Raw genomic sequence first — 43046 nt, 5'->3', positions numbered from 1 at the left:
CCATAGCGTTTTGGACCCACCTGATTTCCATGCCGAACTCAGAAGTGAAACGAAATAGCGCCGATGGTAGTGTGGGGTTTCCCCATGTGAGAGTAGGACATCGCCAGGCTTTAGTTTTATTTTCACTTTTTCGAAAAGTGAAGACAAAAGCGGACACTTGCTTATTAAAGCGAGTGATACCACTGCGGAGTGGTAGTTCAGTTGGTTAGAATACCGGCCTGTCACGCCGGGGGTCGCGGGTTCGAGTCCCGTCCACTCCGCCACTTATTTGAGCGTCGTCTCAATAAACACGAATTACAGGGGTGTAGCTCCAATTGGCAGAGCAGCGGATTCCAAATCCGCGTGTTGGGAGTTCGAATCTCTCCACCCCTGCCATACTCTAAAGCCTCAGCAGTAATGCTGGGGCTTTTTTGCATTTGAAGAAAAGAGAAGCTGACTAGTTGGAAGAGTTGTCGATTCCTCTGATACCAAAGTATCGGGGGATTGAAAGCTCATATCTCCGGGGTATTGGTCCACTTCACCTATCCCCCATGCTCATAAGCTCTGGCTTAGGTCAGGGACTCTTTTATTTCTAACGAATATGGCATATCTTTGCTTCAGATAGTTTTATTTTCTAGTAATGTATAATGTAATTACTAAATGTTGATGTATCGCTTTGCTCTTTCTGTTTTACCTTCGAATTTCATAACACTTTTTCTTCGTTATCGAGCACATCTGATTCACAATCTATTGAAAGGTCAGTGGTAACATTGGCTTGGATGATTACTGACTTGGTTCCTGTTATCATCATGCATTAATGCTAATAATTAGGAAGTAAGTTTATGCCACATTTTCGATTCCGTGCTGTAGAGCCACAAGCTGTTCAGGCATTATCAAAACCCCTTACGGATGAACTTCAGCCTCTAATGGACTGTCCGCGTGAGGATTTTACTTTTGAGTATATCTACACTACGTTTTTCAATGAGGGTGAGGTGAGTGCTGCATATCCTTTTGTCGAAGTGCTTTGGTTCGACCGTGGCCAGGAAGTGCAAGATGAAGTTGCCAAGCTTATTACGCAACAAGTGCGCGGTATCGCTGGTGCCAATATTGATGTTGCAGTTATCTTTTCCGCCTTATCTCCTAAAGCTTATTACGATAATGGCGAACACTACTAAAGGTTAAAGGCTATGAGGCTGAGTTTCATTGTAACTTTGGGTTTATGTTTCTCAGCTTCAGTATGTTCTACTCCTTGGGAGTCTGCGGTTAATCCTACCCGAAACTCTTCCTCCTCTATTGGTAGTTATGCTAACGGTTGTTTAGATGGTGCATTACCCTTGCCTCTCGATGGCGTTGGTTATCAAGTCTTACGTAGTAAAACGAAGCGCTACTATGGGCACCCTAAAACGATAGAGTTTATTGAAAATCTGGCGCTTAAAGCTCATCAAAATCTCAACACCACTCTGTTGATTGGTGATTTGTCTTTACCTAGAGGTGGAAGGTTCTCCTCTGGTCATTCTAGTCATCAAACCGGGTTAGATATCGATATCTGGTTAAGGCTTGCTGACCAACCGCTTTCTTATAACGAATTACAACTTCCTAAGCCCATGAGTGTGGTGGATTTAAAAGGTTATTCCATACTTAATCATCGCTGGGAAGAACGGCACTTTAAGCTAATTCGGTACGCTTCAAAAAGTAAGGATGTTGCACGAATTTTTGTACATCCTGTTATTAAGGAGCAACTTTGCTTGCAAGAAAACGGCAAAGATCGTTCTTGGTTACGTAAAGTACGTCCATGGTGGGGGCATCATTACCACTTTCACGTCAGGTTATCTTGTCCTGATTCGAGCGACTATTGTGTTGATCAAGCTCCACCTCCAGTAGGCGATGGCTGCGGTGTTGAGCTTGCAAGTTGGGCCCCGAAAGCAAAACCTATTGATACCCCTCCACGGGTAAAAACAACCTCTAAGCCCAAACGAAAAAAAGTCGTTCCACCTCAATGCTTGCCGCTTATCAATCCTAATTAGTGTTACTCTTCAGGTTTATCTGTACTTGGTGATCTCTTTTATGAAACTGGAGAAACATCATACTTTTGTCTACATTGAATAGTACCAATACAAAAACTAACCCAATTAGTTTTGGGGACATATTATAGAAATCCAAATTAAACAAAGAGTTGTAGTATGGGTAAGTTGTAACTTCTCTGTTTAGAAAAAGATCTTTCGTCACGATACTCTGGTTTCTTAGCAATATGTCTGTCAGTTGGCTAAAAAGCGATAACAACGCAGACAAGTGTGTAAGGCAGGGATATGCCCTTTTCCTGTTAGAAGAGTAAATCAAGGACAAAACCATGACTATGATTTGTGCAAAAGAATTTGCAGAGTGGTTAAGACACAGATTTAGCAGTGATACTAAAGGAGTCTCTTTGACTCGAGAGGATGTGAATCACCTGACTGGGCGTCAACGCCTTGATCCGGGTTTTGTTAATGATGTGCATTATGAGCTGATGCAATATGGGATGGCTTTCGTTACTGATACGAGCCGAGAAAACTTTTATTTAATACCTGTTTCTCAAGCGGAGAATTGGCGTGAGAGACTAGAGTATCATTTTGAAAAAGAGCTATTCTGCAATATTATCCCTATTGAAAAATCAGGTTGAGAAAAGGTTCAACTTTGATGTCAAAGTTGAACCTAATTGCTCTTATGCTAACCCTTGAATAATCACGAATTTTTCAAGCAACTGCTCTTCAGTTTCGACATGGTTCGGATCAGTGATTATGCATTTTGTAATTGGACACACTGACTGACAGGTCGGCTTTTCGTAATGCCCCTTACACTCTGTACATAGCGCTGGATCAATTTCGAAAATGCTCTCTCCCATACTGATTGCCCCATTGGGGCATTCGGGATCACACATGTCGCAGTTAATGCATTTATCAGTAATGAGCAAGGCCATGGTTACTTACCTGTCGGGTTACGGGTGTCCTGCCCTGAGTTTAGATTACGCATTAATAGGCCATATTCTAAATCTAGCTCTGCTGGTACTGGAATGAATACAAAGTGACCGTTTCCTTTCGCGTCTTCAATAGACTCTGATTTGCGGTTTTCCATTGCCTCTAGCGTGAAAACAATATTGCCTTTTGGCGTCATTAGTTCAAGGCTATCACCGACAAGAAACTTATTTTTTACTTCTACTTCAGCCATGTCACCACGACGTTTGCCAGTGAATTCACCAACAAACTGTTGAGCATCAGAGACTGAGTAACCGTAATCGTAGTTTTGGTAAGTATCGTGTGTATGACGGCGTAGGAAGCCTTCAGTGTAGCCACGGTGAGCTAGGCTTTCTAGTGTACCCATTAGGCTTTCATCGAATGGTCGACCTGCTACAGCATCATCAATTGCTTTACGATAAACTTGAGCGGTACGTGCGCAGTAGTAGAACGATTTAGTACGACCTTCAATTTTCAATGAGTGAACACCCATCTTAGTTAAGCGTTCAACGTGCTGAACCGCTCGTAGGTCTTTAGAGTTCATGATGTAAGTACCATGCTCGTCTTCGTAAGCTGCCATTTTTTCTTCTGGACGGTGTGCTTCAGAAAGTAGAACGACTTCATCTGTTGGTTTACCGCGACCAATTGTGGTTTCAGGGCGCTCGTCTTGTACTTCGACAGGCTGTGCTTCAGTCGGGTCGAATTTCTCTACGATGTCACCAGTGTCGTTTTCTTTACCCTCTTCAACTTTGTATTCCCAGCGGCATGCGTTAGTGCAAGTGCCTTGGTTAGGGTCACGTTTGTTGATATAGCCAGAAAGTAGGCAACGACCAGAATAAGCCATGCATAATGCACCGTGAACGAATACTTCAAGTTCAGTTTCAGGGCAATGCTCACGAATTTCTTCGATTTCTTCTAGAGATAGCTCGCGAGAAACGATCACACGTTCCACGCCATTCGCTGCCCAGAACTTAACGGTCGCCCAGTTTACAGCGTTCGCTTGTACAGAAAGGTGAATTGGCATTTCTGGGAAAGCTTCACGAACCATCATAATTAGGCCTGGATCTGACATGATCAATGCGTCAGGACCCATCTCTACGATTGGCTTAAGATCACGGATGAACGTTTTTAGCTTCGAGTTGTGTGGTTGAATGTTACATACCACATAAAGCTTTTTGCCTAGGGCGTGGGCTTCATCGATACCGATTTTTAGGTTCTCGTGGTTAAACTCGTTGTTACGTACGCGAAGGCTGTAGCGAGGTTGGCCAGCGTAAACTGCATCTGCCCCGTAGGCGAATGCGTAACGCATGTTTTTCAGGCTGCCCGCTGGAGATAGTAGCTCAGGCACGAATGCTTTCTCAGTTGTCATTGCTCAATTCTCTTTTATCTGATCACAAGTCAGGCCAATTCCACCTAATGGAAATGGGGCGCAAATTTTACGTCAAAATGTGAACTGTGACTAGGGTAATTGTGCTTCAGATAGAAAAACGCCCTCAAAAAAAGTGAGGGCGTTATGGTTAACCTTTATACAATATTATGCGTTAGGATTCGGTAAGCCGCCTAGCGCATCGTATAGGTTGGGAAGGAAAGCACTGAACTCTCCACACATTAGAGAGAAGTCTGCATCAAATCGAGCTGCTTGATCTTCACGTGGAATATCATCGTTTTGATCTTTCAATTCCTCAGAGAATTTTAGACGTTTGATGCCTGCATCTTCCGTCATAATGAACTCAATACGATCTTGCCAATTAAGCGCAAGTTTCGTCACGACTTTATCCGCAGCGATGTGGTTGCGGATTTCATCAGTGGTTAGCTCTTGCTTCTTACAGCGAATCACACCACCTTCTTCAAGTACGGATTTTAGCTCAGCTTCGTCCATCATGCTGATACCTTGAGGTGTGTCACCGCTTTTCACCCACTCGGTTAGCGTAGTTTCAATCGCCACTTCTGGAATAGCAGGAACAACAGGTAAACTACCCATGGTTTTACGAAGCAATGCTAATACATCTTCTGCTTTTTTATAGCTGCTTGCATCAACAAGGATAAAACCTTCTTTTGGCATGATGAGCACGTGAGTGTGGCTGCTGCGGCTGAATGCGCGCGGCAGTAAATCCATTACGATGTCATCTTTCAGGTTGTCTTTCTCTTTCTTCTTCAGAGGACGACCTTCTTGCGCTTCCATTGCTTCTACTTTTGCATTCAATGATTCTTTGATCACAGAGGCAGGTAGCATTTTCTCTTCTTTCTTGGCGCAAATCAGAATGCGGTTTTCTGACACGTGAGTCATCATATCGCCATGTCTACCCATTGCACTGACCCAGCCAAATTTCTGTTTGTCTTGACTGCCACACGGGGTGAATCGGAATTCAGACAGCTGAGTTTCTAGTTGTTCGGCGTTAAAAGTAACCTCGCGGTTAACGCGGTATACCAGACAGTTTTTAAACCACATAAATCTTCTCTAGGCTTGATGACAAGGGACTAATCATAGGGAATTTTTGTGCTGATGTCTTAATAGAAATGAAAAATATCCGAATGAACCTCAAAAGAAAGTTATATGAAAATTTGTTTTCAAAGGTCACAAAAGTGTCATAATTGGTAGTGATAATGCTTATGCATAGAGAGGCGCTTTGTCTCTTAAATTCATTAGCTCAACGAACATAAGGTTACTCAATTATGTCTAGAAGGATTCTGGTTGTTGAAGACGAAGCTCCTATTCGCGAAATGCTGTGCTTCGTACTTGAGCAGAAAGGTTACCAAGCGGTAGAAGCGGAAGATTATGATACTGCAGTAACCAAACTGGCTGAACCCTTCCCTGATTTAGTTTTACTGGATTGGATGTTACCAGGCGGTAGTGGCATTAACTTCATCAAACATATGAAGCGAGAGGAATTAACGCGCAACATTCCAGTTGTGATGCTTACCGCTCGTGGTGAAGAAGAAGATAAAGTGCGCGGTTTAGAAGTCGGTGCGGATGACTACATTACTAAGCCATTCTCTCCTAAAGAGTTGGTTGCACGCCTAAAAGCGGTGATTCGTCGCGTTACCCCTACTGCACTAGAAGATGTAATTGATGTACAGGGATTGAAGCTTGACCCTGTATCGCACCGTGTTACGGCTAATGATGCGCCATTAGACATGGGTCCAACAGAATTTAAGATGCTTCATTTTTTCATGACGCATCAAGAACGCGTATACAGCCGTGAGCAGCTATTAAACAATGTTTGGGGCACTAACGTGTATGTCGAAGACCGTACGGTCGATGTTCACATTCGCCGCCTGCGTAAAGCATTGGAAGCTGCAGGGCATGATAAGCTGATCCAAACTGTTCGTGGTGCTGGATACCGCTTCTCGACGAAGGCATAAATTAACACGCAGCTTATCGGTACCATTTCTGGAGTTATGAGTGGTTGAAAGATTAACGTGGAAAAAGCTGGCTTGGGAGCTGGCTTTTTTTTACACCCCATGGGTGATAGTAGGTTGGATATTCGGTTATATGCCGTGGTTGCTTTTGGCTGCTACGGCATTGCAGCTTGTGTGGCATTTGCATAACCAAGTACGTTTATCTTCTTGGTTATGGGATGAAAAACGTCTCACGCCACCGTCAGGTAGCGGTAACTGGGAATCTTTGTTCAATGGGTTGTATCGCTTACAACAGCGCCAACGCCGCAAACGAAAAGAACTTACTAATCTTATTCGTCGATTCCGAAATGGTGCAGAATCGCTACCCGATGCGGTAGTGGTATTCCGTGCTGAAGGAAATATTGTTTGGTGCAACAAGCTGGCTCAGCACTTACTGGGCTTCCATTGGCCAGAAGATTCAGGTCAACCTATCTCCAATCTCATTCGTACACCTGATTTTATCAAGTACCTCAACAAGAAAGACTTCTCAGAGCCATTAGAAATGCGTTCACCACTCAACGCCGAACGCATGCTGGAATTGCGTATCGTACCGTATACCGAGGGTGAGCACTTGATGGTAGTGCGTGATGTGAGCCAATTAAAACAACTTGAGGGAATGCGTCGCAACTTCTTTGCCAACGTATCTCATGAACTGCGTACACCAATGACGGTGCTACAAGGTTATTTGGAGATGACTGAAGACCCTGATATGGTCGTGGGTCCAATGTGGAGCAAAGCTCATGGTGTCATGACGGAGCAGCTTAACCGCATGAACAGTTTGGTGAACCAACTACTGACACTATCTAAAATTGAAGCGGCACCTATGCATGAGCTTGAGGAAGTCGTGAATGTGCCCGCGATGCTTGAAGTGTTAGAAAAAGAGGCGGTTAGCCTTAGTGGGGACAACCAACATAAATTGAAATTTGATGTTGATGCTAGCCTACGCGTGCTGGGCGATGATGACCAGTTACGTAGTGCTATCTCTAACCTCGTTTATAATGCCGTCAAATACACACCGCCTGGTGCGAACATTAATGTTCGTTGGTTCCAGACCTCTCAAGGCGCATGCTTAGAGGTGGAAGATAGTGGTGATGGTATTGAACCTCAGCACCTCCATCGACTTACTGAGCGTTTTTATCGAGTGGATAAAGCAAGATCACGTGATACTGGAGGAAGTGGTTTAGGGCTAGCCATTGTAAAACACGCGCTGAGTCACCATGACTCTCATTTAGAAATTCACAGTGAAGTAGGTGTGGGCAGTAAGTTTTCTTTCGTATTGCCTGAGCGTTTGGTGGTGAAATAATGGCTTTACGATTGGCAAAAACATTCAGTTTATTCGCGCTTGTTTGTTCTTTTATGGCTGCCGCTCAAGATAAACCATTGCCGAGTTATCATAAAACGACGGGGATTGTCGGGAACTTGCTCTCTGTTGGCTCCGATACACTTGCGGGTATGACAACGCTTTGGGTTGAAGAGTTTAAATCCATTTACCCGAATATTAATGCGCAAGTCCAAGCGTCTGGCTCTTCTACTGCCCCTCCAGCATTGACCGAACAAACAGCTCAGTTTGGTCCCATGAGTCGCCCTATGCGTTTAAGAGAGATTGAAGCGTTTGAACGTGAACATGGCTACAAGCCAACGGCGCTTAGGGTAGCCATCGATGCAATCGGTATTTTTGTTCATCAAGATAATCCAATTCAAGGTCTTAACTTTAGTCAATTAGATGCTTTGTTTTCCGCCACGCTACGCTGTGGCGAAAGTCAATTTGTAACAAACTGGCAGCAACTCGGTCTTGAATCACAGTGGGCAAAGCGAAACGTACAGTTGTTTGGTCGTAACTCCGTTTCTGGAACTTATGGTTACTTCAAAAGTAATGCCTTGTGTGGCGGCGATTTCAAGACTCGAGTTAACGAGCAGCCAGGCTCCGCGTCAGTTGTGCAAGCTGTAGCGTCAACCATCAGTGGAATTGGTTATTCCGGTGTTGGTTATCGAGTGGCAGGCGTGCGCTTAGTCCCTGTGGCTAAAATGGGAAATGACTACGTGACTCCAACGCGAGAACATATTGTTAGTGGTAAGTACCCACTATCACGTTACTTATATGTTTACGTGAATAAGCACCCTGATTACCCATTAACACCAATTGAAGCTGAGTTTATTCGCTTTATCTTTTCTGCTCAGGGACAAGCGTTGGTTGAGAAAGATGGTTATGTGCCCATTACGGCAGACTTTGCAGAAGAAGAGTTAAAAAAAGTCGGCCTGTAAGCCGACTTTTTATTTAGGTATGGGCAGTACGAGATCAGAAAGTGAGTGTCCACTTCGCGCTGTCCCAACGTTCTTGTTCTTCCTGTAAATCCGCGTGAAGTAATTTATTGTTTTCTAGCCATGCTTCATCTGTGCATGTGAGAATCCATTCGCCATTTTTGATAGATAAGGTGATATCAGGCAATGGATCTTCATTACGCTGCCCATTTAATACGATAGAAAGTCGTAATATTTTGATGAGGCTTATAACGTCACTCTGTTTATAGAGGTTGAAATCTGGTAGTTCTTGCAATTTGAGCGCTTTACGCTGGAAGCGAGCTAATGTTGCAAGCACTAATTGCTGCTCACGGTTGAAACCTTGTAGGGTGGAGTGCAACAGAATATAAAAAGAGTGGCGATGGAAACTACGCAAGTTGATACTTAATCCGACTTCATGAAGCAACGCTGCCCATTCTAGTAAGTCAAATAACTCACTCTTTTTCTTAATGCCTAGTTCAGAGCGTACCTGACATAACATCTCACGTGCATGCCCCTTAACACGAGCGGCATGCTCTAAGTCGACTCGGTGCTTGTTGGCTAAATTTTCTGTGGTGCGCATGCGAATATCGGAGCGTGCGAAACGTTCTTCCATTTCGTACAACAGGCCTTCGCGTAGAGCACCATCGGAGAAAAACATTTGCTCAATGCGAAGCGCTTTGAAAATCGCGGACAAAATCGCTACGCCTGCTGCGAATACGGGTTTACGTTCTTCTGTTAGACCCGCCAGTTCAATATCTTCAATGGAATCAAATTTACACAGAGTTTCGATAAGTGTATCCAGTCGACTCGCTGTGATCAGGCCATCTTCAAAACCTAATCCTACTAGCACTTCTTGAATCGCCTTGATGGTTCCTGATGAGCCGAGAGCAATATCCCAGCCCTTTTTACGATATGTTGAAGCGATGGACTCGAGTTTTTGTTCGGCAGCTAACATCGCCTTGCTGAAGTTTTTTCCTGACAGTTTGCCGTTTTTAAAGTATTGCTCTGTAAAACTGACGCATCCCATCTGTTTACTGTTGAGAAGCTCAGGCTCAAATTCTTGTCCAATAATCATCTCGGTACTGCCGCCTCCGATATCGATGACTAGTTTGGAGTTGGATTCTACTTGAGTGTGCGCGACGCCTAAGTAAATCAGGCGGGCTTCTTCTTCTCCAGGGATAATTTCTATTGGGAAAGGCATCACTTCTTTCGCACGCTCGATGAAAAGGTGGGCATTTTTAGCGCGTCTTAGTGTGTGTGTGGCGGCGATACGTACATTTGACTCATCAAGCCCTTGCAGCCTCTCAGCGAACATGGCTAAGCATTCTAGCGCACGCTCCATTGCGGCGTGACTTAAGTTCAATTCACTGTCGAGTCCTGATGCTAAGCGAACACGTTGTTTATGACGACTAACCAGTTGTAGGTCACTGCCGACAACTTTGGCCACCACCATATGGAAACTGTTTGAGCCGAGGTCTATCGCGGCAATGTAGCGAGTATCTTGTTCAAGTATTTGAGGCATCTGAATTTTGTTTTCTAGTTTGCTTTTCTATATTTTTAAGATAGTCATAGATAGCGATTTGAGAGCGAACTTTTTTGCGATTACCTCGTGGTACGTAAGCGTTACTCATTTCTTTATCTATTAAACGAGCCTTTACTGTATCGGTAAAATGGATATTCGTTATATCAATAATTCTCTGTTTCAAACGTGGATCACGGACTGGTACAGCTACTTCGATACGGTGATCAATATTTCTTGTCATCCAGTCTGCGGAGGAGATATAAACTTGCGGATCGCCATCATTGTGGGTGATCACCACGCGAGGGTGCTCAAGAAAGCGGTCAACAATACTGATGATGCGAATATTGTCGCTGATCCCCTCAATGCCCGGTACTAATGAGCACATGCCTCGAATGATCATGTTTATTTTTACACCGGAAGTACTTGCTCCATAAAGCTTATTGACGATGCCTTTATCGACTAGGTTATTGACCTTGATTGTAAGAGCGGCTTTTTTCCCTAGCTTGGCATTCGCAATTTCATTATCAATTAAGCGGTAGATTTGGGTTCGAGAATTACGAGGAGATACCATAAGGTGATTGAACTTCACTGGTCGGTATGGATTCTCAATGTAACCGAAGACATTACGGACTTCATTAGTGATTTCTTGATCTGCCGTAAGCAGGGAGAAGTCGGTATAAATTCGTGCCGTTTTCTCATGGAAGTTGCCTGTGCCGATGTGTGCGTAGCGAATAATTTCTTCACCTTCGCGGCGGCTAATCATCAGTAGCTTTGAGTGAATCTTAAGACCAGGCGCACCAAAGATGACGTGCACACCCGCTTCGGTTAATACTTTTGACCATTCGATATTGGCTTCTTCATCAAAGCGAGCTTGCAGTTCGACGACCACAGTGACATTTTTGCCGTTGTGCACCGCATCAATTAAAGAGTTCATCAAGCGAGAATCTTTCGCGACGCGATAAATGTTAATCTTGATACTAAGTACTTTGGGATCGAAGGAGGCTTGGCGCACTAACTCACTAATGTGGTCAAAAGTGTGGTAGGGATAATAGAGCAGAATATCTTTCGCTTTAATCGCGTCAAAGCTGTTGGCATAACCTTCGAAATCGGCACATTTCATTGGCGGGAGAGGTTTATTTTCAAGATATTCTCGTCCAACATTTGGAAAGCCGATGAAGTCTTTAAAGTTGTGATAGCGTCCGCCGGGGATAAGGTTATCGTAGTTAGAGATATTAAGTTTGTTACACAGAAACTCTAACATTTGAGGCGGCATATCGCGTTCGTAGACGAAGCGAACGGGCTTTGCTGTCAGTCGCTGATTGACACCCTCTGACATTTGTTCAAGCAAGCTGTACTCGATTTCATTGCGTAAATCGTATTCAGCGTCACGCGTCATTTTCATCGCATAGCCGCTAAGCTCATCATAATCAAAAAAGCCTTTGAACAGCTCGTCCAAACAGTGGCGGATAATATTATCAAGTAAGATGATGGTTTTTCGACGCTTTCCTTTCTGTTCTGGTACCATCACAAAGCGGGGAAGGTGATCGGTCGGAATTTCGATCAGAGCGTACTGGTAATGTTCTTCTTTACGCAGTTCTACGGCGATGTAAGCGTACTCGTCTTTGAGAAATTGCAGAACATCGATCTCGTCTTTCATTAGGAGGGGAGTGATATGCGGCATTACCTCTCTACGGAAGTATTTTGCGATCCACTTTTGTTGCGATTCATCCAGTTGTTGTTCGTTGACCAAGAAAATGCGACGTCGTGCCATTTCTCGAATCAATTCGCTGTAAAGCTCATCAAATTGTTCGTTAAGCTTTAGTGCTTTCGACTGCATTTTGGTTAACAGTCGTTTAGGGCTATCACTGCCACCGCGCTCTTGGCTGATTAGGATTCTGCGCTTCACGTCCGCAAAGCGTACTTTGTAAAATTCATCTAAATTGTTGGAAAAGATCCCAAGAAAGCGAATACGTTCGATCAAAGGGACGGTTTTATCGGCAGCTTCTTGTAATACTCGTTCGTTGAAAGACAACCAACTCAGTTCTTTTTCTATATATAGTTTTTCTGCGCTCATAACCTTACCTAGCCAAAAGTGAAGTATTACGTACTCATCTTGGAAAAATGGATGAGTGAGAACATTATGAGATTTTCATTACAGATTTATTTCATACCACGCATTGCATAAGAGTTGTATTCTTTTCAGGTGTTTAATGTGATCTGTAATATAATTGTCATCTTAACGACATATTCTAGTACTAAGTCAAAAAAGGTAGAGATTTAAATGGCACAAGCCGAGTTTTCATTGCAGGAAAAAGATAAGAAACGACTGATAAAAGATCGTTTAGTTCGACTTGCAGTGACATCCGGTGGTGTCGGCGTACTCGCGGCGCTTATTTTGATCTTTGTCTACCTCGCCATGGTGATCATTCCGCTTTTTTCTGATGCGGAGATCAAAACCAACCAAGCCATTCGAGCCACTCATATTGAAACACCACTTGCGATTTCAGTGGATGATTACGCTCAGCTCGCGTTCGTTCTAACCCAAAGTGGTGAGATTCAATATTTGTCGATGGACGATCCTACGAAACCTGCGGTGTATAAACAGCAAATCGTCCAGAAACCCGTCGCTTTCTCTCAATCTGCTCCTGGGCTAGGTTGGTATGGATTTGTTGATGGGCAGGGTAAAGCGAACCTTTTCAAGCCAGAATTTAATGCCACATTGAGAGAAAATACACGTCCTCCGGAAGTGATTGAGCTAGACACCAGCATGGATCTGACACTAAGTACGCCTCAAGATCCTGTGACTCAGTTTGTATTTGCAGCTTCGACGCCCTTACCAACGATTGTTTGGCAGAAGCAAAGCGGTGAAGTGAAAGCTCGCTGGCAAGTGGCTTCGTCTTTGGGTACGCCTCCTACAACGATCGATTTTACGTTCTCTTCAGGCTTTAATACGCCTCAGCAAATGTTGTTGACACCTGACGGTGAAACGCTTTATTTGCGCGATGGCTCTGAGTTGATCGTGTTAAAGAAAACCGCACGTAAATTTGCTGTGCGAGAGGTGGTCGATCTCACTCAAGGTGATAAGAAGCATTCCGTTCGTACGATAGACTTATTGGCTGGTGCTTACTCGCTTTTGGTGACGCACAACGATGGTCGGGTGTCGCAATGGTTTGATACGCTGCAAGAAGAAAAACGCACGTTAACGCATATTCGTGATTTTAAATTGGCATCAGAGCTTAAGTATTTGTTGCCGGATTCTCATCGAAAAGGATTTTATAGCTTTTACACCAACGGCACGTTGCAAAGCCATTATACAACCAGTGAAAAACTGGTGTTGTTTAAGCGTGCGTACAATCAAGCGCCCGCAATCGCAGCAATGTCTAACAATGAACGCTACTTAATCACTTGGCAAAATAATGCGTTAAATGTTGCGGAAGTGGACAATGCCTATCCGGAAATTTCATTGTCTTCATTATGGCAAGAAGTGTGGTACGAAGGGTATCCTGAGCCTGAATTTGTGTGGCAATCGACTTCGGCGAGCGATAACTTTGAGGCTAAGTTCAGCCTAGTACCTATTGCGTTTGGGACGATAAAAGCGGCGATGTTTGCGATGCTGTTTTCAGTACCGCTCGCAGTGCTAGGTGCTATTTATACGGCTTACTTTATGTCGCCACGCATGCGTCGTGTCGTAAAACCGTCGATTGAGCTAATGGAAGCACTGCCGACGGTGATCATTGGTTTCCTCGCGGGATTGTGGTTCGCGCCTATTGTCGAAGATCATTTGATTACGATCGTCGTTATGCTGTTTGTTTTGCCCTTGAGCACCATGATTATGGGCGGGCTATGGGCATTAATACCGCAACCTTTGCGGAATCGTCTACCTAATGGTTGGCATGCTTTAGTGCTCATGCCTGTCATATTGGTACTGATTGGGCTTGGAGTGTGGATTTCGCCTACGATTGAGCAGACGTTCTTTGGTGGCGATATGCGCTTATTCTTAACCGAGCATGGTATTGGTTACGATCAACGCAATGCATTGGTGGTGGGGTTAGCGATGGGGTTTGCTGTTATCCCGACGATTTTTACCATTGCCGAAGATGCCATTTTCTCTGTACCGAAGCATTTATCGGATGGCTCTTTGGCATTAGGGGCCACGCCTTGGCAAACTTTAATCTATGTTGTCTTGCTTACTGCAAGCCCAGGTATTTTTTCTGCCATTATGATGGGCCTGGGACGCGCTGTTGGCGAAACCATGATTGTGTTAATGGCAACGGGCAATACGCCATTAATGGATTGGAATATTTTGGAAGGATTGCGCAGCCTGTCGGCGACCATCGCCGTTGAGTTGCCAGAGTCGGAAGTTGGAAGTTCGCATTATCGCCTGCTGTTCCTAGCTGCATTGATTTTATTTGTGTTTACGTTTGCAGTAAACGCGCTTGCGGAGTGGGTTCGTCAGAGACTGAGAGATAAGTACCGTGCGTTGTAATAATGGTTTGAATAAAGAGCGAGTAATAACGTGTTAAATTGGATTCGTTCTGGCGCACCGTGGATATGGCTAACAGGCGGTGCAGTCAGCATCAGTTTGTTGTCGGTATTAGGGTTGTTACTCCTTATCGGCTGGAAAGGCCTGACTTACTTTTGGCCAGCGCCCTTGTATCAGTGGAATGTTGCAGCGCTGACTCCTGTACAAGGCGAAGTGCTACATGAAAATACTATTCTGATTGGTCAGGTGTATGAGCGCAGCTTTGTACCGAAGAGTTATTTGCCTGAAAGCGCAGCACAACAGTTAGAAGACGATGAAGATTTTGCCACGCGACTCAGTATCAAAATCGCTAACCGAGAGTTGTACCCCGCCGATTTTATCTCCGTATTACAAATGCAGTTGGATGAGCCCACGACGCCAAAAGAGTGGGCGGTGATAGAGCGCAGTAGCGGTGGTTATTTCTTTGGTAAGCTGGTGGCGTTTCAAGATGGCGATAATATATACACCAGTGATATTCAATCGGTACTAAATAAAAAGCTTGATGATGCAGAAACTCTGCGCCATGAGATTGATTCTTTGGTGGTCGATCAGCTTAAAGAGCTTGGTTGGAAGCTAGAGCAGTTGCGATTAGAAAAGCGCAAGCATGAATTGAATGACACGCTGACAGAAAGCTTCTTAAAGGAAAATCAGACGAAAAAAGAGCAGATAGAAAAAGCGCTTGCGACGTTAGATTTGCAACTTGATGGTTTACGACTTCAGCTCTCTGACTACGCCTTGATTGCCGAGGATATGACCGGGTTACAAGTATCGATTCCGCTCGAAGATATTTTGGACTACTGGTATCCAAACCAAATGTCACTGCCTGATAAAGTCATGCATTGGGGAAAACAGGTTTGGAAGTTTTTATCTGAAGATCCAAGAGAGTCAAACTCCGAAGGAGGCGTGTTCCCTGCGATATTTGGTACGGTTTTCTTAGTACTCATTATGTCGATCATTGTGATGCCACTTGGGGTGATCGCCGCTATCTATCTACATGAATACGCTAAGAATAACGCTCTAACCAGAGTGATTCGTATTGCAGTTATAAACCTAGCGGGTGTTCCATCGATTGTTTATGGCGTGTTTGGTTTAGGCTTCTTCGTTTATACGATAGGTGCCTCTATCGACAACGTATTCTATGCGGAGAAGCTACCGGCACCAACCTTTGGTACGCCGGGGTTGTTATGGTCTGCACTAACTCTTGCCGTGCTGACGCTTCCAGTTGTGATTGTGACGACTGAAGAAGGTTTAACTCGTATTCCGAGTTCAGTACGACATGGCTCTCTGGCGCTTGGTGCAACTCAGTTCGAAACGCTATGGCGCGTGGTTTTACCTATGGCGACGCCAGCTATTATCACAGGTTTGATCCTTGCGATTGCACGTGCAGCTGGCGAAGTAGCGCCACTGATGCTGGTGGGGGTTGTGAAATTGGCATCCAGTTTACCGGTTGACGGACAATTCCCTTATGTGCATTTGGATAGAAAGTTCATGCATTTAGGTTTTCACATTTACGATGTTGGCTTTCAAACCTCCAACATCGAAGCGGCGCGACCATTAGTTTATGCCACCTCTTTCTTACTCGTGACAGTGATTGTCGGGCTAAACTTAACAGCAATCAGTATTCGCAATAATTTACGAGAAAAATACAGAACGTTAGGACAAGATTAAGTATGTTTAATTTTGATAGTACATTAGGTTATGAGCCACCATTGGACGTTCATAATTTAACGGATGAACAAACAGCCATCTCAATCGAGAACCTTAATCTGTTCTATGGTCAAACTCAGGCGCTGCATGATATTTCGATGCGAATTCCCAAAGGGCGAGTCACCGCTTTTATCGGTCCTTCAGGGTGTGGAAAGTCGACGTTATTACGTTGCATCAATCGCATGAACGACTTAGTGGAAGGGTGTCGAGTCACAGGTAAAGTGCGTCTCCATGGCAAGAATGTTTATCATCCTAATGTCGATGTTGCGACACTTCGACGCCGAGTAGGGATGGTGTTTCAAAGACCCAATCCATTTCCTAAGTCTATTTATGAAAACGTAGTTTATGGCTTACGCTTACAAGGTGTAAAAAACAGCCGTAGTTTAGATGACGCAGTGGAGCGATCCTTGCGCTCGGCGGCGTTGTGGGATGAGGTAAAAGACCGCTTGCATGAGAACGCATTTGGCTTATCTGGGGGGCAGCAACAGCGCTTGGTCATTGCGCGCGCGGTGGCGATTGAGCCGGAAGTCCTGTTATTGGACGAGCCAACATCAGCGTTGGATCCAATCTCAACTTTAACTATTGAAGAGCTTATCAATGAGCTGAAGACTCAATATACTGTCGTTATCGTTACTCATAACATGCAACAAGCGGCGAGAGTGAGCGATCATACAGCATTCATTCATATGGGTAAGTTAATTGAATACTCTGACGCGGATTCGATCTTCACCTCGCCAATGAAGAAACAGACCGAAGATTACATTACGGGTCGCTACGGTTAAGTCGCGACTCTATACGGAATAAGGAACATCATGCACTTTGGACGTCATATTTCAGGACAATTTAACGTAGAGCTAGAATCGATTCGTACTCATGTATTAACCATGGGGGGCTTGGTAGAACAGCAGCTTTCGTATGCTATTCAAGCCTTGCATAAAGAAGACATCGAACTGGCGCGTAAGGTTGTGCGTGACGATCATAAAGTGAATGCGATGGAAGTCTCGATCGATGACGCCTGTACACGCATTATTGCTAAGCGTCAGCCAACGGCAAAAGACTTGCGCTTAATCATGGCTATCATCAAAACGATCACTGATTTAGAACGCATCGGTGATGTGGCGACACGCATTGCTTACGTTGCCATCGAAAGCCCATCATCAAAAGAACGACAATTCCAAGTGTCGTTAGAGCCTCTCTGCCGTCAGGCAATTAACATGCTGCATCAGGTTTTAGATGCGTTTGCCCGCATGGATGTAGAAGCGGCAGCAGAGGTGCATAAACAAGATGACAAACTAGACGCCGAGTATGAAGCGGTGATTCGTCAGTTGATGACTTACATGATGGAAGATCCAAAAAATATCCCTAATATTCTGCAAGTGATGTGGTCGGCGCGCGCGATTGAACGCGTGGGGGACCGCTGCCAGAACATCTGTGAATACATTATTTACTTCGTGAAAGGGAAAGATGTACGCCATCTAGGTGATCAAAGTATTGATGACGTACTGAAGTAACTGACTTCAATAAATAGACCAGCTTTTAGGCTGGTCTATTTATTAGAGAGAAGGAAAGCACGTCAATATTTATCAGGAACGAAGGTCTGATCATCAATGGGCGCTCTGACGTAACCTTCTTTATTGAGTTCAGGTAATTTGATGGGTGAGTACTCAAGTGCTTTGTAATCAATCTGGCTTATTAAATGACTGATACAGTTCAAGCGCGCTTTCTTTTTGTCATCTGAAGGGACGACCCACCAAGGGCAGCTTTTCGTGTCTGTATAGGCAAACATCTTATCTTTTGCTTCCGAATACTCCGCCCAGCGATGACGTGACTCCAAATCCATGGGGCTGAATTTCCAACGTTTGATCGGCGTATTAATTCGACCTAGAAAACGTTTTTCCTGCTCTTCGTCTGAAACCGAAAACCAATACTTAATCAGAATAATCCCAGAGCGTTGCAACATTCTCTCGAATTCAGGGCAAGAGCGTAAAAACTCCTCGTATTCGTCTGGAGTACAGAACCCCATGACTTTTTCGACACCTGCTCGGTTATACCAACTTCGGTCAAATAAAACGATTTCACCAGCAGATGGTAAATGAGCGACGTAACGTTGGAAGTACCATTGCGTTTTTTCTTTTTCGGTCGGTGCAGGCAGAGCCACTACGCGACAAACACGCGGGTTTAGCTTTTCTGTAATTCGCTTTATCACTCCGCCTTTGCCCGCAGCATCACGGCCTTCAAACAGAACAACCACTTTTAACCCTTTGTGTTTGACCCACTCTTGAAGTTTTACGAGCTCAACTTGAAGGTTTTTGAGCTCCTTTTCGTATTCCTTTTTCTTCAATTTAGACATACACCTTTCCTCACTCCTTGATAAACAATATGTTAGCACTCAAAAGCTATGCGTGTGAGGTTACGGTGGTCTATTTGAGAGCTGCTACGACATCGGTAATGGCTTGTGTACTTGTGATGGGGATTAAAAAATCATCGACATCGGATGCGCCCATTTTGCTTTGTTCAGCAACAAAGGTCATTTGGCTAGGGCGTGTGGTTTTGCCTGACAGATGGATTTCAGGAACTTGAGTGTCTTCTACTAACGCACGTACGTTACTCGCATTAACGCCAGCACCCGCCATGATTGCTATGCGTCCTTGGGCTTGCTTAACCAAAGCTCTAAGCACATCGATCCCTTGTGGTGCTGAAGGCGCAAGACCGGAGGTTAAAATACGTTCACAACCTAAGCTGATCACTTCTTCCAAAGCTTTTTCAGCGTCACGACACTGGTCAAAGGCACGATGGAAGGTCACGCCTAAGCCAAGCGCTTGAGCAAATTCACACAGCGCAGCCGCGTAAGGCATATGAATATCACCGTCTTGAGTGAGCACGCCGAACACGACACCGCTCAAGCCTGATTGGTGAGCCGCTTCAATATCCCAACGCATCATTTCGATCTCTTCTTCATTGTAGAAGAAGTCACCTTGGCGTGGACGGATCATGGCATAAACTGGAACACTCGAAAGCTTAGCCGCTTGCTGCATAAAACCATAACTGGGTGTTAGTCCGCCTAAAGCCAAAGAGGAGCAAAGTTCAATCCGAGTGGCGCCGCCAGCAATGGCGTAGTGCAGAGATTCAATATTATCAATACAGACTTCTAGGTGAGTAACCACGTTCATTCATCCTGCTAACGTTACAAATAAGTGTTGTGGCTAAGATATTAACAGGGCCAGTAAGCAGAATCTGTATGGAGGAGATGATAAATAGAGGTAAAGTTTACGCTAAAGCGTTACCTCATTTTGGCGGTTTATCTGAAGGAAAAAGAAAGCCCAGAGCAGAGGCTCTGGGCTTTGATAGGACTTTACTTAGACTGATTGGCGTTTGCGGTTTTCCGCATTAGCTTATTGCTTTATATACATCCAACCATCACACCCGTTGAGCTAGGGTGAAGGTCTATTATTTTTTGCCTAGGTCAGCTGCGTGCTCAGATAGGAACGCTGCAACACCTTTTGGAGATGCGTCCATACCTGCTTTACCTTCTTCCCATTGTGCAGGACATACTTCGCCGTGCTTCTGGTGGAAGTTAAGAGCGTCAACCATGCGTAGCATTTCGTCGATGTTACGGCCTAGTGGTAGGTCGTTAACTACTTGGTGACGTACAACGCCTTCTTCGTCGATTAGGAAAGAACCACGGAAAGCAACGCCTGCTTCTGGGTGCTCAACGTCGTAAGCTTTACAGATTTCGTGCTTAACGTCAGCAACTAGTGGGTACTTAACTTGACCGATACCGCCATCTTCGATAGCAGTGTTACGCCATGCGTTGTGAGAGAACTGAGAATCGATAGAAACACCGATTACTTCAACACCTTTAGCTTGGAAGTCAGCTAGACGGTTGTCGAATGCGATTAGCTCAGATGGGCAAACGAAAGTGAAATCTAGTGGGTAGAAGAATACTACTGCTTTCTTACCTTTAGTGAACTCTGCAAAGTTGAAGTTTTCAACGATTTCACCGTTACCTAGAACAGCTGCTGCAGTAAAATCAGGGGCTTGACGACCTACTAGTACCATTTTTTTGCTCCTAAAAAGTATGATTAGCTCCAAACCGAATTCAGTTGTGTCGGTTTGGTTCGTGTTTGTACGAGACAAACTATAGTACAGATTGTAGTATTGAAAAAAGCGAAATAAATAGATTGAGTTAATCGAAAAAAACGATAATAACAAAACTCTTAACTCGATCACTGGAACGGCGGTAGATACAAATACAGTTATGAATAAATGGCCCAGTTTGAAGCAGTTACACTATTTAGTCACACTGCATGAAACAAGACATTTTAGTGACGCTGCAGAGCGTTGTTTTGTCAGTCAGTCGACTTTAAGTAAGGGTATTCAAAACTTAGAGGAATTGATTGGTTGTCCCTTATATGAAAAGAAAGATAAGAAAAGTCCACTGGTTTTTACCCAAACAGGAGAAATGGTAGTAAAGCAGGGGCGAGAGCTGTTAGCAAAAGGGCAAGATTTGGTCGAGCTTGGACGTATGTGCCAAGGCGACGATATGCAAGGCCAGCTAAAAGTAGGATGTATACCAACAATTGCTCCGTTTTTACTGTGTGATTTGGTACAAGAGGTGAACTACCGTTTTCCACAACTGAATCTTTTATTAAGAGAAGACACGACGACAAACTTACTTCAAGCGCTCAGACATGGTGAGCTGGATGTGCTTATTTTAGCGTTACCAGTCGAAATTGATGGGATGGAAAGCCGAGTAGTGGGTAAGGATCCGTTTCGAATGGTTATAAGCGCTAATCAAGCCCAATCGGTCCCTGTGCCGATTCGTTACGCGGATTTACCTGACGAATCCGTCTTTCTACTAGAGAAAGAACATTGCTTAACGGAACATGCGGTATCAGCGTGTAAATTAACAGACAAAGAAAAAATCAATCCGTTTACGGCAACCAGCCTCCATACACTGGTGCAAATGGTTGCGAATGGTTTGGGAACAACGTTCATTCCTCAAATGGCTATCGACCATGGCTTGCTGCATAACCAGAATTTAGTCGTGATCGATCCTCCTGGTAAACAAGCTTATCGCGAAATCGGCTTAGTTTGGCGTCCGAGCTCGTCAAGAACGAAAACATTTAATCAACTTGCAGAAGTCGTTTCAGAGCTGCTTTAGCTATTAGTATTAGCCCTTACTTCTCCATTATTTATCTAAAAGCGCACTGGAAACAGTGCGCTTTCTAGTATTTTATTCTGTTGGTAAACTTTGACTTGTAAAATTTTACAGCTCTTCTTTGATGAAGCTTTCATAAAATAGTGAAATTTCACAATGTTAATTTTACACAAAGCCCTGCATACCTTGTTTGACCCCTGTTTAAATACATCTCTTCAGCCCTTGTGAATACAAGGTGTTTGTTTACCAGTCTATATTCATACGCTTGTTTGAAATGATAAAACGACTTTAAATTTAATGTAATTTTATTACGTAATAACTTACAAAATAAGGCGCTTGATAGATGGTTTTTACCTTGCGGAATAAAACTTTGAATTTTCTGTTTTATTTATATTGGGGGTTTCACTAAACCCCTTGTTGATATAGCTTATTTAAAGGCCGATACGACTTATGTCTAGATTGAAAATACACGTAGCATTACGCAATCTATCGACATGGCTATACGAGTTGAACACAAAGTTAAAGGATGTAATTTGTTGTTCATAACTTACAAATGTAGCTTTACGCTGACTGCCCAAGATTGATAAAGCACGTTAAGGATGAATGATTATGCTTGCTCAGACAGAACAAAAAACACAACAACTAAAGCAAACCCAAGGCATGCTTGAGGTGAATGGAGTCGTTGCTCCAGAACATCAAGCAATTTTCCCTGTTGAAGCCCAAACCTTTTTATCTCTACTGTGTGAAAAATTTGCCGGACGTGTTGAACAGTTGCTGGAAGCAAGAGAAGAGAAGCAAGCACGTATTGATGCTGGTGAGCTACCAGATTTTCTACCAGAGACACAAGACATCCGTGAAGGAAGTTGGAAGATCCTAGGAATCCCACAAGATCTGCAAGATCGCCGTGTGGAGATTACCGGACCAACTGACCGCAAGATGGTGATTAACGCACTGAATGCGAATGTAAAAGTGTTCATGGCAGACTTCGAAGATTCAATGTCTCCTGCATGGAGTAAAGTGCTAGATGGTCAAATTAACTTGCGCGATGCTGTTAATGGCACCATCAGTTACACCAATCCTGGCAATGGCAAACATTATCAGCTGGAAGATGACCCAGCGGTGTTGATCTGCCGTGTTCGCGGCCTTCATTTAAAAGAAAAACACGTTACGTGGCACGGTCAGATCATTCCAGGTGCGCTATTCGATTTCGCTCTGTATTTCTATAACAACTACAAAGCGTTACTTCAAAAAGGCAGCGGCCCTTATTTCTACCTTCCAAAACTGCAATCGCATCACGAAGCGAAGTGGTGGAGCGAAGTGTTCCATTTCACGGAAGACTATTTCGGTTTGGATACAGGCACCATCAAAGCGACTGTGCTGATTGAAACCTTACCAGCGGTATTCGAAATGGACGAGATTCTGTTCTCGCTTAAAGAACACATCGTTGGTTTGAACTGTGGTCGCTGGGATTACATCTTTAGCTATATCAAAACATTGAAAAAACACTCAGACCGAGTACTGCCAGATCGTCAAGTGGTAACGATGGACAAGCCATTCTTAAACGCTTACTCGCGATTATTGGTACGTACTTGCCATAAACGAGGTGCTTTCGCGATGGGAGGAATGGCCGCATTTATCCCAGCTAAAGACCCGAAAGAGAATCAAAAAGTATTAGACAAGATCCAGACTGACAAATCGTTAGAAGCTAACAACGGCCACGACGGTACTTGGGTGGCTCATCCAGGTTTGGCTGACACTGCTATGGAAGTCTTTAGTGCTGTGCTGGGTGAACGCACCAACCAGTTGGATGTGAGCCGTGCAGAGGATGAGCCTATTACAGCAGCTGAACTGCTTGAGCCTTGTGAAGGCGAGCGCACTGAAGGCGGAATGCGCCACAATATTCGCGTTGCGCTGCAATACATCGAAGCTTGGATTTCTGGCAATGGTTGTGTGCCGATTTACGGACTGATGGAAGACGCAGCAACGGCAGAAATCTCACGCGCCTCTATCTGGCAATGGATTCAACACGGCAAGTCGCTAGACAACGGATTAAAGGTCACTAAAGAGCTGTTCGAGCTCTATCTCAAAGAGGAGATTGAAGTCGTGAAGCAAGAAATTGGCGAGCAGCGCTACCATGCGGGTCGATTTGAAGAAACAGCAGACTTAATGGCAAGGCTCACGACGAGCGATGAACTGACCAACTTTTTGACAGTTCCTGGTTATGACTACCTGGATTAATAAAGAATAACTGTAACACCAATAACGTGAAGGATTTTCAAGGCAGATAGGGAAGTACTGCCTGAGAACGGAAACTCAACGCACACGCATAAAGTGCAAATTATAAAGAGGGATAGACCAATGACTAACTTAACTCGCCGCCAACAAATTGAAGCTCTTGAAAAAGACTGGGCAACTAATCCACGCTGGAAAAATGTGAAGCGTACTTACACTGCCGAGGAAGTGGTGGAACTGCGTGGCTCTATGGTGCCTGCAAACACAATTGCACAACGTGGTGCAGACAAACTTTGGTCACTGGTCAACGGTAGTGCGAAAAAAGGTTACGTAAACTGTCTTGGTGCGCTAACGGGTGGTCAAGCGGTTCAACAAGCTAAAGCAGGTATTGAAGCGATTTACTTGTCAGGCTGGCAGGTAGCGGCGGATAACAACACCGCCTCGACGATGTATCCAGACCAATCTCTTTACCCAGTAGATTCTGTACCGTCAGTAGTAAAACGCATCAACAACTCATTCCGTCGTGCAGACCAAATTCAGTGGGCTGCTGGTAAGACGCCTGAAGATGAAGGTGGTATTGATTACTTCCTACCTATCGTAGCGGATGCTGAAGCGGGCTTTGGTGGTGTGCTTAACGCTTACGAACTAATGAAATCGATGATCGAAGCCGGTGCCGCGGGCGTTCACTTTGAAGACCAGTTAGCATCGGTGAAAAAGTGTGGTCATATGGGTGGTAAGGTATTAGTTCCTACGCAAGAAGCGGTACAAAAGCTCGTTGCAGCTCGTTTGGCTGCTGACGTAGCGGGTACAACAACATTAGTTATTGCTCGTACTGATGCGAATGCGGCGGATCTCATTACTTCAGATTGCGACCCATATGATAAAGACTTTATTGAAGGTGAGCGTACTCAAGAAGGTTTCTACCGCGTTCGCGCGGGTATCGACCAAGCGATTTCTCGCGGTCTGGCTTACGCACCATATGCAGACTTGATTTGGTGTGAAACGGCTACGCCATGTTTGGAAGAAGCACGTAAGTTTGCAGAAGCAATTCACGCTGAATACCCAGATCAATTGTTGGCGTACAACTGCTCGCCTTCATTCAACTGGGAGAAAAACCTAGATGCAGAAACCATTGCTAAGTTCCAACAAGAGCTTGCAGACATGGGCTACAAGTACCAATTCATCACGCTAGCAGGCATTCACAACATGTGGTTCAACATGTTTGAACTGGCACACGCTTACGCTCAAGGTGAAGGTATGCGTCATTATGTTGAGAAAGTTCAGCGTCCTGAATTCCAAGCGGCTGAAAAAGGTTATACGTTTGTTGCGCACCAACAAGAAGTAGGTACAGGTTACTTCGATAGAATGACCAATACTATCCAAGGTGGTAACTCTTCAGTGACAGCATTGACAGGTTCGACCGAAGAAGACCAATTCTAATTGGCAGAGAAACACTTCCTTAATCAGCGTCAGTAATGGCATTTTGAGCGGCAACCCTGCCGCTCTTTTTTCGTTTAACCGGTGTAAAAACGAAACTTACAACAAAGAGAATACGCTTGCGTACTATTCTTCCTGCTCGATTTCTTCAGGTTCCACTTCTTCTTGTAGTTCCAATAAGTTAATCGCAATCGTCACGAAGTCACTATCAGTAATAATGCCGACCAATCGACCTTTGGTGACAACAGGTAGACAGCCAACTTTATGCTTTTGCATATAGATAGCGCTCTCTTTGAGCCCCGCGATCGGCTCTGCCGTCATGATGTTGGTGTGCATCATTTCGTAGAGCGGTGTGTCTAAAGTAAAAGATTGTTCAGCCTCATCTGGGTGCAAGCTCGATTCTTGAGCAGCAAGAATGTCGCGTTGAGTCACCAAGCCTTGTAAGTGGTTATTGGCATCAACAACCGGAATGTGTCGAATATCAAGCGCATCCATCATGCTTTTTGCATCACGCAAGGTGTGCGTGCGCAGTAAGGTATGAGGATTACGAGTCATCATGTCTTCAACCTTGATCATAGAGACCTCCAGCGGCATTGTCCTTCTCTTAAATATAGAGAATATTTTTCTGTATATCTGGGAGCTAACTCGTTTTTCATCAATTAAATAGCACAATGCTGATGGGCTGCGTAATCTGTGTTTTATTGGTGTTTTTATTAATTTGAATAAGTCGGTTTGTGTGCGAGTCAATTGGCATTTTTAGTTGATATTGAATGTGTTCCCAAGGTAATCCAATGAATTGAATCGCACATTTTTATTCGCTGGATTTTCCAAGATTCTTCTCTCGAAGAAGATACGTCCAGGCTTACCAAATTGAAGACAGCGACCTAGATGAAACGAACAACGTGTAACAAACTTATTGCGCTGGCAGTGGCGGCATTCAGTGTGCCATCAACACAGGCGATTGTGTTAGGAGATGAACAAACCGATCCTGTTGACCGCGTTACTTTGCGAGCAAGTAATATGGCAGAGTTTCCGCTGTGTGGTGGAACGATGCTGACAGAGCAATGGGTACTGACTGCGGCGCACTGTGTGGTGATGGGACAAGGAACCAATGAAGCAACCTACTATGTGACCCCGCCGGGTGAGCTGTCGGTGAATGCGAATGTGTATGAACTTAATTCTGCAGGGCTTGATAACTTCTATCCGGTGTCTCACATTGTGGTTCATCCGGATTACACCCGGATTTCAAAAGCTGAGACCGACAGTAATGGCAACGTGAAACCTATCCAAACCGGTTTAGATTCAGACATCGCGTTGCTGTATCTCACGCGCCCAGTGGCAAACGCGAGCTTTGCTGACCTAGCGAGTAAAGTTGACATGGAGAGTATCGAAGCACGTTTGGTGGCGGATTGGAACGATAATTACCTGACCAATCAACGTGTCGAAAATGTGCAAGTGTTTGGATGGGGGGCTACTCAGCCGGATGCTTCTGAACCTTCTAATACGCTCAAAACCACCATTAGCACATTTTTACCCATCGACAAATGTTATGAGCGTTTAGAAATTGGCAGCAGTTTTCCGGGGATCATTGATTCAAGAGACAACCAAACCAAAATTTGTACGCTACCAACACAAAACCATGTATTGGAGCCAGATAGCCATACTCAATATGGCAACTCTGCATGTAAAGGTGACAGTGGTGGCCCGTTGGTCGATGTGGCGACCGGCAAACAAATTGGTATTGTTAGTGGCGGCCCCCTTATTCTACCAACGTGTGGCTCTTTGACGATCCCAAGTTTCTACACCAAGGTGAGCCACTATTACGACTGGGTACAGTCTTACATCACTGCCGATGCGCCACCAAGTCGTTACATCATTGCGCCGAATTTTATCAAAAGTGCTAACAATGAAAGTGGTGACAATAAAGAGTGTCACGATGGCATTGCGACCAATAACTGTGATTTCAAAGGCTCAGATGATGAAGGTGGCAGTCTAGGGTTTTGGTTATTGGGTTTATTCGTGCCGTTATTCTTGTGGCGAAAGCGTGAGGTTTGATAGGGCGATTGGAATGCCAAACTAATAAGCAGCGGTATACGCTGCTTTGCTTTTTTCATGTTTTCTCTTTTGGGCTCAAATTAAAAATAGTGCCAAGTAATCGAGGCTTTTCACGTTTTATTACACTCTTCACCATGGCTTTTACTGCTATATTCTGGTGATTTGCTTGCTATTGCAGCATGTAAACATATACTAGTCTGCTGCGAAAAACTCGTCGCAATTTTATCGTCGCCTAGACGTGATTTGACCAATAGATAAGACAAGTAACATGCAAGTATCAGATTTCCATTTCGACCTTCCAGATGAACTCATCGCTCGCTACCCTCAACCAGAGCGTACCGCTAGCCGACTGCTGCAAATGGACGGCAATACCGGAGAGCTCATTGATGGCACATTTACTGATGTATTGGGCCAAGTTCAACCCGGTGACTTAGTGGTGTTTAATAATACTCGTGTTATTCCTGCTCGTCTTTTTGGCCGCAAGGAGTCGGGCGGTAAATTAGAAGTGCTAGTGGAGCGCATGTTGGATGAGAAAAGCATCCTCGCGCACGTTCGTTGCTCTAAATCACCAAAACCAGGTACAACCATTATTGTTGGCGAGAATGATGAATATTCAGCAGAAATGGTTGCACGCCATGATGCTTTATTTGAACTGAAATTTAGTTCTGATAAGACGGTACTAGAAATTCTGGAAGAAATCGGCCATATGCCGCTTCCTCCTTACATCGACCGTCCAGACGAAGATGCAGATAAAGAGCGTTACCAAACGGTATATAATCAAAAGCCAGGTGCGGTTGCGGCACCGACAGCGGGCCTTCACTTTGATGATGTTCTCTTGGAGAAAATCAAAGCGAAAGGTGCAGAGTTTGCTTACGTTACTTTGCACGTTGGGGCGGGTACATTCCAGCCAGTAAAAGTGGAAAATATCAACGATCACCACATGCATGCCGAGTACGTAGAAGTACCACAAGAAGTCGTCGAAGCAATTAAAGCGACGAAAGCGCGTGGCGGACGAATTATTGCTGTTGGTACCACATCTGTGCGTTCACTTGAAAGTGCAGCGCAAGACGCATTGCAAAAAGGGACTGAGCTGGCCCCATTCTTTGGCGATACAGAAATCTTTATTTTCCCTGGTTACGAATATCAGCTGGTGGATTGCTTGATCACAAACTTCCACTTGCCTGAATCAACACTGATCATGTTGGTGAGTGCATTTGCTGGATACGAGAACACCATGAATGCTTACAAACATGCGGTGGAAAACAAATACCGTTTCTTCTCGTATGGCGATTCAATGTTCATCAAGAAGAAAACAGCGTAGTTAAAAGTAGATTTACGAGTGCTAGCAGTAAGCTAGGAAATAAAGCATCCATTGCTTTGTCTCTCGCAAGGAAAAGCGACCGCTCCTTAAAGTAGGGTAGAGCCCTAAACACTCAGTCAGACTGTTTCTCTGACACCCGGAGGCATCGTGAAATTAAAATTCGATCTTAAGAAGAAAAACGGCAATGCACGTCGTGGTCAACTGACTTTCGAACGCGGCACTGTTCAAACTCCTGCGTTCATGCCAGTAGGTACTTACGGTACCGTTAAAGGTATGACACCAGAAGAAGTAAAAGGTACTGGTGCAGAAATTCTGCTAGGTAATACGTTCCACCTGTGGCTACGTCCTGGTCAAGAAGTGATGAAAATGCACGGTGACCTGCACGATTTTATGAACTGGCACGGTCCTATTCTTACTGATTCAGGCGGCTTCCAAGTATTCAGCCTTGGTAAGATGCGTACGATCACTGAAGAGGGTGTTCACTTTCGTAACCCAGTAAACGGTGACAAGATTTTCATGGACGCAGAAAAGTCGATGGAAATTCAAAAAGACCTGGGCTCTGACATCGTTATGATTTTTGACGAGTGTACGCCTTACCCAGCGACACACGATGAAGCGAAGAAATCGATGGAAATGTCATTACGCTGGGCACAGCGTTCACGTGACCATTTCGAGAAGCTAGAAAACCCGAACAACCTATTTGGTATTGTTCAAGGTGGTGTTTACGAAGATTTACGTGATGTGTCGGTAAAAGGTCTAACGGAAATCGGTTTTGACGGTTATGCGGTTGGTGGTTTGGCAGTAGGTGAGCCTAAAGAAGACATGCACCGTATTCTTGAGCATACTTGTCCTCAACTTCCTGAAGACAAACCTCGCTACTTGATGGGCGTTGGTAAGCCAGAAGATTTGGTTGAAGGTGTTCGTCGTGGTATCGACATGTTTGACTGTGTAATGCCAACGCGTAACGCACGTAATGGTCACTTATTTGTGACTGGTGGTGTGATCAAGATCCGTAATGCGAAACATAAAACGGATACAACACCATTGGATCCGCATTGTGACTGTTACACTTGTCAAAACTACAGCAAGTCGTACCTTCACCATTTAGAGCGTTGTAATGAAATCTTAGGCGCTCGCTTGAATACAATCCATAACCTGCGTTACTACCAGCGTCTGATGGAAAGCATTCGTAAAGCAATTGATGAAGATCGCTTCGATGAATTTGTTACTGAGTTCTATGAGCGTCGTGGCCGTGAAGTGCCACCACTAGCAAAAGAGCAGTAATTGAAAAACTAAAAGAATTAAAGCCTTTGGCATGTCGCCAGAGGCTTTTGCTAATAAAGTAGGCTAACGCACGTTATTTTTGAGAGAGCGATCTCTATTAGTTACTCTCAGACTTGAATCTAAAATGCGAAAGCCCAATTTGTTTGATTATCAATAAAATATAATGAGGATGTTTTAATGTTTATTTCTCAGGCTCACGCAGCAGCAGAAGGCGCGCCAGCAGGCGGTGGTTTTGAAATGCTAATCATGCTTGGCATGTTCGCAGTGATCTTTTACTTCATGATTTACCGCCCACAAGCGAAACGCGTAAAAGAACACAAAAACCTAATGGCTTCTATGGGCAAAGGCGACGAAGTTTTAACTAGCGGTGGCCTAGTGGGTAAAATCACTAAGATTGCTGAAGACAATGACTACATTTCAATTGAGCTTAACGCGAACAATGAAGTAGTAATCAAGAAAGACTTCATCACTGCAGTGCTACCAAAAGGTACGCTTAAGTCTCTATAAAACAGCTAAAGGATCCTCGCTGTGCTAAACCGTTATCCATTATGGAAGTACTTGATGGTGCTTTTTGCCATCATCACCGCTGCGTTATACGCACTTCCAAATATCTACGGTGAAGATCCGGCTATTCAAGTTACAGGGGCGCGTGGCGCCTCTGTAGATATGTCAACGCTGGATGCTGTCACTACTGCTCTTAACAAAGAGCAACTTTCTCATAAATCCATTGCTCTCGAAGATGGATCAATTCTTGTTCGTTTTAACGACACTGACACACAAATCAGTGCTCGTGATGTCATCAGCGAAGCGCTAGGCAAAGACACAATTGTTGCACTTAACCTTGCACCTTCTACACCCGATTGGCTAGAAGCGATTGGCGCGTCACCATTGAAGCTAGGTCTTGACCTTCGCGGTGGTGTTCACTTCTTAATGGAAGTGGATATGGATGCAGCGATGGAAAAGCTTGTTGGTCAACAAGAAGAAGCTTTCCGTAGCGAACTTCGTGACGCCAAGATTCGTTACCGTGCAATCCGCCCTTCTGGAAAAGAAGCGGTAGAAGTGTTGTTGCGTAACGAAGAGCAATTAGCAGAAGCGAAAGCAACGCTAGAAAAGAATCACCCGGACATGATTTTTGTCGATTCTGATTCAAATGGCCGTTACGCTCTTACTGCAACCTTTACTGAGCAACGTTTACAAGAGATCCGTAACTATGCTGTTGAGCAAAACATTACGATTTTACGTAATCGTGTCAACGAACTAGGTGTTGCGGAACCATTGGTTCAACGTCAAGGTGCTAGTCGCATTGTAGTTGAACTGCCTGGTGTTCAAGATACTGCTCGTGCAAAAGAAATTCTCGGAGCTACGGCAACGCTTGAATTCCGCGAAGTTGATGATAAAGCTGACCTATCGGCAGCGGCAAATGGTCGTGCGCCAGCAGGTAGTGAAATCAAGATGGACCGTGATGGTCGCCCAGTTGTGCTTAAGAAGCGCGTTATTCTTGGCGGTCAAAGCATCACAGATGCAAGCTCAAGTGTTGATGAATATGGTCGTCCACAAGTTAACATCTCGCTAGACAGCGAAGGTGGTAATAAGATGTCTGCGTTCTCTAAGAAGAACATTGGTAAGCTAATGGCTACCGTGTTTGCAGAATACAAAGACAGTGGCCGTCGTACGCCTGAAGGCAAAGTTATTCTGGATAAGCATGAAGAAGTCATCAACCAAGCAACGATTCAATCGGCTCTTGGTCGTAACTTCCGTATCACAGGTATCGATTCTGCTGCAGAAGCACACAACCTAGCACTTCTACTACGTGCTGGTGCACTGATTGCACCTATCTCTATCGTTGAAGAACGTACCATTGGTCCATCAATGGGCCAGCAAAACATCGATATGGGTATCCAAGCATGTATCTGGGGTATGGTTGCCGTAATGCTATTTACGCTGCTTTACTACCGCGGCTTTGGTTTGATTGCAAACATCGCTCTAATGGCAAACTTAGTGCTTATCATTGGTGTTATGTCGATGATTCCAGGCGCTACCATGACGCTTCCGGGGATAGCCGGTATCGTGTTAACAGTCGGTATGGCGGTTGATGCGAACGTACTGATCTTCGAGCGTATCCGTGAAGAGATTCGTGATGGACGCAGTCCACAACAAGCGATTCACCAAGGTTACGCGAATGCATTCAGCACGATTGCTGATGCGAACATCACAACACTAATTACTGCAATCATTCTATTTGCGGTCGGTACAGGTGCGGTGAAAGGTTTCGCAGTTACTCTATCTATCGGTATCTTAACTTCAATGTTCACCGCCATTATTGGTACACGTTGTATCGTGAACCTGATCTACGGTGGCAAACGCGTTGATAAATTGTCGATCTAAGGCTGGGAATTAATATGTTTCAAATTCTAAAAGCAGAGAAGACGATCGGCTTTATGCGTTGGTCGAAAGTAGCATTCGTTTTTTCAATTATAATGATTGCTGCTTCTATCTTCACTTTGTCAACCAAGTGGCTTAATTGGGGTCTAGATTTCACTGGCGGTACGCTTATCGAGGTCGGTTTTGAACAGCCAGCAAACCTTGAAGAGATTCGTGCAGCACTAGATTCAAAAGGCTTTGGCGATGCGACAGTACAAAACTTCGGTAGTGCTCGTGAAGTCATGGTCCGTCTTCGTCCACGTGATGACGTTTCTGGTGAAACGCTAGGTAACCAAATCATTGGTGCTATCAAAGATGGTACTGGCGAAAGCGTAGAAATGCGTCGTATTGAGTTCGTAGGTCCCAACGTTGGTGATGAGCTAACAGAAGCTGGTGGTCTAGCGATCTTGGTATCGCTGATCTGTATCCTGCTTTATGTATCGATGCGATTTGAATGGCGTCTAGCGGCTGGTGCGGTAATGGCATTGGCTCACGATATAATTATCACGCTAGGTGTCTTTTCGTTTCTACAAATTGAAGTTGACCTGACTATCGTAGCTGCGCTACTGACGGTTGTGGGCTACTCACTCAACGATACCATCGTTGTATTTGACCGGATTCGTGAAAACTTCCGTAAGATGCGTAAGGGCGAACCTTCAGACATTATGGACGCTTCAATCACTCAAACATTGAGCCGTACATTGATTACATCTGGTACGACGTTGTTCGTGGTAATTGCACTGTTCATGCAGGGTGGTGCTATGATTCACGGCTTTGCAACCGCACTTTTACTCGGTATCACTGTAGGTACTTACTCTTCTATCTACGTAGCATCAGCACTGGCTCTAAAACTGGGTATCCAGAAAGAGCACTTGATGCCACCTCAAGTAGAAAAAGAAGGTGCAGAGTTCGACGAAATGCCATAAGGCAGATTGAGAACCGGAAACAAAAACCGCTGAACAATCAGCGGTTTTTTTGTATCTGAATAGAGTAGTGAGCTTGTAGAGCCTCTCTGTATGAAGAGCCTTCAGCTACAGCTAAGTCGATACGGAGCAGTAGATACAAAAAAGCCCAGCTCATTGAGCGGGGCTTTCTAAAGTCATCAGCGTGACGGGCTAGATATGACTTTCAAATCTTACTTAAGGATCGCGCTGTTACCGTTTTCGCGAATGTGCTTAAGGATAGATTTTACTCCACGAGCGCTTGAAGCAACGATGTTACCAGACTTCATGTAGTCAGTGCCGCCAGCAAAGTCAGTTAGGATTGCGCCAGCTTCACGAGCAATAAGCTCACCTGCTGCCATATCCCAAGGTTTTAGGCCTAGCTCGAAGTAACCATCAACACGGCCAGCAGCCACGTAACAAAGGTCAAGAGCAGCAGAGCCGCTACGACGGAAATCAGCACATTCAGTGAATAGCGCACCAACGATCTTGATGTAAGACTCAGCGTGTTGTTTCTGCTTGAATGGGAAGCCTGTTGCTAGAACAGTACCTTGAAGGTCTTTTAGTTGAGCAACACGAATACGTGCACTGTTTAGTTGAGCGCCGGCACCGCGTTGTGCAGTGAATAGCTCATTTTGCATTGGATCGTAAACACAAGCAACTTCAGTTTTGCCCTTAATACGAACAGCGATAGAAACCGCGAAAGTTGGGTAACCTTTTACAAAGTTAGTGGTGCCATCCAGTGGGTCGATGATCCATTGTACGTCTTTATCTTTACCTTCGATAAGACCTTGTTCTTCAGCAACGATACAGTGCTCAGGGTAAGACTGCTTGATAGTATCGATGATGATGTATTCTGCTTCTTTGTCTACGTTAGTGACAAAGTCATTAGTGCCTTTAAGAGTAGATTCTACTTTATCAGTGTTTTCTAATGATTTAGCAATATGATTGCCTGCCTTTCGCGCAGCGCGAATAGCAATGTTTAGCATTGGATGCATACGAATTTCCCAACGGATGTTAAAGAACAAATGAAAGCGGCGGCGAGTATACCAGAGATAATTAAAAAGGGAAGTGGTTATTTTTTGTTCTAAATGCGGCTGGTTGAGTGTACAGAGCATACTGCGGACGAGAACAATAACCAAGAATGAGAAGAGAGGTCTGCTTGCCTCTAGGGTGTCTTAAAAAACTATGATAACATTCTGCGGTTTTAATTTAGGTAGCAAACACAGATGTTGGATCAAGTAAAAATTGTACTCGTAGGTACCTCTCATTCAGGCAATATTGGCTCAGCAGCTCGAGCAATGAAAGTGATGGGTTTAAACCAACTAGTATTAGTCGATCCACAATGTGAAGTGGATGAACAAACTCTTGCTTTAGCTGCGGGTGCTGGTGATATTGCTCAAAATGCAAAGATTGTCGGCACATTAGAAGAAGCGGTTGAAGATTGTGGCCTTGTTGTGGGTTCTAGCGCCCGCTCTCGTACATTAGAATGGCCAATGCTCGAGCCACGTGAATGCGGTGAGAAATTTGCAGTTGAAGGCCGAAAACATCCTGTTGCGCTCGTGTTTGGCCGAGAAAGAACTGGTTTGACAAACGAAGAGCTACAAAAGTGCCACTACCATGTTTGTATTCCCGCTAATCCTGAGTACAGCTCGCTTAACCTAGCGATGGCTGTACAAACTCTCAGTTACGAAGTGCGAGTTGCACACTTGAACTTAGAGCAAAGCCAGTTTTCCCCAAATGAATCGGAAGAATACCCGCGTCATCGAGAACTTGAAATGTTCTTCGAGCATCTTGAAAAGGTGATGGTTGAGACCCAGTTTATTAACAAAGAGCAACCTGGACAGGTGATGAATAAGTTGCGCCGTTTGTTCTCTCGTGCTCGACCAGAAACCCAAGAACTTAATATTCTACGAGGCGTTTTGACTTCGATAGAAAAGAAGTTCTGAGTAAATAATAACCACTTTAGGTGTAAGGATGAATACCTGAGTAAAATGGTCAAATAAATACTTGACCAAATTACTCAGGTATGGAAAAATCTTAACCATTACAAACCATGTGGATACGGTGTGGTATGAAACTTACATCTAAAGGAAGATATGCGGTGACAGCCATGCTGGATGTGGCACTGCATTCGCAACAAAACCCTGTACCTCTGGCTGATATTTCAGAGCGTCAAGGGATCTCGCTCTCTTACTTAGAGCAGCTATTTTCAAAATTGCGTAAAGCAGGTCTCGTTGCCAGCGTTCGTGGTCCTGGTGGTGGTTACCGACTTGGTGCCGACGCTCACAGTATCGCTATTGGTACCGTGATTGCTGCCGTTGATGAGTCAGTAGATGCAACCAAATGCCAAGGTAAAGGAGATTGCCAAGGTGGAACACGTTGCCTTACTCACACGCTGTGGCGTGACCTAAGCTCTCGCATTAGTGACTTTTTGAATAACATCACTCTTGGTGAGTTGATGACAGACAATGAAGTACTCGAAATTTCTGATCGTCAGGACATTGATCTGGCGGTAACCCATGGGCTATCAAACAAAAATACAACCGCCGCGCCCATCGGTGTAAACGTCCGCTCTTAGCGGTCAGCTTTTTACATTGGAGTAGAGAATGAAACTGCCGATTTATCTTGATTATTCCGCTACATGTCCAGTTGATCCACGTGTTGCTGAAAAAATGGTTCAGTACATGACAATGGATGGCACATTTGGCAACCCAGCGTCACGTTCGCACCGTTACGGCTGGCAGGCAGAAGAAGCGGTCGATACTGCTCGTGAGCAAATTGCTGATCTTCTAAATGCAGATCCTCGCGAAATCGTATTTACATCTGGTGCGACAGAATCAGACAACCTTGCGATTAAAGGTGCAGCGCACTTTTACTCGAAGAAAGGCAAGCACGTAATCACTTGTAAAACAGAGCACAAAGCCGTTCTTGACCCATGTCGTCAACTTGAGCGTGAAGGCTTTGAAGTGACTTACCTTGAGCCAGAATCAAATGGCTTGATCGATCTAGAGAAGCTTAGAGCAGCCATGCGTGATGACACCGTGCTTGTGTCTATTATGCATGTAAACAACGAGATTGGTGTGGTTCAAGACATTACAGCGATCGGCGAACTGTGCCGTGAGCGTAAAATTGTTTTCCACGTGGATGCAGCGCAATCTGCAGGTAAATTACCAATCGACGTTCAAGAGATGAAAGTTGATCTAATTTCACTTTCTGCTCACAAAGTATACGGCCCTAAAGGTATCGGTGCACTTTACGTACGTCGTAAGCCTCGTATTCGTCTTGAAGCGCAAATGCACGGTGGCGGTCATGAGCGTGGTTTCCGCTCTGGTACACTTGCTACTCACCAAATCGTAGGTATGGGTGAAGCATTCCGCATTGCAAAAGAAGACATGCAAAAAGATTACGATCATGCTTTAGCGCTTCGTAACCGTCTTTTTGATGGCGTGAAAGACTTAGAAGCAGTGACGGTAAACGGTGACTTTGAGCAGCGTGTACCACACAACCTAAACATCAGTTTCGCATTCGTAGAAGGTGAATCACTACTAATGTCGCTTAAAGATCTAGCGGTATCTTCTGGTAGTGCTTGTACGTCTGCAAGCCTTGAGCCTTCTTACGTTCTTCGTGCCCTAGGCATGGATGACGAATTGGCTCACAGCTCGGTTCGTTTCTCGTTTGGTCGTTTCACGACTGAAGAAGAAATTGATTACGCAATTGAACAAATCCGCGTTGCAGTGACTAAGCTACGCGACATGTCTCCTCTATGGGATATGTACAAAGAAGGGATTGATTTGAGCACTGTTGAATGGGCTCACCATTAATCTCAGGGATTGAAATAGAGGATTCGAGGTAATTTATCATGGCATACAGCGAAAAAGTAATTGATCACTACGAAAACCCACGTAACGTTGGTTCATTCGATAAAGAAGATCCATCAGTAGGTAGCGGCATGGTTGGCGCTCCTGCGTGTGGTGACGTAATGAAGCTTCAAATCAAAGTGACACCTGAAGGTATCATCGAAGATGCGAAGTTCAAAACATACGGTTGTGGTAGTGCAATCGCATCAAGCTCACTAGTAACTGAGTGGGTAAAAGGTAAGTCAGTTGATGAAGCGGCAGCAATTAAAAACTCTGAGATTGCTGAAGAGCTAGAGCTTCCACCAGTGAAAGTTCACTGTTCTATTCTTGCTGAAGATGCAATCAAAGCAGCGGTTGCTGACTACAAGAAAAAACACCAAGAATAATTATTCCGTAATATAATGGGAGCTTTGACGCTCCCATTCCAATCGAAATTTAGACAGACTAAGGTGCAGTATGGCCATCACAATGACAGAATCAGCGGCAAGTCGCGTAAGAGCATTCCTAGATAACCGAGGCAAAGGTATCGGTTTACGTCTTGGAGTGAAGACGACTGGTTGTTCCGGCATGGCATACGTACTTGAGTTTGTTGATGAGCTCAATGAAGAAGACGAAGTATTTGAACTCTCTGGAGTGAAAATTATCATCGATCAAAAGAGCTTAGTGTACCTAGATGGTACTGAATTGGATTACGTGAAAGAAGGGTTGAATGAAGGTTTTGAATTCAACAACCCTAACGCGAAAAGTGAATGTGGTTGTGGTGAAAGCTTCAACGTCTAATTGATTGTCCTTCTGGGCAAACGAGTCCGGAAGGCTTTACTAGGACCCGAACTTAATGAATCACTTTGAATTATTTGGGCTACCAAGTCAGTTTAAGCTGGATGGTAGCCTTCTTTCTTCTCAGTTCCGAGAACTACAAAAACGCTTCCACCCGGATAACTTTGCAACGGGCTCAGAACGTGACCGTTTGATGGCGGTGCAAAAGGCGGCGCAAATCAACGATGCCTATCAAGTTCTGAAAAATCCTATTTCTCGCGCCGAGTATATCCTCGCAGAGCAAGGTGTTGAGATCCGAGGTGAACAGCAAACAATGCAAGATCCGATGTTCTTAATGGAGCAAATGGAACTGCGCGAAGAACTGGAAGAGATTGCTGACAAGTCCGATCCTGAATCGGCGCTTTTTGACTTCGACTCTAAGGTCAGCAAAATGTACAAACAGCATCTGGCAAGCGTCGAGCAAGAGCTTGATGATGGTCTATGGACTGAAGCCGCAGACCGAGTTCGTAAGCTAAAATTCATTGCCAAACTAAAGAACGAAATTGAGCTAGTCGAAGACAAACTCCTCGGCTAGTAAGCGTGACAAGGACCTATCATGGCACTACTTCAAATCGCAGAACCGGGCCAAAGCTCGGCACCTCATGAGCATAAGTTAGCAGCGGGTATCGACTTAGGTACTACCAACTCTTTGGTTGCTTCTGTACGTAGCGGCGATGCAACTCCACTTGCGGACGAGCAGGGCCGTACTATTTTACCTTCAGTCGTTAATTACGCTGAGGAAACGTTAACGGTCGGCCACGAAGCCAAAGCCAAAGCAGAGTTTGAACCAGAGAACACGATTATCTCTGTAAAACGTTTGATCGGTCGTTCATTAAAGGACATTCAGTCCCGTTACTCTTCACTTCCTTATCGTTTTAAAGAGAGTGAAAATGGCCTGCCAATTCTGCAAACACCTCAAGGTGACAAAAACCCGATTGAAGTATCTGCGGACATCCTAAAAGTATTGGGTAAGCGAGCTGAAGATACGTTAGGTGGTGAGTTAGCAGGTGTCGTTATTACCGTTCCTGCTTACTTTGATGACGCGCAACGTGCAGGTACAAAAGATGCGGCGAAATTAGCTGGTCTTCATGTTCTCCGTCTACTTAATGAACCAACCGCTGCGGCAATTGCTTATGGCCTAGACTCTGGTCAAGAAGGTGTGATTGCGGTTTACGATCTAGGTGGCGGTACTTTTGATATCTCTATCCTACGTTTATCGAAAGGCGTATTTGAAGTATTAGCAACAGGTGGCGACTCTGCATTAGGCGGTGACGACTTCGACCATCTATTTGCCGATTATTTAATGGAGCAAGCGGGTCTAGAAGCGCCGCTTTCTGCAGAAAAGAACCGTACACTTTTGAACATTGCTACTGAAGCTAAGATTGCTTTCTCTGAGCAAGACAGTGTTGACGTTGACGTTTTTGGTTGGAAAGGCACCGTGACTCGCGAGCAGTTCGAAGATCTGATTCGTCCGCTAGTGAAGAAAACACTGATGTCTTGTCGTCGCGCATTAAAAGATGCGGATGTCGACGCAGATGAAGTACTCGAGGTCGTCATGGTTGGTGGCTCAACCCGTACATTGCTGGTTCGTGAAATGGTAGGCGAGTTTTTTGGTCGCACACCCCTGACAAGCATTAACCCTGATGAAGTTGTTGCAATCGGCGCGGGTATCCAAGCAGACATTCTCGCGGGTAACAAGCCTGACTCTGAAATGTTGCTTCTTGATGTGATTCCACTGTCGCTCGGTATTGAAACCATGGGTGGTTTGGTCGAGAAGATCATCCCCCGCAACACTACGATTCCCGTTGCGCGTGCGCAAGAATTTACCACATTCAAAGATGGCCAAACGGCGATGAGTGTTCATGTGGTACAAGGTGAACGTGAAATGGTTGATGACTGTCGTTCACTTGCTCGCTTCTCGTTAAAAGGTATTCCTCCGATGGCAGCGGGTGCGGCACATATTCGCGTGACTTACCAAGTTGACGCTGATGGCCTTCTTTCTGTTACGGCAATGGAGAAGAGCACTGGTGTTCAATCAGAGATTCAAGTAAAACCTTCTTACGGCTTAAGTGACAATGAAGTGGCGGATATGTTGCGTGATTCAATGACGCACGCAAAAGAAGACATGCAAGCTCGTGCCTTAGCTGAGCAGCGTGTTGAAGCCGACCGAGTGATAGAAGGTTTGATTGCAGCGATGCAAGCTGATGGTGATGACTTACTATCAGAACAAGAGAAACAAAACTTGATTAAAGCCATCGAAGCCTTGATTGAGCTGCGTAATGGTGATGATGCAGATGCGATAGAGCAAGGCATTAAAGATACCGATAAAGCGAGCCAAGATTTCGCATCACGCCGTATGGATAAATCGATTCGAGCTGCGTTGTCAGGTCAATCAGTAGACGATATATAAGAGATAAGTAGTTATGCCTAAGATTATTGTATTACCACACGACGATTTGTGCCCAGAAGGTGCAGTGTTGGAAGCAAACTCTGGTGACACCGTTCTAGACGTAGCGCTAAAAAACGGTATCGGTATTGAACATGCGTGTGAGAAGTCATGTGCGTGTACTACCTGCCACGTAATCATCCGTGAAGGTTTTGATTCACTAGAAGAAAGTGAAGAACTAGAAGACGACATGCTAGATAAAGCGTGGGGTCTAGAGCCTGAGTCACGCCTAGGGTGTCAGGCGAGAATTGCTGATGAAGACTTGGTGGTAGAAATTCCTAAATACACACTAAACCACGCTTCAGAAGATCACTAAAACTATCTTCCCAATATAGGGAAGAAGCAAAAGGAAGATGAGCAATGAAATGGACAGATTCTCGCGATATCGCGATTGAACTTTGTGACAAGTTTCCAGATGTCGATCCAAAAACAGTGCGTTTTACCGATCTTCATCAATGGATCATGGAGTTAGATGAGTTTGACGATGAGCCAAACCGTTCTAATGAAAAGATTCTAGAAGCCGTTATCATGTGCTGGATGGACGAAGCGGACTAAGTCTGTAAAACACAGCCTAGTTAACAATTCTTACTAAAAAAAGCGGACCTTTAGGTCCGTTTTTTTATCCAATTGACATTTTTGCCCTACATAATGCTAACATCCGTGAGTTATTAAAAAGAAGCAGCGTAGGCAACGCTGCTATAAGACAAGGAGAAACCATGTCTACACAGATGTCTGTATTTTTAAGTCAAGAGTCGGCAGCACCACATTGGGGTGAAAAAGCACTGCTTTCATTCGCTGAAAACGGCGCAACTATTCACTTAGGTGAAGGTCATGATCTCGGCGCAATTCAACGTGCAGCTCGTCAGCTAGATGGCCAAGGAATTCGTTCTATTTTTCTTTCTGGTGATAACTGGGATCTAGAGAGCGTATGGGCTTTCCACCAAGGGTTCCGTAACCCTAAAAAACATGGCTCAGTTGAGTGGGCAGCATTGTCTGATGAAGATCAAGCAGAGCTTCAAGCTCGTATTACTTCGACTGATTTTACCCGCGATATTATCAACAAAACGGCAGAAGAAGTTGCTCCTCGTCAGCTAGCGACAATGGCTGCTGAATTCATTAAATCTGTTGCGCCGAAAGGCACGGTGACAGCACGTATCGTCAAAGACAAAGACTTGTTGGCAGAAGGTTGGGAAGGTATTTACGCAGTAGGCCGTGGTTCTGAGCGTACTTCTGCGATGCTTCAGTTAGACTACAACCCAACTGGTGACGAAAACGCACCTGTATTCGCATGTCTTGTGGGTAAAGGCATCACCTTTGATTCCGGTGGTTACAGCTTGAAGCCTTCTAACTTCATGAGTGCAATGAAAGCAGATATGGGTGGCTCGGGTACTATCACTGGTGGCCTAGGGTTAGCTATCTTACGCGGTTTGAACAAGCGCGTAAAACTGATCTTGTGTTGTGCTGAGAACATGGTTTCTGGCCGTGCCCTTAAGCTTGGCGACATCATCACTTACAAAAACGGCAAAACCGTTGAGATTATGAATACCGACGCGGAAGGTCGCTTGGTGCTTGCAGACGGTCTTATCTACGCTAGTGAGCAAAAGCCTGAGTTAATTATTGACTGCGCGACGCTAACAGGCGCAGCGAAGAATGCGTTAGGTAACGATTACCATGCGCTAATGAGCTTTGATGATGAGCTATCGCATCAAGCGCTTACGGCGGCAAACCAGGAAAAAGAAGGCTTGTGGCCGCTACCACTTGCTGATTTCCATCGAGAAATGCTGCCATCTAATTTTGCCGATTTATCGAATATCAGCTCTGGTGATTATTCTCCGGGTGCAAGTACTGCAGCTGCATTCTTGTCTTACTTCGTTGAGGACTACAAAAAAGGCTGGTTACATTTCGACTGTGCGGGTACGTATCGTAAAGCCGCTTCTGATAAATGGGCTGCGGGAGCAACGGGTATGGGTGTTCGTACACTTGCTCGTTTCCTCAATGAGCAAGCTGGAAAATAAGATTGATTGCGGCACTCTCTTGTTTGAGTGCTGCTCTTACCCAGTAAGTCACTTTAAAAGCACAACTATTATTACAAGTACAGAAAGGAAATTTTATGGCTCTAGAAAGAACATTTTCAATCATTAAGCCTGATGCTGTAGAGCGAAACCTAATTGGTGAAATCTACAATCGTATTGAAAAGGCTGGCCTACGTATCATCGCTGCCAAAATGGTTCACCTGACAGAAGATCAGGCAAGTGGCTTTTATGCAGAGCATGAAGGTAAAGAGTTTTTCCCTCCTCTAAAAGAGTTCATGACATCTGGTCCTATTATGGTTCAGGTATTGGAAGGTGAAAATGCGATTGCACGTTACCGCGAGCTAATGGGTAAAACCAACCCAGAGGAAGCGGCATGCGGCACTTTGCGTGCTGATTACGCACTCAGCATGCGTCACAATTCAGTTCATGGTTCCGATAGCCCTGAGTCTGCCGCTCGTGAAATTGAGTTTTTCTTCCCTGAATCAGAAGTTTTCTCTCGCTAACTCGTTCATGCATCACTTTTGCGTGATGATCTAGTTCGTAACAACCTCGGATTTGTCCGAGGTTTTTTATTTTCAGCCCTAAACCACCTACTTCAGTAGGTGGTTATCATCCGTTTCGGCTTTGCCTGTAAAACTACTCA

General features: G+C 44.7%; 40 protein-coding genes, 2 tRNA genes, 1 rRNA gene and 1 pseudogene. 34 read left to right on the top strand and 10 right to left on the bottom strand.

Annotated elements, in window-relative coordinates; genetic code table 11:
* The 6 genes from rrf to R7R78_RS21355 all read left to right on the top strand — a co-directional run.
* Window positions 1–109: ribosomal RNA gene (gene rrf, locus R7R78_RS21380) — 5S ribosomal RNA — on the top strand; the annotation flags it as partial.
* A gap of 77 nt (window positions 110–186) precedes the next feature.
* Window positions 187–263, top strand: a tRNA-Asp gene (locus R7R78_RS21375).
* Window positions 264–298: 35 nt separating this feature from the next.
* Window positions 299–375, top strand: a tRNA-Trp gene (locus tag R7R78_RS21370).
* A gap of 446 nt (window positions 376–821) precedes the next feature.
* Window positions 822–1154 carry a DUF1904 domain-containing protein gene (locus R7R78_RS21365; protein ID WP_225474214.1) on the top strand — a complete coding sequence of 111 codons (333 nt, stop codon included), beginning with the start codon at window positions 822–824 and terminating at the stop codon, window positions 1152–1154.
* A gap of 12 nt (window positions 1155–1166) precedes the next feature.
* Window positions 1167–2003, top strand: coding sequence for a penicillin-insensitive murein endopeptidase (gene mepA / locus R7R78_RS21360; RefSeq protein ID WP_017633932.1), 837 nt, complete (start codon window positions 1167–1169; stop codon window positions 2001–2003).
* A 323-nt stretch (window positions 2004–2326) separates the two neighbouring features.
* Window positions 2327–2635 carry a hypothetical protein gene (locus R7R78_RS21355; RefSeq protein WP_005381765.1) on the top strand — a complete coding sequence of 103 codons (309 nt, stop codon included), beginning with the start codon at window positions 2327–2329 and terminating at the stop codon, window positions 2633–2635.
* A gap of 42 nt (window positions 2636–2677) precedes the next feature.
* On the opposite strand, the gene R7R78_RS21350 is transcribed toward R7R78_RS21355, so the two are convergent.
* The 3 genes from R7R78_RS21350 to rdgC all read right to left on the bottom strand — a co-directional run bounded on the left by R7R78_RS21350 (window position 2678) and on the right by rdgC (window position 5415).
* Window positions 2678–2932 carry a YfhL family 4Fe-4S dicluster ferredoxin gene (locus R7R78_RS21350; RefSeq protein WP_005381763.1) on the bottom strand — a complete coding sequence of 85 codons (255 nt, stop codon included), beginning with the start codon at window positions 2930–2932 and terminating at the stop codon, window positions 2678–2680.
* 2 nt (window positions 2933–2934) lie between these two features.
* Window positions 2935–4335 (bottom strand): tRNA 5-hydroxyuridine modification protein YegQ, encoded by a 1401-nt coding sequence (gene yegQ, locus R7R78_RS21345; RefSeq protein WP_154204828.1) that lies wholly within the window; start codon window positions 4333–4335, stop codon window positions 2935–2937.
* Window positions 4336–4500: 165 nt separating this feature from the next.
* Window positions 4501–5415 carry a recombination-associated protein RdgC gene (gene rdgC, locus R7R78_RS21340; RefSeq protein WP_225474213.1) on the bottom strand — a complete coding sequence of 305 codons (915 nt, stop codon included), beginning with the start codon at window positions 5413–5415 and terminating at the stop codon, window positions 4501–4503.
* A 224-nt stretch (window positions 5416–5639) separates the two neighbouring features.
* On the opposite strand from rdgC, the gene phoB reads away from it, so the two are divergent.
* From phoB to R7R78_RS21325, 3 genes are read left to right on the top strand one after another with little or no spacing between them, the layout of a single operon-like run.
* A complete protein-coding gene (phoB, locus tag R7R78_RS21335; RefSeq protein ID WP_005381752.1) occupies window positions 5640–6329 on the top strand; it encodes a phosphate regulon transcriptional regulator PhoB in 690 nt (229 codons plus the stop codon).
* Window positions 6330–6369: 40 nt separating this feature from the next.
* Entirely contained in the window at window positions 6370–7668 is a 1299-nt protein-coding gene (gene phoR / locus R7R78_RS21330) for a phosphate regulon sensor histidine kinase PhoR (protein WP_225474212.1), read from the top strand.
* The gene (locus R7R78_RS21325) at window positions 7668–8627 is read left to right on the top strand and encodes a PstS family phosphate ABC transporter substrate-binding protein (RefSeq protein ID WP_085569938.1); all 960 of its coding nucleotides are present in this window, start codon (window positions 7668–7670) and stop codon (window positions 8625–8627) included. Before phoR ends, R7R78_RS21325 begins: the two co-directional genes overlap by 1 nt.
* A gap of 34 nt (window positions 8628–8661) precedes the next feature.
* On the opposite strand, the gene ppx is transcribed toward R7R78_RS21325, so the two are convergent.
* Window positions 8662–10167 carry an exopolyphosphatase gene (ppx, locus tag R7R78_RS21320; RefSeq protein WP_225474211.1) on the bottom strand — a complete coding sequence of 502 codons (1506 nt, stop codon included), beginning with the start codon at window positions 10165–10167 and terminating at the stop codon, window positions 8662–8664.
* A complete protein-coding gene (gene ppk1, locus R7R78_RS21315) occupies window positions 10151–12241 on the bottom strand; it encodes a polyphosphate kinase 1 (RefSeq protein WP_005381748.1) in 2091 nt (696 codons plus the stop codon). Before ppk1 ends, ppx begins: the two co-directional genes overlap by 17 nt.
* Window positions 12242–12448: 207 nt before the next feature.
* On the opposite strand from ppk1, the gene R7R78_RS21310 reads away from it, so the two are divergent.
* The 5 genes and pseudogenes from R7R78_RS21310 to phoU all read left to right on the top strand — a co-directional run bounded on the left by R7R78_RS21310 (window position 12449) and on the right by phoU (window position 17907).
* Complete coding sequence (locus tag R7R78_RS21310; protein ID WP_225474210.1) at window positions 12449–14653, top strand: ABC transporter permease subunit; 2205 nt, start codon at window positions 12449–12451, stop codon at window positions 14651–14653.
* A 30-nt stretch (window positions 14654–14683) separates the two neighbouring features.
* Window positions 14684–14915 (top strand): annotated as a pseudogene (locus R7R78_RS29995) (phosphate ABC transporter, permease protein PstA); the annotation flags it as partial.
* Between the two features lie 128 nt (window positions 14916–15043).
* Window positions 15044–16357, top strand: coding sequence for a phosphate ABC transporter permease PstA (gene pstA, locus R7R78_RS21305; RefSeq protein ID WP_406707384.1), 1314 nt, complete (start codon window positions 15044–15046; stop codon window positions 16355–16357).
* Between the two features lie 2 nt (window positions 16358–16359).
* Window positions 16360–17178: a phosphate ABC transporter ATP-binding protein PstB gene (gene pstB / locus R7R78_RS21300; protein WP_005381745.1), complete on the top strand. Its 819-nt coding sequence runs from the start codon at window positions 16360–16362 to the stop codon at window positions 17176–17178.
* Window positions 17179–17208: 30 nt separating this feature from the next.
* On the top strand, window positions 17209–17907 hold the full coding sequence (gene phoU / locus R7R78_RS21295) for a phosphate signaling complex protein PhoU (protein WP_005381744.1): 699 nt from the start codon (window positions 17209–17211) through the stop codon (window positions 17905–17907).
* Window positions 17908–17969: 62 nt separating this feature from the next.
* On the opposite strand, the gene ppk2 is transcribed toward phoU, so the two are convergent.
* The 3 genes from ppk2 to R7R78_RS21280 form a co-directional block, all read right to left on the bottom strand.
* Complete coding sequence (ppk2, locus tag R7R78_RS21290; RefSeq protein ID WP_225474209.1) at window positions 17970–18746, bottom strand: polyphosphate kinase 2; 777 nt, start codon at window positions 18744–18746, stop codon at window positions 17970–17972.
* Between the two features lie 70 nt (window positions 18747–18816).
* On the bottom strand, window positions 18817–19560 hold the full coding sequence (locus R7R78_RS21285) for a copper homeostasis protein CutC (RefSeq protein WP_406707383.1): 744 nt from the start codon (window positions 19558–19560) through the stop codon (window positions 18817–18819).
* A gap of 283 nt (window positions 19561–19843) precedes the next feature.
* Entirely contained in the window at window positions 19844–20455 is a 612-nt protein-coding gene (locus tag R7R78_RS21280) for a peroxiredoxin C (protein WP_005381738.1), read from the bottom strand.
* A gap of 199 nt (window positions 20456–20654) precedes the next feature.
* Here R7R78_RS21280 and R7R78_RS21275 point away from each other — a divergent pair, with 199 nt between their 5' ends.
* From R7R78_RS21275 to aceA, 3 genes are all read left to right on the top strand, one after another.
* Window positions 20655–21560 carry a hydrogen peroxide-inducible genes activator gene (locus R7R78_RS21275; RefSeq protein ID WP_005383681.1) on the top strand — a complete coding sequence of 302 codons (906 nt, stop codon included), beginning with the start codon at window positions 20655–20657 and terminating at the stop codon, window positions 21558–21560.
* A 606-nt stretch (window positions 21561–22166) separates the two neighbouring features.
* Window positions 22167–23795: a malate synthase A gene (gene aceB, locus R7R78_RS21270; RefSeq protein ID WP_225474207.1), complete on the top strand. Its 1629-nt coding sequence runs from the start codon at window positions 22167–22169 to the stop codon at window positions 23793–23795.
* A 120-nt stretch (window positions 23796–23915) separates the two neighbouring features.
* A complete protein-coding gene (gene aceA / locus R7R78_RS21265) occupies window positions 23916–25229 on the top strand; it encodes an isocitrate lyase (protein WP_005381733.1) in 1314 nt (437 codons plus the stop codon).
* A gap of 123 nt (window positions 25230–25352) precedes the next feature.
* On the opposite strand, the gene R7R78_RS21260 is transcribed toward aceA, so the two are convergent.
* The gene (locus tag R7R78_RS21260; RefSeq protein ID WP_017820562.1) at window positions 25353–25802 is read right to left on the bottom strand and encodes a CBS domain-containing protein; all 450 of its coding nucleotides are present in this window, start codon (window positions 25800–25802) and stop codon (window positions 25353–25355) included.
* Window positions 25803–26114: 312 nt separating this feature from the next.
* On the opposite strand from R7R78_RS21260, the gene R7R78_RS21255 reads away from it, so the two are divergent.
* From R7R78_RS21255 to secF, 6 genes are all read left to right on the top strand, one after another.
* Window positions 26115–27281, top strand: coding sequence for a trypsin-like serine protease (locus R7R78_RS21255; RefSeq protein WP_225474206.1), 1167 nt, complete (start codon window positions 26115–26117; stop codon window positions 27279–27281).
* 268 nt (window positions 27282–27549) lie between these two features.
* Window positions 27550–28602, top strand: coding sequence for a tRNA preQ1(34) S-adenosylmethionine ribosyltransferase-isomerase QueA (queA, locus tag R7R78_RS21250; protein ID WP_005381728.1), 1053 nt, complete (start codon window positions 27550–27552; stop codon window positions 28600–28602).
* A 147-nt stretch (window positions 28603–28749) separates the two neighbouring features.
* Window positions 28750–29886 (top strand): tRNA guanosine(34) transglycosylase Tgt, encoded by a 1137-nt coding sequence (gene tgt / locus R7R78_RS21245; protein WP_005381727.1) that lies wholly within the window; start codon window positions 28750–28752, stop codon window positions 29884–29886.
* A 177-nt stretch (window positions 29887–30063) separates the two neighbouring features.
* Window positions 30064–30393 carry a preprotein translocase subunit YajC gene (yajC, locus tag R7R78_RS21240; RefSeq protein ID WP_005381725.1) on the top strand — a complete coding sequence of 110 codons (330 nt, stop codon included), beginning with the start codon at window positions 30064–30066 and terminating at the stop codon, window positions 30391–30393.
* Between the two features lie 21 nt (window positions 30394–30414).
* A complete protein-coding gene (secD, locus tag R7R78_RS21235) occupies window positions 30415–32271 on the top strand; it encodes a protein translocase subunit SecD (protein WP_005381724.1) in 1857 nt (618 codons plus the stop codon).
* A gap of 14 nt (window positions 32272–32285) precedes the next feature.
* Window positions 32286–33233, top strand: coding sequence for a protein translocase subunit SecF (gene secF, locus R7R78_RS21230; protein WP_005383689.1), 948 nt, complete (start codon window positions 32286–32288; stop codon window positions 33231–33233).
* Window positions 33234–33442: 209 nt separating this feature from the next.
* On the opposite strand, the gene suhB is transcribed toward secF, so the two are convergent.
* On the bottom strand, window positions 33443–34246 hold the full coding sequence (gene suhB / locus R7R78_RS21225) for an inositol-1-monophosphatase (protein ID WP_005381722.1): 804 nt from the start codon (window positions 34244–34246) through the stop codon (window positions 33443–33445).
* 231 nt (window positions 34247–34477) lie between these two features.
* Here suhB and trmJ point away from each other — a divergent pair, with 231 nt between their 5' ends.
* The 11 genes from trmJ (at window position 34478) to ndk (ending at window position 42906) form a co-directional block, all read left to right on the top strand.
* Window positions 34478–35197, top strand: a complete 720-nt coding sequence (gene trmJ / locus R7R78_RS21220) for a tRNA (cytosine(32)/uridine(32)-2'-O)-methyltransferase TrmJ (RefSeq protein WP_005383693.1) — start codon at window positions 34478–34480, stop codon at window positions 35195–35197.
* A gap of 125 nt (window positions 35198–35322) precedes the next feature.
* Complete coding sequence (iscR, locus tag R7R78_RS21215) at window positions 35323–35829, top strand: Fe-S cluster assembly transcriptional regulator IscR (protein ID WP_005381720.1); 507 nt, start codon at window positions 35323–35325, stop codon at window positions 35827–35829.
* A gap of 28 nt (window positions 35830–35857) precedes the next feature.
* Window positions 35858–37072, top strand: coding sequence for an IscS subfamily cysteine desulfurase (locus R7R78_RS21210; protein WP_225474205.1), 1215 nt, complete (start codon window positions 35858–35860; stop codon window positions 37070–37072).
* Window positions 37073–37110: 38 nt separating this feature from the next.
* Entirely contained in the window at window positions 37111–37494 is a 384-nt protein-coding gene (iscU, locus tag R7R78_RS21205) for a Fe-S cluster assembly scaffold IscU (RefSeq protein ID WP_005381718.1), read from the top strand.
* 70 nt (window positions 37495–37564) lie between these two features.
* Window positions 37565–37888: an iron-sulfur cluster assembly protein IscA gene (gene iscA / locus R7R78_RS21200; RefSeq protein ID WP_005381717.1), complete on the top strand. Its 324-nt coding sequence runs from the start codon at window positions 37565–37567 to the stop codon at window positions 37886–37888.
* Between the two features lie 55 nt (window positions 37889–37943).
* Window positions 37944–38459: a co-chaperone HscB gene (hscB, locus tag R7R78_RS21195; protein WP_005381716.1), complete on the top strand. Its 516-nt coding sequence runs from the start codon at window positions 37944–37946 to the stop codon at window positions 38457–38459.
* 21 nt (window positions 38460–38480) lie between these two features.
* The gene (hscA, locus tag R7R78_RS21190; protein ID WP_017820567.1) at window positions 38481–40334 is read left to right on the top strand and encodes a Fe-S protein assembly chaperone HscA; all 1854 of its coding nucleotides are present in this window, start codon (window positions 38481–38483) and stop codon (window positions 40332–40334) included.
* Between the two features lie 13 nt (window positions 40335–40347).
* On the top strand, window positions 40348–40686 hold the full coding sequence (gene fdx, locus R7R78_RS21185) for an ISC system 2Fe-2S type ferredoxin (protein WP_005381713.1): 339 nt from the start codon (window positions 40348–40350) through the stop codon (window positions 40684–40686).
* Window positions 40687–40730: 44 nt separating this feature from the next.
* The gene (gene iscX / locus R7R78_RS21180; protein ID WP_005381711.1) at window positions 40731–40925 is read left to right on the top strand and encodes a Fe-S cluster assembly protein IscX; all 195 of its coding nucleotides are present in this window, start codon (window positions 40731–40733) and stop codon (window positions 40923–40925) included.
* Between the two features lie 161 nt (window positions 40926–41086).
* Window positions 41087–42385, top strand: coding sequence for an aminopeptidase PepB (pepB, locus tag R7R78_RS21175; RefSeq protein ID WP_206954192.1), 1299 nt, complete (start codon window positions 41087–41089; stop codon window positions 42383–42385).
* A gap of 95 nt (window positions 42386–42480) precedes the next feature.
* The gene (gene ndk / locus R7R78_RS21170; protein WP_042521171.1) at window positions 42481–42906 is read left to right on the top strand and encodes a nucleoside-diphosphate kinase; all 426 of its coding nucleotides are present in this window, start codon (window positions 42481–42483) and stop codon (window positions 42904–42906) included.
* Window positions 42907–43046 lie beyond the last annotated feature (140 nt).

Source organism: Vibrio sp. 2134-1, assembly GCF_033339495.1.
The sequence above is the reverse complement of the archived record's forward strand: the minus strand, read 5'-3'. Positions and strand labels throughout refer to the sequence as shown.

What these genes read in the sequence shown, in the direction of transcription:
- R7R78_RS21255 (WP_225474206.1), top strand. Translation starts at nt 26,115, where the DNA reads ATGAAACGAACAACGTGTAACAAACTTATTGCGCTGGCAGTGGCGGCA.
- R7R78_RS21350 (WP_005381763.1), bottom strand. Translation starts at nt 2,932, where the DNA reads ATGGCCTTGCTCATTACTGATAAATGCATTAACTGCGACATGTGTGAT.
- R7R78_RS21310 (WP_225474210.1), top strand. Translation starts at nt 12,449, where the DNA reads ATGGCACAAGCCGAGTTTTCATTGCAGGAAAAAGATAAGAAACGACTG.
- ppk2 (WP_225474209.1), bottom strand. Translation starts at nt 18,746, where the DNA reads ATGTCTAAATTGAAGAAAAAGGAATACGAAAAGGAGCTCAAAAACCTT.
- iscU (WP_005381718.1), top strand. Translation starts at nt 37,111, where the DNA reads ATGGCATACAGCGAAAAAGTAATTGATCACTACGAAAACCCACGTAAC.
- pstB (WP_005381745.1), top strand. Translation starts at nt 16,360, where the DNA reads ATGTTTAATTTTGATAGTACATTAGGTTATGAGCCACCATTGGACGTT.
- yegQ (WP_154204828.1), bottom strand. Translation starts at nt 4,335, where the DNA reads ATGACAACTGAGAAAGCATTCGTGCCTGAGCTACTATCTCCAGCGGGC.
- rdgC (WP_225474213.1), bottom strand. Translation starts at nt 5,415, where the DNA reads ATGTGGTTTAAAAACTGTCTGGTATACCGCGTTAACCGCGAGGTTACT.
- aceA (WP_005381733.1), top strand. Translation starts at nt 23,916, where the DNA reads ATGACTAACTTAACTCGCCGCCAACAAATTGAAGCTCTTGAAAAAGAC.
- R7R78_RS21280 (WP_005381738.1), bottom strand. Translation starts at nt 20,455, where the DNA reads ATGGTACTAGTAGGTCGTCAAGCCCCTGATTTTACTGCAGCAGCTGTT.
- mepA (WP_017633932.1), top strand. Translation starts at nt 1,167, where the DNA reads ATGAGGCTGAGTTTCATTGTAACTTTGGGTTTATGTTTCTCAGCTTCA.
- pstA (WP_406707384.1), top strand. Translation starts at nt 15,044, where the DNA reads ATGCAGTTGGATGAGCCCACGACGCCAAAAGAGTGGGCGGTGATAGAG.
- fdx (WP_005381713.1), top strand. Translation starts at nt 40,348, where the DNA reads ATGCCTAAGATTATTGTATTACCACACGACGATTTGTGCCCAGAAGGT.
- pepB (WP_206954192.1), top strand. Translation starts at nt 41,087, where the DNA reads ATGTCTACACAGATGTCTGTATTTTTAAGTCAAGAGTCGGCAGCACCA.
- yajC (WP_005381725.1), top strand. Translation starts at nt 30,064, where the DNA reads ATGTTTATTTCTCAGGCTCACGCAGCAGCAGAAGGCGCGCCAGCAGGC.
- R7R78_RS21210 (WP_225474205.1), top strand. Translation starts at nt 35,858, where the DNA reads ATGAAACTGCCGATTTATCTTGATTATTCCGCTACATGTCCAGTTGAT.
- R7R78_RS21325 (WP_085569938.1), top strand. Translation starts at nt 7,668, where the DNA reads ATGGCTTTACGATTGGCAAAAACATTCAGTTTATTCGCGCTTGTTTGT.
- phoB (WP_005381752.1), top strand. Translation starts at nt 5,640, where the DNA reads ATGTCTAGAAGGATTCTGGTTGTTGAAGACGAAGCTCCTATTCGCGAA.
- phoU (WP_005381744.1), top strand. Translation starts at nt 17,209, where the DNA reads ATGCACTTTGGACGTCATATTTCAGGACAATTTAACGTAGAGCTAGAA.
- iscX (WP_005381711.1), top strand. Translation starts at nt 40,731, where the DNA reads ATGAAATGGACAGATTCTCGCGATATCGCGATTGAACTTTGTGACAAG.
- iscA (WP_005381717.1), top strand. Translation starts at nt 37,565, where the DNA reads ATGGCCATCACAATGACAGAATCAGCGGCAAGTCGCGTAAGAGCATTC.
- hscA (WP_017820567.1), top strand. Translation starts at nt 38,481, where the DNA reads ATGGCACTACTTCAAATCGCAGAACCGGGCCAAAGCTCGGCACCTCAT.
- trmJ (WP_005383693.1), top strand. Translation starts at nt 34,478, where the DNA reads ATGTTGGATCAAGTAAAAATTGTACTCGTAGGTACCTCTCATTCAGGC.
- iscR (WP_005381720.1), top strand. Translation starts at nt 35,323, where the DNA reads ATGAAACTTACATCTAAAGGAAGATATGCGGTGACAGCCATGCTGGAT.
- secF (WP_005383689.1), top strand. Translation starts at nt 32,286, where the DNA reads ATGTTTCAAATTCTAAAAGCAGAGAAGACGATCGGCTTTATGCGTTGG.
- aceB (WP_225474207.1), top strand. Translation starts at nt 22,167, where the DNA reads ATGCTTGCTCAGACAGAACAAAAAACACAACAACTAAAGCAAACCCAA.
- R7R78_RS21275 (WP_005383681.1), top strand. Translation starts at nt 20,655, where the DNA reads ATGAATAAATGGCCCAGTTTGAAGCAGTTACACTATTTAGTCACACTG.
- ppk1 (WP_005381748.1), bottom strand. Translation starts at nt 12,241, where the DNA reads ATGAGCGCAGAAAAACTATATATAGAAAAAGAACTGAGTTGGTTGTCT.
- queA (WP_005381728.1), top strand. Translation starts at nt 27,550, where the DNA reads ATGCAAGTATCAGATTTCCATTTCGACCTTCCAGATGAACTCATCGCT.
- R7R78_RS21260 (WP_017820562.1), bottom strand. Translation starts at nt 25,802, where the DNA reads ATGATCAAGGTTGAAGACATGATGACTCGTAATCCTCATACCTTACTG.
- hscB (WP_005381716.1), top strand. Translation starts at nt 37,944, where the DNA reads ATGAATCACTTTGAATTATTTGGGCTACCAAGTCAGTTTAAGCTGGAT.
- R7R78_RS21365 (WP_225474214.1), top strand. Translation starts at nt 822, where the DNA reads ATGCCACATTTTCGATTCCGTGCTGTAGAGCCACAAGCTGTTCAGGCA.
- ndk (WP_042521171.1), top strand. Translation starts at nt 42,481, where the DNA reads ATGGCTCTAGAAAGAACATTTTCAATCATTAAGCCTGATGCTGTAGAG.
- R7R78_RS21355 (WP_005381765.1), top strand. Translation starts at nt 2,327, where the DNA reads ATGACTATGATTTGTGCAAAAGAATTTGCAGAGTGGTTAAGACACAGA.
- suhB (WP_005381722.1), bottom strand. Translation starts at nt 34,246, where the DNA reads ATGCATCCAATGCTAAACATTGCTATTCGCGCTGCGCGAAAGGCAGGC.
- ppx (WP_225474211.1), bottom strand. Translation starts at nt 10,167, where the DNA reads ATGCCTCAAATACTTGAACAAGATACTCGCTACATTGCCGCGATAGAC.